The following is a 57,671-nucleotide window of genomic DNA, read 5'->3' as shown; positions in this document are numbered from 1 at the left end:
GCTGCGGCGGACAGCAGCGCCCGGCGACTGAGCGCTGCTGCTGGAACGGGGTGATTGACCATTGTGGACTCCCAGGCTTGCGGGTCGGCGGACCGCGCATAGGCGCATCGTGACGCCGGCCACGGGCAAGCCGTAGCGGCGCCGGTGGCCGAGTTTTGCCGCTGCGACTCCCGGGAGTCAAGGTGATAATACGAATTATCTATCGATGGCGGGTCGGATCGACACCGCGCGGCGCACCGTCGCCCTGCGAACGCCCGCGGTGCGCCGGGTGTTGCGAGAGTGACTCGCGCGGTTCGGGTATCGGCAGTCGCTCAACTCGACCCCTCGCGGACCGATGTGGGGGAAGTGAACAGGGATTCGAGGACATGGAACGTCGGGGCGCGTGCCATCGGGGCCGCTACCTCCGTGGGGGTGCCGGATGCGTCCCGAGACCCGGGGACGGTGCCGTCACCGTTCGCGGGAGCGCCGGGTTCGGCATGACCAAGGCACGGATTCTCTTCGTCGACGACGAGCCGCGGATTCTCGACGGACTCCGGCGATCACTGCGCGGCAAGCGCAGCGAATGGGACATGGTGTTCGCGACGAGCGGCGACCAGGCGCTCGAGCTGTTGGCGGAGTCGCCGTACGACGTCGTCGTGTCAGACATGCGGATGCCCGGCATGGACGGTGCGGAGCTGCTCACCCATGTCAGCGAACGGCATCCCGAGGTGGCCAGGATGGTCCTGTCCGGCCACACCGAGCAGGAGGCGGCGATCAGGGTGGCGGTGGCCGGTCATCGCTTCCTCACCAAGCCGTCCGATGCGGGAAGCGTCGTCGCCGTCATCGAGCAGCTGACGCACAGGACGTCGGCCGCGCACGGGATTGCGGTGCGCCGCATCGCGGGCGCGGTTCGTTCGCTGCCAACCCTTCCCGCGCACGTGGACGAGCTCACCGCGGTGTTGGGGGCGGCCGACGTCGAACTCGCGGACGCTGCGTCGGCCGCTTCGCGCGACATCGGGTTCACCGCCAAGCTGCTGCAGTTGTCGAACTCCGTGTTCTTCGGCGCCCGCGCCCGGGTGACCTCCGCCGAGAGCGCCATCAACGCTCTGGGACTGCCGACCGTCCAGGCGCTGGTCGGCGCCGGTCATCTGGTGTGCTCCTCCGAGCGGTGGGGCACCGCCGCCGAGCGGGACCTGGACGTGGTCTGGCGGCATGCCATGGCCGCCGCCCGGCTCGCCGGCCTGATGGCCACGCCGGCGAACCGACCCTATGCGCAGGCCGCGGCGTTGCTGCAGGACATCGGCTGGTTGGTCTGTCTCGCCGACCGGCGGTGCGCTGACGGCCCGACGCACCGGGAGGTGGGTGTCGAGCTGTTGCACCTGTGGGGCCTTCCGTACCCGATCGTCGCGGCCGTGGCTGAGCGCGATCTCCGGCAGCGTCCGCCGTCGTCCGGCTTGGGCGTCGCGGCGGCGGTCCGGGCCGCGCACCTGCTCATCCAGCAGACCGATGCCCGGGACCCGGGCCTCGGCACGCATGACGACGAGTTGGCTGAGTTTCTGGCACATCCTCAGCTGACAGCGACGCCCACCGATTGGCGCAGGGCCGCCGAGGAGGCGTCGGCACAGGCTGGACAGTCGTTCGTGCGGTGAACCGCGGCCGCACCAGAAGCGGGAGGAGGACGTGATGGCGCAGATCCTGGTTGTCGACGATGAGCCGGCCATCCGGCAGTTGCTGACCGATGTGCTGGAGCTGGAGGGGCACGAGGTCCGTGTGGCGGCGGATGGGCTGGCCGCAGTGAGTGCGTTTGAGGCGTTGCGGCCGGACTGCGTCGTGCTCGACATCATGATGCCGGGCCTGGACGGCTACGGGGTGCTTCGCCGCATCCGCTGTCACGATGGCGAACCGGTGCCGGTGATCATGCTGACCGCCGCCGCGGATCGGGAGTCCGCCGCGCGGGCCTGGGTGGACGGCGCCGACTACTACGTGGCCAAGCCGTTCGTTCCCGACGATGTGCTCGACCTGCTGTATCGGCTGTTGCACGAGGGGCCGGTAGCCGGCGAGGTGTGAGCAGCGGCGCGAGCGGTGGCGAAACGGGTGCTAATCGGCTGATCACTTGCGTGGCGGCTCAGCGGTACCAGACCATTCCTATGCGCTATCAGTAATTGATTGACTACGGCTTGTGTTGGTGAAACTCCCCGCAGCGGGTTCGCATCGGACGGAAGGTGAGTCCCAAGGATGGCACTGGACTCGGCGGTCGTGACGGCAACGAGCACACCGTCGCGCCGGCGACGGGCGGTACTGGGGACCGTCGCCGCCTCGGCGCTCGTAGCCGCCATGCTGCCGGCCTCGGCCGCGGCCGCGGACGGGTCCCACAACGCGTGGCGCGACGTCGTGGTGACCGGTCGGAGCGCGGACGGCGCGGCGGCGGCCGTTTCGGTCGCCGGCGGACGCGCCCTTGCGTCCCTGCCCGTGGTGGATGGCGTCGCGGCGAAGCTGCCGCCGGATGCCACGCTGAGCCGGGACTGGGCCGTGGCGCCACAGCGTGGGTTGCGAGTTGCCTCCGTCACCGCGACCGCGACCGGCACCACGGTCTCGACCGTGCGCAAAACGCTCGGCCTGGCCGAGAACGGCAACGAGGGCTCCGGCGTCACCGTCGCGGTGGTGGACACCGGCATCGCGAATGTGCCGGATCTGTCCGGGAAGGTGAAGAGCCGGGTTGACGTGACCGGTACCGGCGGCGGTGACGGCTTCGGCCACGGCACGTTCATGGCCGGCCTGATCGCCGGATCGGGTGCCGCGTCCGGCGGTGCCTACCGGGGCGTGGCGCCCGCGGCGAAGCTCATCGACGTGAAGGTCGCCGATGCGCAGGGCCGCACCGACCTCATCACCGTGCTGCGCGGCCTGCAATGGGTCAGTGAGCGCGCTCACGAGGTACAGGTGCTCAATCTGTCGCTGTCGTCGTACAGCCCGCTGCCGTACCAGATCGACCCCCTGACCCAGGGTCTGGAGGCACTCTGGCGGCGCGGGGTCACGGTGGTGGTGCCGTCGGGCAACGACGGACCGAACGCCGGCACGGTGACGTCGCCCGGCAACGACCCGGTGCTGCTCACCGCGGGTGGCCTGAACGAGTCGGGCACCGCGAAGCGCACCGACGACGTGGTCGGTTCGTGGTCGGGCCGTGGCCCCACCTGGCAGGCGGACGCCAAGCCGGATCTCGTCGCACCGGGCGGGCAGGTGGTGAGTCTGCGCTCACCGGGCAGCGTGGCGGACACGTCCAGCCCGCAGGCGCGGGTCGGCAACGGCTACTTCCGCGGCTCGGGCACCTCGATGGCGACCGCGGTCACCGCCGGGGTGGTGGCCGCCGCGATCGCGGTACAGCCCAAGCTGCGGCCGGATTCGGTGAAGAACCTCCTGACCGGCACCGCGTACGCGGCGCCGGGCCTGACCCGGGCGGCCGGCGCCGGTGCGGGCGGTCTGGATGCCGCGAAGGTGCTCGCCGCGGCGCCCGCCTGGCGGGCAACCAAGTCGGAGGTGCAGTACGACCGGGACACCGACGCGATCGTTCGGGACGCGAGCGGCTGGGCCGCGCTGGAGAAGGCGATCCTCGAACGCGACAGCGCCGCCGCGACAACGGCATGGAGCAGGCTGAGCGCGGCCTCACGCGACTGGGCGGCGCGCTCCTGGGCGCAGCTCGACCCCGCAGCCCGCGAGTGGGCGGCCCGGTCCTGGACAGCTCGTTCGTGGGCGGGCGCCGGTGCGCAGTGGGCGGCCCGGTCCTGGGCGGCGCGTTCGTGGGCGGCCCGGTCCTGGGCCTCCGGTGCGTGGACGGCCCGATCCTGGGCCGGTGCCGACTGGGCGGCCCGGTCCTGGGCCGCGCGGTCCTGGGCGGAGTCCGACTGGGCGGCCCGTTCGTGGGCGGCCCGGTCCTGGGCGGCCGGCCAATGGAGCGCGCGATCGTGGTCGTGGCTGCTCCAGCCATGACCGCGAGCGCATCGGAAGCCGGCCGCCCGGGTGACACCCGGGCGGCCGGCCGCGTTCGCACGTCGCTGGGCGACCCCGTGGTCCGCCTCGTCACCCAGCTGTGCCTGCTGGGCGGTTTCCTGGCCGTCGCCGTGGTGCTGCTGTTCCCGCACCGCGACAGCGTCCTGCGCGGCGTCGCGATCCCTGACGCGTGGCTGCTGCCGGCGCTGATCGTCCTGACGTTCCTGGCCGAGATCACGGTGGTCCGGCTGCGCCACGGCGATGCGGTCGAGGCCCTCAGCCTCTACGAGGCCGCGCTCATCATCGACGTGCTGCTGCTGCCGCCGCGTCAGGCGCTGCTCGCCGCGGTGCTCGGACTGGCCGTCGCCCTCGCCGTGCAGCGGCGGCCACTCGTGAAGATACTGTTCAACCTGGGCAACTTCACGGCGGCGGTGTCGGCGCTGATCGTGGTGGTCCATGCGGTGGGCGGCACTCCCGGCACGCTCGACGCGCGCGTGGTGGCCGGCGTGCTGCTGGGCAGCGTCGCGTTCACCACCGTCAACCTCGTCTGCATGGCGGCGATCCTGAGCATCGTGACCGGCGACTCGCGCTGGAGCATCCTCCGATCCGAGGCCCGCCTGTCCGCGTACATGGCCGCCGGGACACTGGCCACGGGCCTGACCACCGCCGAGATCGGCCTGCACGCGCCGGTGCTGCTGCCGTTGATGGCGATGCCCGCGCTCGCTGTCACCTATGCGTACCGCACCGCGGCGCAGGAGGCGGACGAGCGCGCTCGCTCCGCCTGCCTGCTCAAGCTCTCCCACGCCCTCGCCGAGCGCGACGACCTCGAACGGCGCTTCCTCCACCTCGTCCGGGACGCCTTCGACGTCGACCTCGCGATGATGGTCCTGGATCGTGCCGGCATCACGGTGACCGCCGATGCCGAAACACCCGGCGAGCTGTCCGTCGGACCGGTCCCGCCGTATCTGGTTGCCGCGCGGCACACCGACACCCCGACCTTCGTCACGCAGGATCTCCCGCCCGACATCCGCCAGTTGCTGATCGTTCCGCTGGAGGCCGGTGACCGCCGCTTCGGCGTCGTCGGACTGGCGCATCGCGGACGGCGCGCCAAGCTGTCCACCCGCGACGTCACGGTGCTCGCGCCGCTCGCCAACGCGCTCGCCGCGGCCATGCGCGGCAGCGAGCACCTGGACCGGCTGATCGAGGAGACGAGCAAGCTGCACGCGGTCGTCGAGCAGTCCACCGAGGGCATCTTCATGGTCGACGGTGACGGCCGGGTCCAGATGTGGAGCCGCGCGATCGCCGAACTCACCAGCGTGACCACCGCCGCAGCGGGTGGGCGCCGATTGGTCGACCTGCTCGACGTGCCCGATCCCGACGAGCGCAGCCGGCTGCTGCCCGTCACGGCCGGCCACCCGCGGGCGACGGTCGAGGTGGCCATACGCCGGCCCGACGGTGAGCTACGCCGGCTCCGACTGGCCCACTCGGCCATCTTCAGCGGCGCGACGCTCGTGCGTGACGTGGTGGTGGTGCGGGACATGACCCGCGAACACCGCACCGAGCGGCTCAAGTCCGACTTCATCGCAACGGTGTCGCACGAGCTGCGCACCCCGCTGACCCCGATCCTCGGCTACCTCCACCTGCTGCGCACCCGCGGCGACCGGCTCCCCGAGCAGAAGCGGCAGAACGCCCTGGCGCTCATCGCCGACCGGGCCGCGCACATGTCCCGGCTCGTCGAGGACCTGCTGCTCGCCTCACGCATGGGCGACGCCGACGACGATCTGACACCACACGTGTCGGCGGGCACGCATGACCTGGCGGGCGTCGTCCGGCAGGTCGTGAACGACCTCGACACGCCGCGGATCGCGATCGAGCTGCCCGACCATCCTGTGCCGGCGGAGTGTGACTTCGACCGGGCACTCCAGGTGGCCAGCAACCTCATCGGCAACGCCCTCAAGTACTCCCCGCAGGACGAGGACGTTCGAGTGCGCATGCGGCTCGACGGCGACCACGTGCACGTCGACGTGTCCGATCGCGGGCGCGGCATTCCGTGCGACCAGCTGGAGAAGGTCTTCGAGAAGTTCCACCGGGTCGAGGATCCGATGACCATGAGCACCAGCGGCACCGGGCTGGGACTGTTCATCTCTCGCCGGCTGGCCCGGGCCATGGGCGGCGACGTCACGGTGAGCTCGACGTTGAACGTGGGCTCCAGCTTCACCCTCACCCTGCGACGCGCCGGCCACGGGCGGTCCGCCGTCAGCGACTAAGGATCGGTCCGTTCCAGCCGATGGGGAGGGCAGGGGCGCGGTTCAGCGAGAACAGGAGGCGCCGATGGAGGGGAGGCCCCGAGTCCTCTGCCTGGACGATGAGCCGTACGTCCTCGACGGCCTGCGACGGTACCTGCGGGTCGACTACGACGTGCTGACCGCGACACAGCCGCAGGAAGCGCTCGAACTGCTCGCCGCTGCCGAGCAGGCGCCGGTCGCCGTGGTGGTGTCGGACCTGCGGATGCCGCAGATGACCGGCGTGGACGTCCTGGAACGAGCCCGGCAGATCTCACCCGACACCACCCGCGTGCTGTTGACCGGAGACGCCGACGTGCACGGCGCCGTCAACGCGATCAACCACGGCAGCGTGTTCCGGTTCATGCTCAAGCCGTGTCCCCCCGAGGACCTCAAGGCGACGGTCGCCGCCGCCGCCGAGCAGAACCGGCTGGTACGCGCCGAGCGGGAGCTCCTCGAGGCCACGCTGAAGGGCTGCGTGGAGGCGCTCATGGACACCCTGGGCATGGCACAACCGGCGTTGTTCAGCCGCGCCGGGCGGCTGCAGCGCCTCGCGCAGCGGTTGTGCCGAAGACTCGAGGTTCCGGACGCCTGGCAGATCGAGATCGCGGCCCAGATGGGCGAGATCGGTGCCATCACGCTGCCTCCCGAGACCCTCGCCCGCATGGAAGGCGGTGTCCCGGCCAATGCCGCCGACGCGGAGATGCTGGCGCGGCTGCCCCAGCTGGCGGACAACGTGCTCTCACGAATCCCGCGTCTGGAGGCGGTTCGCGAGATTGTCCGGCACCAGATGCCGACCGATCGCAGTCCCATGTCCCCGTTGCGTCCGGACGCGCCCGCCGGAGCCTGGATCCTGCAGGCAGTGCGTGAGTACGACGCACTCGTCTGGCGGGGCATGCCGCCGGATCTCGCGGTCGCCACCCTGTCCGCGCGGAAGATCTTCACGCCGGACCTGGTGCGCGCACTCGCCGAAGCCGGCGGGATGCGGGTGCCGCGCGAGGCGGTACGGGAAGTCGGCATCGACGACCTCACCATCGGTCATGAGCTCGCCGACGACGTGTACAGCGCCAAGGGGATGCTGCTCGTGTCCCGCGGACAGATCATCACCGAACGGCTGCTCGTCAGGCTGCGCAACTACGAGATGACCACCGGCCTGAAGAGCTCCATCCTCATCGTCGACCTGTAGCTGCGAAGCCGAGGTGCGCCATGTTCGGAATGCGCGACGTTCCGGCCGGGACCGGCGCGACACGCGCAGGCCTCGTGCTGAACGAGGACGATCTGTACTTCTTCGCCGACGCCATCCCGCACATCATGTGGGTGGTGACACCCGGTGGATCGACCACGTACATCAACCGCTGGGGGCTCGAGTACACCGGGCTGCCCGCGGACGCGGACTTCGACCGATGCTGGGAGCTGGTGCTCGCAGCGGACGACGCCAGCCGTGTCCGCGCGGCTTGGCGGAAAGCGAGCCGAACCGGGTCTTCGTTCGAGCTGTCGTGCCGGGTCCATCGGGCCGACGGCCAACGCCGCTGGCACTGTATCCGGGGCCAGCCGGTCTACCGGCCCGACGGCCGCATCATCTGGTGGGTCGGCACCGCCACCGACATCGACGACCAGATCATGTTGCAGGAGAGCCTGCGCCGTTCGGACCAGCAGACCGCCGAGACGCTCGCGTTGCTCGAGAGGATCCAGTCTGCGGCACCGGTCGCTCTCGGTTTTGTCGACCACGAGTTCCGGTTCGTCCGGGCCAACGACTCGCTGGCCGCCATGGTCGACCTTCCGGTGGCGCAGGTGATCGGTCGTTCGGTGGCCGAGCTCGTGCCGGCGGTGTGGGCCCAGGTCGGGCCGTACTACCGCCGGGTGCTGGACGCCGGTGAGGCCGTCCGTTGTGTGGAGGTGACGGGGTCGGCCGCCGCTGGGTCCGATCGTGCCCGCTCCTGGCTCGCCAGCTACTACCCGGTCCGGGTCGAAGGCGAGGTCATCGGCGTCGGGCTCATCGCCATCGACATCGCCGAACGGAAGCAGGCCGAAGCGTTCCGCTCCGTCGTGATGGAGAACATGGCCGACGGCCTCTACACCCTGGACGACCAAGGCCGGATGACCTCCTTGAACCGAGCCGCCTCGGAGCTGCTCGGATGGACCGAAGCGGAGCTGCTCGGCAAGAAGTTCCACGACGTCGTGCATTTTCAACACGTCGACGGCACGCCGTTCCCGGCCGCCCAATGCCCGATGTTTCAGGCCCAGAGCGAGGGCCGGCCGATCCAGGGTCACGACGAGGTCTACACCCGCAAGGACGGGTCGGTCTTCCCGATCTCGTACTCCTCGACGCCGTTGGACACCGGGCCCGGAATCGGCGGCACGGTCGTGGTCTTCCGCGACATCACGGAGCTGCGGGAGCGGCAGCGGCGTGAGATCGAGGCCCGGCACGGCCAGCGGCTGGAGTCGTTGGGGCAGTTGTCGGCGGGGATCGCACATGAGATCAACACGCCGATCCAGTTCGTCGGCGACAACATCCGGTTCCTGGCCGAGGCCTACCAGGAGATGCTGGATCTGCTGCAGGTCTACCGGGACTGCCTGGACCTGCCCAAGGGCGAGATCTCCTGGGAGGAGCGCAGTCAGCGCGCCGCGGAGGCCGAACGCGAGGCCGACGTGGACTATCTGACCGCCGAGGTGCCGGCGGCGGTGAGCCAGAGCCTCGAGGGCATCGAGCGGGTCGCGTCGCTGGTGCGGGCGATGAAGTCGTTCACCTACAAGGACTCCAAAGATCGGTCGTATGCGAACCTGAACGAGGCGTTGACCACGACCCTGACGGTGGCCCGCAACGAGGTCAAGTACGTCGCCGACGTGGTGCTGGATCTCGGCGAGCTGCCGGAGGTGCTCTGCCGCATCGGTGACCTCAACCAGGTCTTCCTGAACCTGGTGGTCAACGCGGCCGACGCGATGGCCGGCAAGGACGAGCGGGGGGTGATCCGGATCAGTACCCGCCCGGATGGTCCGATGGCAGTCATCAGCATCGCGGACAACGGCTGCGGTATCCCGGAGCACCTCCAGCAGCGGATCTTCGAACCGTTCTTCACCACCAAGGAGGTCGGCAAGGGCACCGGCCAGGGGCTGCCGCTGGCGCGAGCGGTGGTCGTCGACGGCCACGGCGGCACGATCGAGGTGCGCTCCACCCTCGGCGAGGGCACCGACTTCACCGTGCGGCTGCCGATCGACGGCAACCGGCCGGAATCGCCGTGATGCGGTCGGCCGGCAGCGAGCGAAGCCGGCCTACAGGCCGAGGCTTCGGCCGATGAGCTCCTTCATGATCTCATTTGATCCGGCCCAGATCTTGGTCACCCTGGCGTCCGTCCAGCCGCGAGCGATGCGCGACTCGCGCATGAAGCCGTATCCGCCGTGCAACTGCACGCATCCGTCGAGCACCCTGTTCTGGACCTCGGCGGTCCACCACTTCGCCTTCGCCGCCTCGGTCGGGCCGAGCTGACCGTCGACGTGGGCGAGGGTGCACTGATCGACGAACGCTTGCGTGACATCGATTGTTGTCGAGAACTCCGCGAGCAGGAACTTGTTGTACTGGAACGATCCGATCGCCTGTCCGAAGGCCGTCCGGTCCTTCGCGTACGACACCGTCTCGGCGAGGAGTTGCGCGGCGTGGGCGAGATTGGAGATGGCCGAGTTGAGTCGCTCCTGGGTAAGGCGCTCCATCATGTACTCGAACCCGCGCCCGACCTCGCCCAGCAGGTCGGCATCGGAGACGGCGACGTCGTCGAAGAACAGCTCGGCCGTGTCGGCCTCGGGCTGCCCGACCTTGTCCAGCTTCCGGCCGCGGTGCACGCCGGGGACGTCCGTCCCGATCGCGAACAGCGAAATGCCCTTCGAGCCACTGCCCGGCCCGGTGCGGACGGCGGCGACGACGAGGTCGGCGCTCGCCCCGTTGGTGATGAAGGTCTTCGACCCGTTGATCACCCACGTCGAGCCTCTTCTGGCCGCCGTCGTGCGCAGCGCCGCGAGATCGGAGCCGCCGGACGGCTCGGTCATCGCTATCGCCGTCACCAGCTCGCCGGCGCAGAAGCGGGGCAGCCATCGCCGCTTCTGCTCTTCGGTTGCGAGGTCCACGAGATACGGCGTGACGCAGTCCACGTGAATGCCGAGGCACGAGGCGAGCGCGACACTGACGTGTGACAGTTCCTCGACCAGGACGGCATTGAACCGGTAGTCGCCGGCGTCCACCCCGCCGTACTCGGTGGGCACCCCCAGACCGAGGAACCCTTGCTTGCCGGCCTCCAGCCAGACCCCCCGGTCGATCGAGCCCTGCTCGATGAACCGATCGTGGTGGGGCCGAACGTGGCGGTCGAGGAACGAGCGCACCGACTCACGGAAGAGTTCGTGGTCCGGGCCGTAGATCGAACGTCTCATCACGGTTCCATTCCATGCATCGACCAGGTGGAGAAGGGCAGGACGCGACGGCCCGCCGGGTCCGCTCGTCCCGCGATCCTCGCCGACGGCCATCCGACGGACAACGGCTCCGTTCCGATGAACAGGACGCCGGCCGGCACGTACGTACGCCGGATCCGTTGATGCACGGATACCCCCACCCCGGCGCCCTTGGCTAGCGTTGGAGATCGGCCAGTGACGTCGTCCGCGGAGGGCACGAATGAACACGACCGCACCGGTCCAGTTGACCTTGGACGGTCCCGTCGCCGTCCTCACGTTGCACCGTCCCGACCGGCTGAACGCGTGGACGACGCAGATGGAGGACCTGTACTTCGATCACCTCGCCGACCTGGCGGCCGATGCCGACGTCCGCGCCGTCATCGTCACCGGCGCCGGCCGCGGGTTCTGCGCCGGCGCCGACATGGACGAGCTGACGACGCTCACCCAGGCGGACGCCACGGACACGGCGGCCAGACGCCCACAGACCTTCCCGCTGACCGTTCCGAAGCCGATCATCGCCGCGGTGAACGGCCCCTGCGCGGGCATCGGACTGGTGCAGGCCCTGATGTGTGACGTCCGGATCGCGGCCGAGGACGCGAAGTTCACCACGGCGTTCTCCAGGCTCGGCCTGATCGCCGAGCACGGGCTGTCCTGGCTGCTGGCCAAGCATGTCGGGCTCGGGAATGCGCTTGATCTCCTGATCTCGTCCCGGGTCGTCACGGCGAAGGAAGCGCGTGAGATCGGCCTGGTGAGCAGTGTATGCCCCGCGGAACGACTCCTCCCCGTCGCGATGGACTACGCGCGGAGTCTCGCGACCGGCATTTCGCCGGGCTCGATGGCGACGATGAAGGCTCAGCTGTACGAACACTACGGCCTCACGCTCGCCGACGCGCTGCTGCGCTCCAACGAGCTCATGCTGCGCAGCTTCGCCGGCACCGACTTCGTCGAGGGGATCGCGGCCTTCCGGCAGCGACGGGCCCCCGCCTTTCCCGGAATCAGCAGGGATCCCGGTGATGCTGCGACCTGACGGTCACCGGCGACGAGACGGCTAGGAGCCGACGATGTGTCCCGTTCATCGAAACGACGGAGAGATCAGCTCGATCGGCCGGGCAGCGGCACTGCTCAAGGAGCTCCGGACCAGCGGCTCGGCGCTCGGCGTCGCATCCCTTGCGAGGCGTTGTGACCTGCCGAAGTCGACGGTGCACCGGCTGCTCAACGAAATGACCCGGGTCGGGCTGGTCGAGCGCTCGACCTTGGGCTACACGCCGGGCCTGCTGCTGTTCGAGCTCGGTCAGCTCGTGCCTCGCACCCGGAGTCTGCGTGACGCGGCCCGGCCGCACATGCTGAACCTGCACGACGCCACCGGACACAATGTCGCGCTGGCGGTGCTCGAGGGTGCCGAGGTCGTCTACGTCGACCTCTTCCGGAGTAACCACGCCCGGCGCTTCCCGCAGCGCCTCGGCGGACGGTGGCCCGCGCACGCGAGCTGCTCCGGCAAGGCGATCCTCGCGTTCTCCGACACCGATGTCGCCTCGACGGTCGGTGGCGGGCCGCTGCGGCGGCTGACCGAACGCACGATCAGCGATCCCTCCGTCCTCACCGCAGAGCTCACCCGGATACGGTGCGCCGGCGTGGCCTACGACCGGCAGGAGTCCATCCACGGCGTGGTCGGCGTGGCCGCGCCGATCCTGGACGGCGCCGGTGGCGCGCTCGGTGCGATCGCGATGTCGGGCTTCGTCGGTCGGATCAATCTTTCGCGAGTCGACGCGGCGGTGCGCACGGGTGCCCTGGCGATCTCGCGGGAGATGCTGCGCGGGTAGGCCGACTCACCCGCGGCCCACGAACGGCATCGCGGTCGCTGTGATGGTGAGAAAGAGGACGTTCGCGTCGAGTGGAAGCCCGGCCATGAAGAGCACGGCGTCGCAGACGTGTGCCGCGTCGAAGGTTGGTTCGGTCGCCATCGTGCCGTCGCCCTGGCGGGCACCGCCGGCGAAACCGGCGGTCATCTGGGTGGCGGCGTTGCCGATGTCGATCTGCCCGCACGCGATCCGCGACGAACGCCCATCAAGGGATATCGACTTCGTCAGGCCGGTGATGGCGTGCTTCGTCGCCGTGTAGGCCACGCTGCCCGGACGAGGAGCGTGCGCGGACACGGATCCGTTGTTGATGATCCGTCCCCCCTGCGGTCGCTGGCCCTTCATCACCGCATACGCGTGGTGGGCGCACAGGAACGCGCCGGTGAGGTTCGTGTCGACGACGCGGCGCCAGTCGTCCACCGAGATCTCGTCGACGGCTCCCGGCGGCCCGAACGTGCCGGCGTTGTTGAAGAGCAGGTCCACGCGCCCCCACCGTTCGGTCACCGTGCCGAACAGGGCCGCGACCGATGCCGCGTCGGTCACATCGGTGGGCACCACCAGGGCCTCGCCCGACGAGGCCCCGGCCGCCGTCTCACGCAACGGTTCGACGCGCCGGCCGGCGAGCGCGACCCGCCAGCCGGCGTCGAGCAGGGCCGCGCCGACCACTCGCCCGATGCCCGAACCCGCGCCGGTCACCACGGCGACGTCACCAGCCGACACGGCTGCCTCCATCCACTGCGTCCGCGGACACCGGTCTACTCCCAGTGGTTGTCGCCACGCACGGTGAGGCCGCGCCGCCCGACGAGGAAGTCGAAATCCGCGCCGGTGTCGGCCTGGCGCACGTGGTCGACGTAGAGCCTGCCATAGCCGCTCTCCGGCAGGCCCCGGGGTGGGCGCCACCGCTGCGCGCGTGCCCGCAGTTCCTCCTCCGGCACGTCGAGGTGCAGCAGCCGGCGCTCCACGTCGAGCTCGATCATGTCACCGTCCCGCACCAGTGCCAGTGGTCCGCCCACCGCGGCCTCGGGCGCGACGTGCAGCACGACGGTGCCGTAGGCCGTACCGCTCATGCGCGCGTCCGAGATGCGCACCAGATCCCGCACGCCGCGACGCAGCAGCTCGCGCGGCAGCGGCAGGTTGCCGATCTCCGGCATCCCCGGATATCCCCGGGGACCGGCACCGGCCAGCACGATGACCGTGTCCTCGTCGATGCCCAGGGCCGGGTCGTCGATGCGCGCGCGGAGGTCGTCGGCGCCGTTGAACGTGACCGCGCGGCCGCGATGGCGCAGCAGCTGCGGGCTCGCGGCGGACGGTTTGATCACCGCACCGTCCGGCGCCAGATTGCCGCGCAGCACGGCGATGGACGCATTGCGGGCGACGGGATCCTGCCGGGTCCTGATCACTTCGCGGTCCCACACCTCGGCGAGGGCGGCGACCTCGCCGATCGTGCGCCCCGACACGGTCATGGCGTCGGTGGCCAGCAGGTCGCCCAGCTCCCGGATGACGGCCTGCAGACCTCCGGCCGCGAAGAAGTCCTCCATGAGAAACCGGCCCGACGGCATCAGGTCGACGAGCAGAGGAACGTCCCTGGCGACCGTGTCGAAGTCGTCCAGGGTCAGTTCGACGCCGATCCGGCCGGCCAGGGCGAGCAGGTGGATCACCGCGTTGGTCGAGCCGCCGATCGCCGCGTTGACCCGGATGGCGTTGTCGAAGGCGCTCCGGGAGAGAACGGCGGAGAGGGTCACATTGTCCCGCACGAGCTCGACCGCTCGTGCGCCGGCGTCGCGGGCGAGCACCCGGCGACGGGAGTCGACGGCCGGGATGTCGGCGTTGCCCGGCAGTCCCAGACCCAGGGCCTCGACCACGCTCGCCATGGTGGAGGCGGTGCCCATGGTGTTGCAGTGCCCGGGCGAACGGGACATGCACGCCTCGACGGAGCGGAACTCCGCCTCGGTCATCCGGCCCGCCCGCACCTCGGCGCTCATCGCGAAGACCGTGGTGCCCGATCCCACCGGCCGGCCCTGGTACCGGCCGGTCAGCATCGGGCCGCCGGACACGACGATGGCCGGGATGTCGCAGCTCGCCGCGCCCATCAGCAACGCCGGAGTGGTCTTGTCGCACCCGCACAGCAGCACGACGCCGTCGAGGGGATTGGCCCGGATCGTTTCCTCCACGTCCATGCTGGCGAGATTGCGAAAGAGCATGGAGGTCGGGCGCATCAGCGACTCGCCGAGCGACATGACCGGGAACTCCAGTGGCAGGCCGCCGGCCTCGAGCACCCCGCGCCGCACGTGTTCGGCCAGGTCACGGAAGTGACCGTTGCACGGCGTGAGTTCCGAGTACGTGTTGCAGATGCCGATGACGGGCCTGCCGTCGAAGACGCGATCCGGCAGGCCCTGGTTCTTCATCCAGGAGCGATGCAGAAAGCCCTGGACACCGGCGCCGGCGAACCAGTCCCGGGACCGTAGCGGCGCCGCGCCGTCAGCGCTGCGAGCGGACATGCAATCTCCTCAACGTGAGATCAAGCCAAGTATCTGCCGAGCCTCCGCCGGCGTGGCCGGCTCCATGCCGAGTTCCTCGATGATTCGTACGATCCGCTCCACTTGAGCGACGTTGCGCTCCGGCGCGCCGGCACGGTCGTACGGCGTGTCCTCCAGGCCGACTCGGACGTGACCGCCGAGCAGCAGCGCGTGGGTGAGCCCGGGCATCTGGTCCGGCCCGCAGACGGTCGCCGTGAACACGGATCCGGCCGGCAACAGGTCCACTGTCTGCTGGAGCACCCGCGGCGTGTACGGCATCGCGTTCTGGAACGTCGCGTGCATGCCGAGCACGAGGTTGACGACGTAGGGTGCGCTGTCGAATCCCGCCGCCGTGAGCTGCGCCAGCTCCCTGACGATGTGCGAGGGGTTGAAGACCTCCCACTCGGGCTTGATCCCCTTCTCCCGCATCAACGCCGCGAGCTGGAGCACCCGCGACGGCCGGGTGTCCATGAGCACCTCGCCGTGCGGTGTGCTGGCATATGTCGTCACCGCGTCGAACGTGCATATCTCGGCCCCGCCGTCCAGACCGCGCAACCGCTCGGTCCAGTCGAGGACGTCGGCGCCGTCCTCGCCATGGCGCACCATGTCGCCACCGACGCCGCCGCCGGTCGAGTTGTTGATCACCACGTCGCATCGGGCCCGGACAAGGTCGTTGATGCGTCGGTAGATGTCCGGGTCACAGGTCGCGGCGTGGTCCGGCCGCCGCGCATGCAGTGCGGCGACGCTGGCTCCGGCATCGACGCAGCGGTGCACCTCGTCGGCGATCTGGTCGGGCTGGGTCGGCACGTACGGTTGCAGGTCCGGCGTGACGAAGCCGCCCGTCGGCGCGATCGTGACGATGACCTTCCTCGTGCTCATGCCGCGCTCGCCGGAGAGAGCGCCGACTCGAAGAACACGGCAACCGTGAGCGCGCCCGGATCGATGACACCCACCGCGTGGTCGCCGACGTAACTCGCGCGGCCACGCCTTGCGGTGAGTTGCGCCGTCGACTCCGCTCCGGCACGAGCGGCTGACGCAGCGCGGGCGAGCGCCCGCAGGACGTCCTCGTCGTCCGCGGCGGCTGCCGCCAGCGCCGCAGCCGCCGGCGCCATCGCATCGACCATCGTCTTGTGGCCCGGTTCCGCGTGGCCCAGCCGCTGCACCGCGGCGAGGGCGTTCCCCGCGGCGAGCGCGAGCCGCGCGGCGGTGAGCCCGTCCGGAGCGGCCCTGGCGAACTCGCGGAACCACATGCCGAACAGGGGCCCGCTCGTCCCGCCGGTGCGCAGGAAGCCGTCGGAGACCGCGGCGAAGACCTCCGCGACGGTATCCGGATGGGCATTTTCGAGCGTGCGCTGCGCTCGCCGCAGCGCCGAACGTACATTGGTGCCGTAGTCGCCGTCGCCGGCCCGGCGGTCCAGGTCGGTCAGTTCCTGGTGCCGTTCCTCGATGCGTTCGATGAACCTGGCGACCCAGGAGCGGGCGTCGTCGAGTCGCAATGCCTGCATTGAACCGTCCCCTACCAGGTCAGGGCGGGCGTCCGGACGGGGGCGTCCCACAGTTCGACGAACCGGTCGGTGGCGCGGACCAGGGTGATGGACAAGCCCCGCATGTCCAGGGACGTCACGTAGTTCCCGACGAGCGTGCGCGCGATCGTGACGCCCCGGGCACCGAGGTAACCGTCGAGCTCGTGGTGCGCCAGCGACAGTTCGAGTCCCGTCATCGCGCCGAGTCCGTTCACGATCGCGATCACCGCATCGCCCCGGCCGAGACCGAGCCCTTCCTGGACCGGCGCGGTCAGCGCGGCGATCAGTTCGCCGGCCTGCGCCCGGGGGCGTACCTCCACGCCGCGCTCGCCGTGAATGCCGACGCCGAACTCGATCTCGTCATCGCCCAGGTCGAACGCCGGCCGGTCGTCGCCCGGGTGGGTGCAGGCCCGGAACGCCAACGCCATCGTGCCCGACGAGTGGACCACGTCGCGTCCCAGCGCGGCGACCTCGGCCAGACCGGCGCCCGCCTCGGCCGCTGCGCCACAGATCTTCTCGACCGCGATCACGGCGGCGGTGCCCCTGCGGCCCGGCCGGTGGCTGTCCGGCTGCGACGGTCCGGCGCCGTCGACGCGCTGCAGGTCCGTCGCCACGTCGTCGTCGACCAACACCGTCTCGGTCGCGATGCCGTCCTCGGCCGCGAGTTCGGCCGCGATGGAGAAGTTGAGCACGTCGCCGGTGTAGTTCTTCACGATCAGGAGCGCGCCGCGGTCGCGGTGTGCGGCTCGGATCGCGGTACTGATGTCGAACGCCGTGGGACTGGCGAAGACCGCTCCGGGAACGGCCGCGTCGAGCATGCCCATGCCGACGAACCCGGTGTGCAACGGTTCGTGCCCCGATCCGCCACCGGACACCAGCGCCACCTTCGCCGGGGTGGCGCCGGCGCGGATGACGTAGGCGGGCTCCTCGCTGATGGCCACGAGGTCCGGGTGGGCGCGCTGAAGGCTGGTCAGCCCGGAGGCGACCAGCGTCGCGCCGTCGTCGGCGAGCGACCGGATGCTCATCTCGGCTCTCCGGTGACCGGCACCCGACGCGGGTCCAGCAGGCCGCGCGCCTCCGCCGGCGTGGCCACCTCCCGGCCGAGCCGGCGTGCGAGCTCGGCCACCCGCGCGACCAGTTCGGCGTTGTCGGGCAGGCCAAGGTCCGGATGGTGATAGTCGCCGACCCCGACGCAGAGATGACCACCGCGGGTGATCACCTCTTCGGCGACGGCGAAGATGTCGCCCCGGTAGGCGGACACGAACCACTGGTACTCGTATCCGGCCGGGAGGAACTCCAGATGCGCCCGCAGGCCCTCGATCGTGGCCGGGTGTGCGGCCAGGAACTCAGGGCCGCCGAGCACCATGTGCACCACGGCGGGCTCGTCGACCTCGCCGGCGGCGAAGTGCGCGGCGATCGCGCGGGTCCAGCTGACGTTGAACGTCACCATCCACGGTGGCATGCCGAGCGCACGCGCCTGGGCGAGCAGCGTTCGCTGGGTCCCGGTGTCGTTGAGGAAGACCCGGTCGCCGGTCTGGAATCGGCGCGCCTGCGGGTCCCACAGGTCCATCATGGCGGCGCCCATCTCGACCACCAGGAAGTCCGCGCGGGTGGTCGGGTCGTGGGCGTTGTCGGCCACGTTGGCCAGCCGCTGTTCGAGCGTGAAACCGGGGGCGTTCGCCAGCGGCGGCGCGAGCAGGATGTCGCACCGCTCGTGAATGGCGCGCATGATGGCGCCGTAGGTCCCGGCCGAGAAGTCGGCCCCGCCATCGGGCGTGCGGGCGTGGAAATGCGCCAGCGAGGCACCCGCCGCGTGGGCGGCGGCGACGTCGGCGGCGATCTCCTCGGGCGTGTAGGGGACGTGCGGGTTGGGTTCCCGGATCGCGCCCTCGTTCGGGTGGACCCCGATGATGAGCTTGTTCATGTCGGCCTCCGCTCGCCGCCGCGGGGACGTCGGCCGTCCCAGGCGCGGCGAATCTGTCAGTGGCCGAATGCTCGTCCGTGCTCGGTCACGACACAACGGGGGAGTTCCGATGAACGGGACGGCACGGCCGGGCAGTTCCCGCGCCGGAGGCCGAGCTCTCAGGCTCCCGGTGGCGCGGCCACATCCGCAGCGGGCGAGATGACCGCGGCGATGCGGTTGGCCGTCGCGGTGACGTGGGAGACGAGTTCGTCCCGCTTCACCGTGAAGCGGGACTTGGGTGCGGTGACGGAGACCGCCGCGACCGCATGGCCGTCCTCGCCCAGCACGGGCGCGGCCGCGCACCACGCCTCCTCGAGGAACTCGCCCTGGTCGAGGGCGAAGCCCTGCCGCCGGATCCGGGTCAGTTCCTGGCGGAGCAGCGCCGGCCGGCACAGGGTGAATCTCGTGTGCGCGACCGGCACGAACTCGGCAAGGTAGGTGTTGACGAGGTCGGGGCGACTGTACGCCAGGATCGCCTTGCCGCCCGCGGTGCAGTGGGCCGGCAGCCGGCTGCCGGCGCGTGCCTCGATCTGGAAGGTGTGCGTCGAGGCGATCGTGTCGAGGTACACCAGGTGCCCGTCCACGAACACCCCGAGGTTCGCCGCTTCGCCGACCTGTGCGGCGAGCGCGGCCAGGTGAGGTCGCGCGAGCTCCACCATGCTCGTGCGCGATCGGACCCGATCGGCCAGACTCACGATCTTCTTCGTCAGCCGGTACTTGCGGGTGTTCGGATCCTGTTCGGCAAATCCGGCCGCCACGAGCGTCGTCAGGAGACGGTCGATCGACGTCTTGGAGATCTGTAGCGTGCGGGACAACTCCGACACGCCGCACAGCGACTTGGGTGCCATCGCCTCCAGCAGTCGCAGCGCGTTGCTCACCGAACCCAGCTGACGCTCTTCGTTCCTCATAGCGGAACAGACTAGCCCGCCGTCGTTGACCAACTTTGGCGGTGTTGCTACCGTCCGCGTCACCTCAACGAATCCTTGTTACGCAATGCGGAACAACGCAATTCCAGGAGGGCCCGTTGTCAACCAATCTTGCAGTGCCGTCGATGCTGGACCGCTACGTCTGTGACGACGGCACGGTCTACCTGACGGGGATCCAGGCGCTGGTGCGCATGCTGCTCGACCAACGAAGGCTGGACCGCGCCCGCGGCCTGCGCACAGCGGGCTTCGTCTCGGGCTATGAAGGGTCACCACTGGCCGGATACGACCTTGAGCTCGCCCGCCGGTCGGCCCTGCTCGATGAGCACGACGTGATCCATCGGCCCGGCCTCAACGAGGAACTCGCCGCGACCGCCGTGCAGGGGACCCAGCTCGCCGCGACCCGGCCGGACGTTCGCGTCGAGGGCATCTTCGGGGTCTGGTACGGGAAGGCGCCCGGACTCGATCGCGCCACCGATGCGCTCCGCCACGCCAACCTGATGGGCACCCACCCCGCGGGGGGCGCCCTCGCCCTGGTCGGCGACGACCCGATCGCCAAGTCGTCGACCGTGCCGAGTGCATCCGAGCCCGCGCTCGCCGACCTGTGCATGCCGACGGTGTATCCCGCGGACGTGCAGGAGATCGTCGATCTGGGCCTGCACGCCATCGCCATGTCTCGCGCGAGCGGCCTGTGGACGGCCATGAAGCTCCCGACCAACGTCGTCGACGGCGGCGGCATGGTGCGCGTGGGCCCGGGCCGGGTCCAGCCGGTCCTGCCGGAGGTCCGGCATGATGGTCGGCCGTATCGGCATGCGGTGACGGCCCGCCTGCTGCCGCCGGTGCCCGTGGTCGCCGAGTCGACCGCGTTCAACGTCCGCCTGGAGATAGCGCGCGAGTACGCCGCGCTGAACGCCCTCAATCCGATGCGCTCCGGTGGCCGGCGAGACCGGTTCGGCATTCTCACGGCGGGCAAGGCATACCTTGACGTGTGCCAGGCGCTGCGGTTGCTCGGCCTCGACGAGGAGGCCCAGACCCGATACGGGATCCGCGTGCTCAAACTCGGCATGATCTTCCCGCTCGAGCCGCGGATCATCGAAGCGTTCGCGGAGGGACTCGACGAGATCCTCGTCGTGGAGGAGAAACGGCCGTTCCTGGAGACCGCGGTCAAGGCGGAGCTGTACGGCCGGACCGCAGCGCCGAGGATCCTCGGCAAGCGCGACGATGCGGGGTCACCGCTGCTCGCGAACGATGGGGAACTGGACGTCGACGCCATCGCGACCGCGCTGGCGACCCGCTTGGCCCGGGCCGGCGACGTTCCCGAGGCTCGGGCATGGCTGTCCAGCCGGGCCCCGCGCCGGCAGGTGAACGTCCCCCGCCCGCTGCCCCTGCTCTCACGCACCCCGTACTTCTGCTCCGGCTGTCCACACAATCGATCCACCCAGGTTCCCGAGGGCTCGCTCGTCGGTGGGGGCATCGGTTGCCACAGCATGGTGCTGTTCATGGAGCCCGAGCAGGTCGGCGACGTGGTCGGGGTGACCCAGATGGGCGGTGAGGGGACCCAGTGGCTCGGCATGGAGCCCTTCCTGGCGACCCGGCACCTGGTGCAGAACATCGGGGACGGCACGTTCCACCACTCGGGCAGCCTCGCCGTGCGGGCAGCCGTGGCCGCCGACGCGAACATCACCTTCAAGCTGCTGTACAACTCGGCGGTGGCGATGACCGGCGGTCAGGCCGCGGTGGGCGTGCGCACCGTGCCCCAGCTGACCGAACTGCTCGCGGCGGAGGGCGTCGCCCGGATCATCGTGACGACGGAGGAGCCGGCGCGCTACCGCGGCGTCCGGCTCGCCCGTGGTGCCCAGGTGTGGCATCGAGACCGGCTGGAGGAGGCTCAGCGGGTACTGGCCGATGTTCCGGGCGTCACGGTACTCATCCACGACCAGCAGTGCGCGGCGGAGAAACGTCGCGAACGCAAGCGACGACGTCCGGCCGTGCCCGAGGTTCGGGTGCTCATCAACGAACGGGTCTGTGAGGGCTGCGGCGACTGCGGGACCAAGTCGAACTGCCTGTCGGTGCAGCCGGTGGCGACCGAGTACGGCCGCAAGACGCGGATTCATCAGGCATCGTGCAACACGGACTACTCCTGCCTCGACGGCGACTGTCCGTCGTTCGTGACCGTCCGGCCCGGCAAGCCGAAGCCGGCCGGAACACCTGGCCGGCCGGTGCCGCCGCCCGAGCCGGATCAGCTGCCGGACCCCGTGCCGTGCGTGGACGCCGACGACTTCACCGTGCGGATCACGGGGATCGGAGGCACCGGTGTGGTGACCGTGGCCCAGATCCTGGCCGCCGCGGCGCATCACCACGGCCTGTTTGTGCGCTCCCTCGACCAGACCGGCCTCTCGCAGAAGGGCGGCGCCGTTGTTTCCGACATCAAGCTGTCGCGGGCACCGAGCGAGCGGGCCAACAAGCTCGCCGCGGGGGAGTGCGACGTGTACGTCGGATGCGACATTCTGGTCGCGGCCCAGGACAAGCACCTCGACGTCGCCGACCGGCACCGCACCGTGGCGGTCGTGTCCACCGCGCAGGTCCCGACCGGAAGGATGGTCGTCGACACCGGGGCCGCCTTTCCCGGGATCGCCGACCTGACGTCGGTCGTCGCCGCCACGACCCGTGCGTCGCCGGGCGCGTTCTTCGACGCGCGCGCGGTAGCCGTCGACGCCTTCGGCGACGACCAGTACGCCAACGTGATCCTGCTCGGCGCGGCGTACCAGCTGGGAGCGCTGCCACTGCCGCTCGCGGCGTTCCGCCACGCGATCACCCTCAACGGGGCATCGGTCGAGGTGAACCTGCGGGCGTTCGAGCTGGGCCGCCGGTCGGTCCTGGGGAACCCGGTCCCTCCGGGGGGCGCGGCACCACGGGCGACGCTGCCCGACGTCGCGGCGCTGGTCGCGAGGTTCGCGCCCGGCCTGCGCACGAGCGCGCCCGCAGCCGTCGTCGAGTTGGCAACGAACCGGGCCGGCGATCTTGTCGGTTACCAGAGTGCCGCGTACGCCCAGCGGTACCTCGCCGCCGTCGAGGCGGTCTGGCGGGCGGAGAGTTCGCGGGTCCCGGGCCGTTCCGAGCTCACCGAGGGCACCGCGACGTACCTGTACAAGCTCATGGCCTACAAGGACGAGTACGAGGTTGCCCGGCTCTGCCTGGATCCCGAGTTCCGTGCTCAAGTCGCGGAGCAGTTCGGCAGCGGCGCGCGGTTCGCCTGGCGGCTGCATCCACCCGTGTTGCGGGCGCTGGGACTCGGCCGCAAGGTCTCGTTCGGCCGGTGGGCCACGCCCCTGCTCGCGGCGTTGCGGGCCGGCCGTCGGGTGCGCGGCACCCGGTGGGATCTCTTCGGGCTCACCGAAGTACGGCGAACCGAGCGCCGGCTCGTCGCCGAGTACATGTCGGTCATCGAGGAGACGCTGGATTCCTTGCACCCGGACAATCACGACATCGCCGTGCAGATCGCCGGGTTGCCCGACCAGATCCGGGGCTACGAGCACGTCAAGCTCGTCAGCGTGGGGCACTACGCCCAGCGCCTGAGCGCGCTGCGAGCACAGTTCAGCACGGCCGGCCCGCCGCCGGCCTCCGACCACACGATTGGATGATCATGCCGATGACACGTGCGGTGATTTCCGCACCCGACATATCCGGTGGGCTGGCGATCGGTGAGGTCCCGGCACCGTCGCCCGCCGCGGACGAGGCCCTGGTCGCCGTGCGCGCCTTCTCGCTCAACGCCGGGGAGGTCAGGCGGGCGCTCAAGCCGGCCGAACGCTGGCACCCGGGCTGGGACCTGGCCGGTGTGGTCGAGGTCGCGGCCGCCGACGGCTCCGGACCGGCCGCCGGTACCCGTGTGGTCGGGTTTGCCGGGGTCGCGGGCGGCGGCTGGGCCGAGCACGTCGCCGTTCGCACCGCCAACCTGGCGCCCGTGCCCGAGGGCGTCTCGCTCGCCCAAGCGAGCTGCCTGCCCGTCGCCGGGCTCACGGCGCTGCTCTGCCTGGAGAAGCGGGACTCCCTGCTCGGCCGCCACGTTCTGGTGACCGGCGCGTCCGGCGGGGTCGGCCAGTTCGCCTGTCAGCTCGCCGCGGCCGCGGGCGCCTCCGTCGTGGCGTCGGTTCGCCGCATCGAGCAGGCGTCGGCGCTGCACGGTTCGGGCGTGGACGAGGTGGTGCTCGCCGCCGAGCCGTTGTCGAGGCGCTTCGACGTCATCCTGGAGTGCGTGGGCGGCGACTCACTGGCCCGGTCGCTGGCCAGCCTGGCGCCGGACGGCGTCTGCGTGCTCTACGGCAACGCGTCCGAGAGCCCCACGACCTTCACGGCACGCGACTTCTACCAGGGCGGCGGCGTGACGCTCTACGGCTTCTTTCTCGGCACCGACCTGCCGGACCGATCAGCCGGCCCAGGGCTCGCCCGGCTGCTCGAACTCGTCCGGGGCGGTCGCCTCAGGGTGCCGATCGAAGCCGAGGCGCCCTGGCAGGAACTGCCGGAGCTGGCGCGCCGCTATCACGACCGCGAGATCACGGGCAAGGTCGTGCTGACCATCGGCGACGGCACCTCCGCAACCGCGCCCAAGGCCGGGTGACCAGCCCGTCCGGGCCGCGACACGCTGTTTCGGCAATGTTACGTACGAGGGTCTACTACGTGAACCAGTTCACGTATCCGTTGGTTTCCGGATGGTGCCACGGTCGGCCGGGCCGATAGCTTGATGAGGCCCTGAGCAGGTCATGGAGCTGTTCGGCAAGGAAGGAGGTGTGAAGAGATGCGGGAGAGCGGAATCGACACCAGCCCGGCAGCGCTCGCCGGCGAGTCCCTGCCGGCGAACGTGGCGTCGTCGGCGCGACCGCGGTCCACCGCACCGCGGTCGTCCCTGTCGTTGGGTTGCCTGGGTGTGGCGTTGGCGCTGCTGCTCTGGGAGGTCGTCGCCCGGGTGGGGCTCGTCCCCGCGACCGAGGTGCCGCCGGCCACCACCGTGCTGCGTGAACTGGTGCGACAGCTCACGCAGCCGGCGTTCTGGGACGCGATTGCCGCGACGCTGGCGCAGTGGGCGATCGGGATGGGCCTGACGACGGCGATCGCGGTGCCGATCGGACTCCTGATGGGTTCGCTCGAGCCCGTGTGGCGCGCGTTTCGCCCGACCGTCGAGTTCCTGCGGCCGGTCCCGGGCATGGCCCTCGTGCCACTCGCGATCCTGCTCTGGGGACTGCGCCCCACCAGCGTGGTCTTCCTGATCGTCTTCGGCAGCGTGTGGTCACTGATCGTGACGACCATGTACGGCGCTCGCAATGTCGACGAGGGAGCCCGTGACACAGCGCGATCCTTCCGGTTGACCCGGATCGAGCGGACGCTGTGGGTCGTGCTGCCGAGCGCGCTGCCGTACGTCGCGACCGGACTTCGCGTCGCCTCCGCAACGGCTTTGATCATCGCGGTCGGCGCGGAGCTCGTGATCGGGGTGAATGGGATCGGTTACGACATCGCCCGGGCACAGACAGCCGGGGCGGTGGCTCCGATGTACGCGCTCATTCTGACCTCCGGCCTGATCGGCGTGGCCATTCACCTCGCGTTCAGCCGGCTCGAACGGCGGTTCCTGCGATGGCACCAGTCCCAGCGGCGAGAGGTGACGCCATGACGAAGCGGAAGCTCGGCTACGTCGCACTGGAGGTCGGCGTCACCACGGCGCTGCTCGCCGCGGCCTGGATCTACCTGGACGGCGATCGGGGCTTCGCATGGACCTCGGTACCGCAGATGCTGGAGGCCTTCCGCAACGCCTGGCTGTTCGACCGGGTCGGCAGCGACGTCGTGCCGAGCCTCGTCCGCCTAGCCCTCGGCTTCGGCGCGGCCACGCTGCTGGGCGTCGCGCTCGGGGTCGCGGTCGGCGCTTCGCGGACGGTGCGACTGCTGACCCAGCCGGTCATCAGCTTCCTGCGGTCGCTGCCCGCCGTCTCGCTGCTGCCGCTGTCGCTGGTGCTGTTCGGCATCGGTACCGCGCAGAAGGTCTTCATCATCGCCTTCGTCTGCTGCTGGCCGATCGTGCTGCACGTCGCCGACGGGATCGTCGAACTGGACGCGACGATGCTCTCGACGGCACGGGCCTACCGGATTCACGGCCTCGACCGACTGCGCCTGGTGCTGCTGCCGGCGATCACCCCGCGGATCTTCGCCGGGATGCGCATCAGCCTCTCGCTGGCGGTGCTCCTGCTGGTGACGAGCGAGATGGTCGCGGCCAGCAACGGCATCGGCTACTTCGTCTGGCGGTCGCAACTCAGCTTCTCCATACCGGACATGTGGGCCGGGATCATGCTCCTCGGCCTGTTCGGCTACGGGCTCAACGCCCTCCTGCAGGTCGTCGAGCGGCGCGTGTGCCGGTGGCACATCAACATGACCGGACGCACTGAATAAGCGCAGGATCCATCCATAGAGGGGACATCGCGTGAGCCCGAAGATGCTTGAGGTCGACGTTTCCAAGACCTTCGACGGCGCCCGGGGGCCGGTCAAGGCGATCGAGCGGATCCACTTCAGCGTGGACGAGGACGAGTTCGTCTCGGTGGTGGGGCCCTCCGGCTGCGGCAAGACCACGCTGCTCCGGTGCATCGCCGGTCTCGCCACGTCGACGAGCGGGGTCACCCGGCTCCGCGGAGCGCCGGTCGTCGCCCCGCCGCCCGAGCTCGCGGTGGTGTTTCAGGACTATGCCCGGTCGTTGTTCCCGTGGCTGACGGTGCGCAAGAACGTGATGCTGCCGCTGCGGCACCGGCGCGACGTGGCCGACAAGGGGCGTGCCGCGAGTGAGGCCATCGACGCCGTGGGACTGTCCCGGTTCGCCGACCACTACCCCTGGCAGTTGTCGGGCGGGATGCAGCAGCGGGTGGCCATCGCACGCGCACTGGCATACCAGCCGAAGGTGCTGCTGATGGACGAGCCGTTCGCCTCGGTCGACGCGCAGACGAGGGCCGAGCTCGAGGACCTGGTCCTCCAGGTGCGCGGTCGATTCCGCATGACCACGGTCCTGGTCACGCACGACATCGACGAATCGGTGTACATGTCGGACACCGTCGTCGTGTTGAGCCGGCCTCCGTCGACGGTGCAGCAGGTGCTGTCCGTCGGCTTGCCGAGCCCCCGCAACCAGGTCACCACCAAGGAGCTGCCCGAGTTCGCCCGGCTGCGTACCGAGATCTACATGGCGATCACCGGAGGCCGCGCCGCGCCGTCCAGCACCGCGACGGTCACGGTGCGCTAGCGCCGGACGCTGAGCCGAAGGGAACGACAATGGGCAACCGGCTCCAGGACAAGGTCGTCCTGATCACCGGCGCGGGGAGCGTAGGCCCTGGATGGGGAAACGGCAAGGCCGCGGCGGTGCTGTTCGCACGGGAGGGCGCGCGGGTCTTCGCGGTGGACCGGGACGAGCGTGCCGTGGCGGAGACGCAGCGCATCATCGCCGGGGAGGGTGGGGTCTGCGTCCCGTTCACGGCGGACGTGTCGTCGACCTCCGACGTGGAGGCCATGACGGTTGCGTGCCTCCGCCGGTTCGGCGGCATCGACGTGCTGCACAACAACGTCGGCGTCGGCTTCGTGAGCGGCCTGCTCGATACCGCCGAGCCCGACTGGGAGCGGGCCCTGCGGGTCAACGTCACCAGCATGTTCCTGACCTGCCGGACGATCGTTCCGCACATGATCGAGGCGTACCGCCGGGACGGCCGGATACGTTCGATCATCAACGTGGGCGCCGTGGCGGGCCGGCGCTGGACCGGCGTGCCGATGCTGGCCTATGCCACGTCGAAGGGTGCGATCGAACCCTTCACCAGATCTGTCGCGCTCGAGTTCGCCCGCGCCGGGATTCGCTGCAACTGCGTGCTTCCCGGCCTCATGAACACTCCCTTCATTGTGGCCCCGATGCAGGAGGCGTACGGCGGTGGCGACGTGGATCGGATGATCGCCGTCCGCGACGAGCAGTCCCCGACCGGACAGATGGGCACCGGGTGGGACGTCGCCCACGCGGCACTGTTCCTGGCCGGCGACGAGTCGAACTTCGTCAACGGCCACGCGTTGGTGGTCGACGGCGGCCAGTCGGCCCAGACCTGGTCGCCCGCTCGCCCCCTCGACGCGGGCCGCGCCGCAACCGTTCATCCGCAGTAGAACCAACGGTGTCGAGCAAGACCGGATCGTGCTTCGGTGCGGAGCGGATCCGGCGCGGCAGGCTGCGCTCGTCGTTCCGGCAGCCGCGCCATCTGTGTTCATTCAAGGGAAGGAAATCGTTGATGAGAACGAACATGTCCCGGCGCGCGGCCGTCGCCGGTCTGCTTGCCGCCGGCGTCGCGCTGTTCTCGACCGGGTGCGGCGAGGATTCCGGACCCAGGGCGTCGGACGGTCAGCTGACGAAGGTGGCCGTCGGGGTCCAGCCCACGGCGCCGTTCTCCGTGGTGCCGCTCGGTGTCGAGCAGGGGATCTTCAAGAAGTACGGGCTGGACGTGGAGATCAAGATCATCAGTACCGCGTCCACCATGCCGCCCGCGGTGCTCGCCGACCAGCTGCAGTTCTCGAACTGGTCGTTTCCGAGCTTCGCCGCCCTGGCGGACAAGAAGCTGCCCCTGAAGATTATCGGTGCCGGCGACACGGCCGGTCGGGGCGAGGCCGACGACTACATCCAGCTCATCTCGCTCGCGGACGGCGGGGTGACCTCGGTGAGCCAGCTCGCCGGCAAGAAGGTCGCGGTGAACTCGCTGGCCTCGCTCACCGAGGTGCAGATCAAGGCCGCGCTCAAGGCGGCCGGAGTCGATCCCGCTTCGGTGGAGCTGGTCCCGATCCCGTTCCCGGACCAGTTCGCGGCGCTGGCCGCGAAGCGAGTCGACGCGATCGGCGCCGGAGAGCCGTTCCTCACCGCGGCCAAGCAGAAGGCAAAGGTGAACTTCCTCTCCGCCCTCGACGCCGCCGTCATGCCGGACCTGCCGCTGTCGCTGTGGATGACCTCGGAACGGTTCCTGCAACAGAATCCGAAGGCGGTGCGCGCGTTCCAACTCGCCCTGAAGGAATCGCTGGAGTACGCGAAGAGCAACCCGGACAAGGTGCGGGCGTTCATGCCTGGATTCGCGAAGGTCGACGAAGCGGTGGCCAAGGCGATGATCCTGCCGAACTGGACCAGCGAGGTCGACATGGTGAAGGTGCAGCAGATCGTGACCATCATGCACGAGTACGGCGTGGTGCCGTCCGCGCCGGACCTGAGCCCGTACATGACGCAGTTCCCGCTGCCCGAGTAGGCCGTCGATGCCGCTGAGAAGGAACGCGAGGAAGGAAGGCGCGGCGTGCGTAGCGATCAGGTGGTGATCGTCGTCGGGGCCGCGGCGATGGGCAGCATCGGCCATGCCGTCGCGGTCCGCGCGGCTCGGGACGGTGCGGACGTGGTGGTCGCCGACATCGAGCGGCCGCCGGCCATGATCCCGGATGTGGAGACGGAGGCCGGATGGACGGGCCTCGCCGGCGTGGTCCGGGAGATCGAGCTCCTGGGTCGCCGGGCACTGGCGGTCACCTGCGATGTGACGAGGACGGACCAGGTGCGGGCGCTGGTCGCGGCGGCGGAGGAGCAGGGCGAGATCGCGGGCATGGTGAACACCACCCGGGCACCGATCGAGCCGGCCCGCTCGTCGTTGGACATGGACGACGACGTCTGGGCGACGACGTTCGACATCAACGTGCGTGGTGCCCTGTCGTGTGCCAAGGCGGTGGCCCGGTCGATGATGGCCCGGGGCAGGCCCGGCTCGATCGTCCACATCTCCTCGCTGGCAGGCATCCATCCGTTGCGCGGCCGGACCGCGTACTGCGCCTCGAAGGCCGCGCTGAACATGCTCACGCAGGTCATGGCGCTCGACCTGGCCCCGGCCGGAATTCGGGTCAACGCGGTCTGCCCGGCCATCATCGCGACGCATCGGATCGACCCTGACGAGGCGGCGAAGGCCGAGCGGGCGGGCGTGAGCCTCGCCGAGCAACGCAGGATGCTGCTGGCGGAGCAGAGTGCCGCGATTCCCCTGGGCCGGGTCGGATCGGCCGAGGACGTGGCGGACGTCGTCGGCTTCCTGCTCTCGCCGGCGAGTTCGTACGTCACCGGGCAGCTCGTCACGGTATCGGGCGGGCTCGGCTACCCAGTGCCGATACCCGTCTACCCGGGCGAACATTGAGCGTCACGGGCCGGAGCGGACGGTCAGGCTCCGGCCCGCAGCCCGTGCTCGACGACCCAGACGGCGATCTGGGCTCGGGAGCGCCCTCCGATCTTGGCCAGGATGTGCTGCACGTGGGTCTCCGCGGTGCGGGCCGAGATGAGCAGGACCTTCGCGATCTCCGGATTGGTCAGCCCCTCGGCGACGAGCTCGGCGATCTGCTGCTCCCGCGGCGTCAGCGTGACGTCGCTGACGGCCCGGGTCCGCGCCGGTGAGGTCTCGTCCATGACCTCGGCGATGACGTCGGCGTCGGAGAGCGCCACACCGGCCGCGAAACTCGCCGCGAACCGGCCCGGGGGAAGGGCGGCTCGCACCCGCTCCTCGCACTCGGTCTGGAAGCCGACGAGGTGGGCCCGCGCGGTGAAGAGGGCGCCGACCTCCCGGCAGATCCGGTCGGTGGCGCCGAGCAGCCGAGCCGCGCGGACGGCGTGGCCCGACGCGCCGGCGATCCACGCGAGCACCTGCGTGCCCACGGCCATGCCCACCCGATCCTGGTGCGCCCAGCTGCCCTGCACGACCTCCCGCTCCAGCTCCACCGCGGCGGCGACGTCACCGAGCCGCCACCGGGCGATGCCGAGGATCCACTTGGCCTGCCTGGCGATCCACGATGCCTCCGGCCCGCTGAGCGAGATGCACTGCGTCGCCAGGTCGCGCGCCCGTTCGGTGTCCCCGGCGGCCAGGGCCGCCTGCGCGAGCCGGTGCAGGGTGATGAGCCGGGCCACGTGGTCGGCCCGGCGCCGGTGCCCGGCCAGAGCGCCCTCCAGCAACCGCACGGCATCGGCGTTGTCACCGCGGAAGAGCGAGGCGAGCCCGTGGATCTCCCGGGCCTGGTCCAGCACCGCTTCGTCATCGAGCAGGCGCGCCAACTCCTCGCACTCGGCGAGCAGTGGTTCCGCGGACTCCTGGTCACCCTGCAACGTGGCCAGCCACGCGTTGGCCCACAGCGCTTTGGCTCGGGTCGGCGTCGGCTGGTCGGCCACGGCGAGCAGCCGGTCGAACCAGCGGCGGCCCTCGGTCAGCAGTCCCACCGTCCGCCAGTGCAGCCACAGTGCGCCGGCCATCGCCAGCCCGGCCTCCGCCTCACCCGGGACGGCGAGACAGAACTCCAGCGCGGCGCGAAAGTTCGGCTGCTCGCGCCGAGCATGGTCGTTCCACTGCGCCTCTCGCGAACTGAGCCACTCCGTCTCGCCGCGCTCCGCGAGCAACAGGTAATAGTCGCGGTGCCGCCGTCGCGCGTCCGCCCCGTCCGGCCAGCCGGTCGGCTGCAGCAGGCCGTACTCTCTGATCGTCTCAAGGAGGCGATAGCGGATCGAACCGGCACCGTGCTCCTCGCGCGTGATGATCGACTTGTCCACGAGGGCAGTCACGAGATCGAGGATCGTCCCGCGGGGAAGGGCCGGGTCCGCGCACACATGCTCGGCCGCATCGAGGTCGAAGCTTCCGACGAAGACGCCGAGCCGGGCCCAGAGCAGCCGTTCTTCCGGCGAACAGAGCTCGAAGCTCCAGTCGACGAGCGCGCGAAGCGTGTGCTGGCGAGGGTGAGCGGCGCGGTTGCCGCCCGTCAGGAGCCGGTAGCGCTCGTCCAGGCGGGCCAGGATCTGGTCGACGGACAACGCCCGCATACGAACGGCGGCCAGCTCGATCGCCAGCGGCAGGCCGTCGAGTTGCGCACAGAGTGCCGCCGCCTGGCGGGCGTTGGCTGTGGTGAGCCGGAAGCCGGCGACCGAGGCCGCCGCACGCTCGACGAACAAGCGAATCGCGTCGTACTCCGCGCAGTCTTCCGCGCTCACCTCGCCGTCAGGACCGGGGAAGCTCAGCGGAGTCACCACGAAGCTCTGCTCGCCGGCCACGCCGAGCGATTGCCGGCTCGTCGCGAGCACGTGCAGCCCGGCGGAGGCGCGCAGCAGGGCATCCACCAGGCGCAGGCAGGATTCCAGCACGTGCTCGCAGTTGTCGAGGACGAGCAGCATGTGCCGGCTGTCGACGTGGGAGATCAGCCTGGCCAGCGGAGTCTGAGCCGACTCGTCGCCGATGCCGAGCGTCATGGCGAGGGTCGGCGCGACCAGGTCGGACTCGCGCACGGTGGACAGATCGACGAGGAACACCCCATCGGGGAACCGCGGCTGCAGCCGTTTCGACACGCGGAGCGCGAGCCGCGTCTTCCCGACACCACCGACGCCGGTCAGCGTGACCAACCTGCTCGAGCCGAGGAGGGCGCAGATCGCATCCTCCTCCGGGCCCCGGCCGATGAAGGTGGTCGTCTCCACGGGTAAGGCGCTCGCGACCCCGACTCCTTCCACCGCCGTCACTGCTGCTCCCAAGGCCCGCAAGCATTCCGCAAACCCGCGACAGACCCAAGCTAGGTCCGTGATCCCCACCGAGTCAATGGGCCTCCCCGGTGGACGAGGACCAGCACTACTTACGGGCACGCGAGGTACGTAGGCCGGCGCCGGTGGTGGCGAATCCGTCAGTGCCCGGATGGCACCAAGACGCCCGTTGGCTAGCTTGATGCGCACCGGCACGACCACCGAAGCGGCCGACCGGAGCGCGGCCTGTGCGCTCAGGGCCGCGCCGGCCGCCATCCCCGCGGTGCGGCGGCCGGCGGGCTGGGACTGAATGCGGAGGCAACAATGACAGATCGGTCAAGTGCGACCGATTCCGCCGTCACGGACAGCGCCAAGATCGTGGCGTTCACGCAGGACGGCTGCCGGGTGATCGTCATGGATACCATCTCCCTCGCCTCGGCCGAGGATGCCGGCCAGGTCATCATCACCGGATCGCACGGCGGGATGAGCGCCGGTGAGTACGCCCGCCAGGCCCGGGTGGCCTGTGTGATCTGCAACGACGCCGGCTTCGGCAAGAACAACGCGGGCGTGGCCGGGCTGTGCGACCTCGATCGGGACGGCATTGCCGGAGTCGCGGTCGGGCACCTGACCGCCCGGCTGGGCGACGGGAACGACGTCTGGTCCAACGGCGTCGTCAGCTTCGTCAACGAGACGGCGAAGGCGGCCGGTTTCGCGGTGGGTTGGGCCATCCAGGATCAAGTCAGGCGGTACCTCGGCGGGCGCTCCGAGTCCGGTCTGCCGGGAGAGGGGCGGTGAGTCCGGTGCTGCGAAACGTCGTGCACGAGCACGGTGAAGTGCAGGTCGTCCTGATGGACAGCATGTCGTACGTCAGCGGCGACGATCGTGGCCACTTCGTCGTCGCCGGCTCCAACGGAGGCCCGGCCGCCGGCCGGGCCGGGCTCAGGCACGGGTGCCTCGGCGTCGCCCTGAACGACGCGGGGATCGGCAAGGAGGCGTCCGGAATCACCGGGATCGCCCTGCTCGACGAGTACGGGATCATCGGCGTGGCCGTCAGTCACGAGTCGGCCGAGATCAGCAACGCCGCGGACATGTGGGACAACGGCGTTGTCTCACACGTGAACCGGACCGCCGCTGCCGCCGGCTTTGCCGAGGGCGACCGCCTCCAGGACGCGATTCTCGGCTATCTGCGCAGTGCGCCGGGGACGGGCGCACGAAGGTGACCGATGTGCGCCCTCATCCGGCGGTACGGTCAGCGCAGGCTGCAGACGGCGACGGTGACGGGCGGCGCGCCGTTGACGACCATGCCCCAGCTCGTGCTGCCGCCGGCCGGGACGGCGCCGTTGTAGGGCTGGTTGGTCGCGGTCACCTGCTGGCCGCTCTGCGACACCACCGCGTTCCAGGCGCTGGCGATGGTCTGCGCGCCGGGGAAGGTCAGCCGCACCGTCCAGCCGCTCGACGGTGCGGTGCCGGTGTTGCGCACGGTGACCTCGGCCTGGTAGCCGCCGCTCCACGTGTTGGTGACCGCGACGGTGGCCGTGCACGCCGAGCCGCCGGACGTGGGCGAGGAGGAGACCGACGGGGACGCCGACACCGAGGCTGAGGGCGAGACTGAGGGCGAGGCTGAGGGCGAGGCGGACGCCGACGGTGAGGTCGTGCCGGTCGTGTAGGTGACCGCCGTGTACGGCGCGCCGCACTGCGACGAGCACGCCGACGGCAGCGAGAACGCGTACTCCCGGCCGCCGAACAGCAGCGCGTCGGTGATGTCACGCACCCGGATCCGGAAGCTCGTGCCGCCCTGCGTGGTGCCGCCGATGACGAACGACTGGCCCATGTCGCCGTTCATCGGGGCGGCCTTCCAGGCGCCGTCGGCGAAGTACTCCACGCCGTGGACGCCGTTGGGCAGCCGCGACACCGCGATGGCCGGCCACCAGCGCTGGGCGCCGGCGAGGAAGCCGATGCGGATGTCGCCGGTGTACGCCGGGGCGGGGATGAACTGCCACGAGATGTGCCGGTTGTTCCAGTGCGACGGATACAGGTCCGGCAACGCCGCGCCGTTCTTCACGAACTTGTTCAGCGAGTCCTTGGACAGGTCCAGATGGTACGGGTCGTCACGGCACCAGCCGTTGGGGTCGCCGCAGGAGTCGGCGACGATCATGTCGAGGGTGCCGTCGTTGTACGCGTCCGCGGTCCACGCCCCGTTGCGGCAGAACGGCTGGCCGAGCGCGCCGTCGTTGACACCGGTGCAGTAGTCGCCGATCTTCACCCGCACCCACCGGCCGCAGTTGCGGCCGTTGTTCCACAGTCCCATTTTCGCCGCCTGCGCCGCGGGCAGGGGCCGCTGGTACATCGTGCCGTCGCCGGGCGTGTCGAAGACGTTCAGCGCGACGAAGTGCTGCGTCTCCAGCTCCGCCTGCGGCAGCCCGCAGCCGCCGTACGGCGAGCCGAGACCGTCGAAGTACGTGGCGTTGCCGGTCACCGGCGCGGCCGGCTCCGGCACCGTCGCGCGAGCCATCGGCTGCAGGGCCAGGACGACGAGGGCGGCGCCGGCCGCGGCGATCGCCGGGACGGCGAGCCGCGCCCACCGGGTGCCGCGGTGCGGGCGTGCGGTCATGCCCCGCACGATCGGCCCGCCCCGTCCGCGCGTCAACCACCGCCGGCCCGCCGCCGCGGCCCACGTGCGCCCGGCCGCGAAACTTCCACGCCCGCCGCCGCGGCCGGCGAGCAACCGCGCACGGCCGGGGAGAACGGTTCGCGTCGGGCCGTCGAGCCCCCGGGCCGGTGGCTGCGCGGGATCGGTCTGGCGCTCGACCTCATTACCAGGGACGTCGCGGGCGCCCGGGGGAGTGGGGTGGGCGCCCGCGACGGATCGGGAACGGCTACGCCGTGGTCGGTGACGCGGCCGGCAGGGGTGCCGGGGCCGGGGCGTGCGTGTCGTCGACGATGGTGGACTCGTCGAACGGGTCCTCGCCGGACAGGACCGCTCGGGCGCGGGCGCGGTCGAACTCGCCCGTCCAGGTGCCGATGACGATCGTGGCCACGGCGTTGCCGGCGAAGTTGGTCAGGGCGCGCGCCTCGGACATGAAGCGGTCGATGCCGACGATCAGGCCGACGCCGTCGACCAGGTCCGGGCGGTGGCTCTGCAGGCCGCCGGCCAGGGTGGCCAGGCCGGCGCCGGTGATGCCGGCGGCGCCCTTCGACGCGATGATCATGAAGCCGAGCAGGGAGATCTGCTCGCCCAGGGACAGCGGGTTGTCCATGGCCTGCGCCACGAACAGCGATGCCATCGTCAGGTAGATCGCCGTGCCGTCGAGGTTGAACGAGTACCCGGTCGGGACCGTGATGCCGACGACCGGGCGGCTCACGCCGACGTGCTCCATCTTGGCGATCAGGCGGGGCAGGGCCGACTCCGACGACGAGGTGGAGAGGATCAGCAGGAACTCGCGCCCGAGGTACCGCAGCAGCCTGAACAGGCTGATCCCGGAAACCAGCCTGATCAGCAGGCCGAGCACCACGAAGACGAAGATCGCGCAGGTCACGTAGAAGCCGAGCATGATCTGGGCCAGGCTCTTCAGCGCGTCGACGCCGGTCGCGCCGACCACGGCCGACATGGCGCCGAACGCGCCGATCGGGGCGAGCCACATGATCATTGCGAGGACCTTGAAGACCAGCCGCTGGATGATGCCGACGGCGGCCAGCACCGGCTCCCCGCGCGTGCCCATCGCCTGGACGGCGAAGCCGACGAGCAGCGCCACGAGCAGGGTCTGCAGCACCTCACCGGAGGTGAGCGAGGTCAGCAGCGAGGTCGGGATGATGCCCAGGACGAAGTCGGCGGTGCTCTCGGCCGGCGCGCCGCTGGCGGCCTTCTGGCCGGCCTTGGCGATCGCGTCGTTGAGGTGCAGGCCGGTGCCCGGGTGGACGATGTTGCCGACGGCCAGGCCGATGGCGAGGGCGACGGTCGACATGACCAGGAAGTAGCCCAGGGCGAGGCCGCCGACCCGGCCGACCTTGGCGGCCTGCCGGACCGAGCCGACGCCGAGCACGATGGTGCAGAAGATCAGCGGGCTGATCATCATCTTGATGAGGTTCACGAACCCGGTGCCGACCGGCTTGAGCTCCTGGGCCGTGGCGGGGGCGGCGAACCCGAACGCGATGCCGGCGACGACGGCGGCGATCACCGCGAGGTACAGGTAGTGTGTGCGGTCCCGGCGGCGGGCGGGACTCGCTGGGGGCGAGGTGTCCATGCCGCTGAATGTGGCCTGGGTCTCACCGCCGTGGCACCGTTACGTTCATTCTGTTCACGACCCCGCCTGGACGGACACCGCTATGACCCGCCGCTGGAGCATCGCCGGGCAGTTGTTCGCGCTGCAGGTCCTCGTCGTGTCCCTGCTCGTCGCGGGCGGCACGGCCGGCGCGGTCCTGCTGGCCCGCGACGACGCCGAGGACGCGGCGACCGACATCGTGCTCGCCGTCGCCGAGACGGTGTCCCATTCGCCGTACGTCGTCGACGCCGTGAGCGCGCCCGACCCGGCGGCGCGGCTGCAGCCGTACGCGGAGGCGACCCGGGTCGCCACGCACACCGACTTCGTCGTGATCATGGCCCCCGACCGGACCCGGTTCACGCACCCGACGACGAGCCTGATCGGCAAGCCGTTCAGCGGCACGATCGAGCCGGCGCTGCGGGGCGGCCAGGTGGTGGAGACGTTCACCGGCAGCCTCGGCGAGTCGGTGCGCGCCGTCGTCCCGGTCCGGGCGGCGGACGGGCGGATCACCGGGCTGGTGTCGGTGGGCATCACGACCGAGGCCGTCAACCAGCGGCTGCTGCGCCAGGCGCCTGCGGTCGCCCTGGCAACCGGCGCCGCGCTGCTGCTGGCCGCGGCCGGCGCCTGGCTGCTGAGCCGGCGGCTGCGCCGGCAGACGCACGGGCTCGGGCCGGCCGAGATGACGCGGATGTACGAGTACTACGACGGCGTCCTGCACGCGGTGCGCGAGGGGCTGCTCGTCGTCGACCTCAAGGGCCGCGTCGCCCTCGCCAACGACGAGGCGAAACGCCTGCTGGGCCTCGGGGACGCCGACCTGCCGCCGGCCGTCGCCGAGCTGGTCGCGTCGGGCCGGAACGCCGAGGACGAGCCGGTGCTGGCCGGCGGCCGGGTGCTCGTGGCCAACCAGCGCGCCACCCACTTCGCCGGCCGGCGGCTCGGCACCGTGCTGACCCTGCGTGACCACACCGAGCTGCGCGCGCTCACCGGCGAGCTCGACTCGGTCCGGGGCCTCACCGAGGCGCTGCGGGCACAGGCCCATGAGGCGGCGAACCGCCTGCACACGGTACTGACGCTGGTGGAGCTCGGGCGCACCGACGAGGCCGTGCGGCTGGCCACCGCCGAGCTGGCGATCGCCCAGCGGCTCACCGACCGGGTCGTCGGCGCGGTCACCGAGCCGGCCCTCGCGGCGCTGCTGCTCGGCAAGTCGGCGCAGGCGGCCGAGCGGGGCGTCGAGCTGGTCGTCGACGAGGAGTCGCGGCTGGACGAGGCGGCGCTGCCGAGCCGCGACCTGATCACCGTGGTCGGCAACCTGGTCGACAACGCCCTGGAGGCGGTGGCCGGCACCGACCCGCCGCGCCGGGTCACGGTGCTGGTCCGCCAGGACGACGGCGAGGTGCTGGTCCGCGTCGGCGACACCGGCCCCGGACTGCCGGCCGAGCACGTCACCGACGCGTTCCGCCGCGGCTGGTCCACCAAGCGGGAGGGCCGCGGCCTGGGCCTCGCGCTCGTCGGCCAGGTGGTGCGGCGGTACGGCGGGCAGTACGACGTCGCCCCGGCCGACGGCGGCGGCGCGGTGATCACCGTGCGCCTCCGGAGCGCCTCATGACCGCCGTCCGGGTCCTCGTCGTCGACGACGAGCCGCTCATCGCCGACGCGCACCGGGCCTACACGGAGCGGCTCGACGGTTTCACCGTCGTCGGCGTCGCGCACACGGCCCGCGAGGCGCTCGCGGTGCTGCGCGCCGAGCCGGTCGACCTGGTGCTGCTCGACCTCAACCTGCCTGACAAGCACGGCCTGGAGGTGTGCCGGGCGCTGCGGGCCGCCGGCAGCGGCACCGACGTGCTCGCCGTGACGTCGGCGCGGGACATCGCGATGGTGCGCGCGGCGGTGGCGCTGGGCGTCACGCACTACCTGCTCAAGCCGTTCACGTTCGCGGCGTTCCACGACAAGCTCGCGCGGTACGCGCAGTACCGCAGCCAGGTCGTCGGCGCCGGCGAGGTGGCCGCCCAGCACGAGGTCGACCGCGTCTTCGCGACCCTTCGCGGTACCCCCGACGCCGCATCGCTGCCGAAGGGACTGGACGCGGCCACGCTTGACCACATCCTGGCCGCGCTGCGCGGGACGGCCGGGCTGTCCGCGGCCGAGGCGGCGGCCCGCACCGGCACCTCTCGCGTGACGGCCCGCCGCTACCTGGAGCACCTCGCCGACACCGGCCTGGTGGTCCGCGAACCGCGCTACGGCGGGCCGGGCCGGCCGGAGGTCGAGTATCGCCCGAGGCATCCGTGACGAGCGCGATCATGCCGAACCGGCTCAGGCGCCGTGCGCGTGGTGGGACGCCGCCTGATAGCCCGCGTAGGCGAGGTGCACGGCCATGCCTTTGGCGGCGTGTTTGAGGTTGTGGCAGTGATTCATCCAGACGCCCGGGTTGTCGGCGCGCAGGCCGACCTCCCACACCTCGCCGGGCTGGACGTCGAACGTGTCCATCCACAGTGGACTCCCGGTGAAGGGCCGGCCGTTGTGCCGCAGTGCCAGCACATGGTGGCCGTGCAGGTGCATCGGGTGCGTGTCCCGGCTGCGGTTGACGACCGTGAGGTGCACGAGGTCCCCTTCGCGGACCGTCTGCGTGGTGACGTAGGGGTAGGCTCGGCCGTTGACGGTGAAGGCGTACTTCGGCAGACCGTCCGCCAGGGCCACGCCCCGGTCGAGCACCATCGTGAACCGCCGGTCGAACCGGCTGTGCGCGTCGAACGGCGTCGGGGCCGGCGTTCCGTAGCGGGTCTGGTCGAGCGTCGGCCAGGCCGCGGTGTCGACCGGCGGCGCGGGCGTGTCCGCCGCGGGCGCGAGCCGCACCGTCGCCCGGCCGTCGTCGACGTGCAGGGTCACCGGCGCCGCACCGGCCGTGACCGCGACGTCGACGCGGGCGCCCGCGGGCAGGCGGACCGCCACCCGCTCCAGGACACCCGGCCCGTTGAGGTCGGTGCCGTCGACGGCCACCAGCCGGAACGGCCCGGTGAGCGTGAGCCGGTGCGGCCCGTCGTCGGTGTTGATCACCCGCAGCCGTACCGGCGTGCCCGGCGCGACGGCGTGCGTGGTGGGCTGGTCGCGGTCGCCGACGGCGAGGGCCGTGCCGAACGTGTGCAGCGGCAGCGTGAGGTCGACCCCGTCGGCGGCGGCGCGGGGCCGGACGACCAGCGTGCCGTACAGCCCCAGCCGGACCGCGCGGTCGGACGCCTCGTGGGTGTGGTACCAGTACGTGCCCGCCCGGTCGGCACGGAACCGGTACTCGAAGGACTCGCCCGGCCGTACCGCATCCTGGGTCATGCCGGCGACCCCGTCCTCGCCGACCGGCACGTCGTAGCCGTGCCAGTGCAGCGTGACCCCGGCGGCGATGTCGGCGTTGCGCAGCGTCACCACGACGAGGTCGCCCTGCGTCACCTCGAGGGCGGGCCCAGGTACCCGCCCGTCGAAGGTCCACGCCTGGATGCGCTGTCCCGAGGCGAGGGCGACGGTCGCGGTGCGGGCGGTGAGCGTGAACCGGCGCACCGGAATGCCGGACGCCGCGGCGGCCTCGGGATCCGGTCCGCGCACCGAGCTCACTTGCACGCCGTGCCCGCCGTCGTCCGCGGACGCGGGCGGCGGGACGGCAACGGCGGCGCCGAGCACGATGGGCGCCAGCGCCAGCAGCCACACGAACGGCGCCCGGCGCGGGCGGTGCCCCGCCGCCTGCCAGGTGACGACGCCGGCGAGTGCGACCGTGCCGGCGGTGACCAGCCCGGTGCCCCAGCCGGCCGGATAGCCGGCGAACAGCGCGAGGACCGGCCCGGCGGCCGCGGCGTACCCGGCGACGGCGAGCGCCGGCGCCGTCCACCGGCGCGCCGTGAGCGCCACCAGGCCGGCCGCGACCGCGGTGACCGCCGCCAGCGGCAGCGTCACCGTCAGCTTGTCCTGGACGAACCACCAGCCGGCCCGGCCGAGCGCCACGACGAGGCCGATCCGGGCGAGGAGCGCGAGGACCGCGACGACGGCGAGCACGGCGGCCGGGCGGCGGCGCCGGGCCGCGGCGCAGCCGGCCGCGGCGAGCCAGGCCGCCGCCGACAGGACGCCGGCGAGCACCTCCAGGTCGATGAGCCGGGCGGTCACGCCGTCACCTCGCTCAGCGCCGGTTCGGATCCGGCCGGTGCTTCCTGCGCCCGGTCGGATCGGGCCAAGGTCTTCCCGGTCCGGGGCGGCGCGGTGCGCACGAACCGGCGGGCCCGCACCACGCCCAGCACGGCCACGGACACGATCGCGAGTCCGTTGAGCGCATGGAAGCCGAGGATCCACTGCGCGCCGGGCGTGCTCTGCTCCATGGTCATCTCGGTGACCAGGTGCACCAGCACGAAGATCAGGATCTGCACGACCACCAGCCCGAACGGGGCGGCCGCGAGCCCGACCAGCCGGCCGGGCACCCGGGCCGCCGCGGCGACGGCCGTGGTGAGCAGCGACGCGAGCGGGATCAGGATGACCCCGTTCACGGAGTGCATCTCGAAGGACGCGTGGTCGCGGGGGATGGAGAACGCGCCGAACGCGGCGAAATAGAACTGGGCCAGCACCGCGAGCAGCACCAGCCCGCTCATGCCCAGGTATACCTTGCGCACCGTCTTGCTCCAGTCTGAGAGAGGGCCTTAGCGGTGCCGCCACTGTGCGAGCCGGCGCTTGGCGCGCGCTTGGCGTGCACCGAGGGCGGCCGGGCCCAGTCGGCTCCCAGCGCGCGCCAAGCGGCGGCCCGCAGGCTGCGGAGCATGACTCGCAGCACCAGCTCACCGACCGTCGATCAGGTTCGCCTTCCCGGTCAGGCGGCGGCGCCCGCCGGTCCGCTCGACTTGACCGGCATGTTGGTCATGCACTGGGCGTTCCGCCGGGACCTGGACCGTTTCACGGCCGCGGTGATCCGCACGCCGGTCGAGGACCGGGTGTCGTGGCGCGCGCTGGCGCGCCGATGGGAGCTGTTCCGCCACATCCTGCACGACCACCACGCCGGCGAGGACGCGGGGATCTGGCCGGCGCTGCGGGCCAAGGCCGACGCGGCGGGGGCGACCGTGCTAGACGCCATGGCGGCCGAGCACAACGACATCGACCCGCTGCTCGCCTCCGTCGCCGAAGGGCTGGACCGGATGGCGGCCACCGCCGACCCGGACGCCCGGGCGGCGCTGGAGGTCCGCGTGGTCGCGGCGCGGGAACAGCTCGGCCGGCACCTGGCCCACGAGGAGCGCGACGCGCTGACGCTGGCGCAGCGGCACCTGACGCCCGCCGAGTGGGAGCGGATCACGAAGGTCTTCTTCGAGCGGGCCAAGAGCCCGCGCGAGATCGCCGCACTCGTCGCGTGGATGCTGCACGACCTGCCGGAGTCGGCCGCCACCCGCCTGCTCGCCGGCGCGGCCCCGGTGCGCGTCCTGTGGCGGCTGGTGCTGCGGCGGCCGTTCGCGCGCCGGGAACGCCGAGTCTTCCGCCAGGCGGATTGATCAGAACCCGCCGTCGGCGCGCAGTGCCGCCAGCCACTCGGTCACCACTGGCAGGTCCCACGCCGCGGCGAGGGCCGCCGCGTCGTCGGCGTGGCGGGCGGCCATGGCATGCTCGCCGGCCGCCGCGGCGGCGAGGGCGAGGAACGCGTCGACGGGACCGAGCGCGCCGCCGGACCCCGCCGTGGCGGGCCGGCCCGCGTAGGGGGCCAGCCGCTCGTACACCTCGGCGGCGAACTGCGGCCGTCGTGCCACGTAGGCGGCGTGCGCGCCGATGGCGAGGTCGGACGTCGCCGCCCACGACCCGCCGTCGGGCTCCCACCCGCTGCGGTCCAGCACCGCGGCGGCCTCGTCGCGGTGCCCGGCCCGGACGAGGACGAGCAGGTAGAAGGCGATGCTGAGCGCCGGCGCCGCCTCGTACATCGTGCGGGCCATCGGCAGGAACTCGCCCGCCCTGCCCTGCCAGATGCGCACGAACAGCGAGGACAGGGCGAAGTACTCGCGGGAGGGCAGCGCGGTGCGCGCGGACAGGGCGTCCGCCTCGGCGATCAGCTGCTCGGTCTCGGCGAAGCGGCCCTGCATGGCCCGCCACGGCAGCTCGAGATGGTGGAGGACCACCAGCGGGTACAACAGGCGCAGCCGCTCGGCGCCGGCCCTCGCCTCGGCGACGTCACGCCACATCTCGTCGACGCGGCCCGTCTCCATCCCGACGATCGCCCGGAACGTGAGCAGGTGCGTGCGGGCGGCATCACCACCGGAGCGCTCTTCGGTCAGCGCGAGCGCCTCGTCGACGTGGTGCCACCGCTGCTCGGCGTTGGCCGCCTGCCAGGTGGCGACGAACGCGGTCGCCGCCGCCCAGGCGAGCAGCTCCGGGTCGCCGATCCGCCGGGCCATCGCGAGCCCCTCCTCGGCCAGGGCGTCGCGTTCGCGCGGCGCGTCGGCGTAGTGCAGCTCGCCCGCGAGGGTCAGCAGGGCCCGGCACCGCAGGTCGCTGTCGCCGGCCGGCAGCTCCCGCAGCACCCGGCGCAGCGCGGCGACCGCCGGCTGGTCGACCACGCCGCGGTCCCGCACGGTCCACACCGAGCCGTCGGCGGAACCGACCGCGGCGTGGGCGAGCCGGTCGACGTCGTTGAGCTGCTCGGCCGCACGGCAGGCGTGGGCCAGCGCGTCGAGCTGCGTGTCGCGGTCACCGATCCAGCGGCTGGCCTCGGCGTGGGCCATCAGCAGGTCGTACCGGTCCGCCGGGCCGCACGACCGGTCCTGCGCCTGGGCGGTCCGCGCCGCCGCGAGCAGCGCGGCGCCCTCCTCGTAGCCGTGGATCGAGCGCGCCTGCCGGGCCGCCCGGGCGGCGGTCCGCCACGCGACCCCGGCGTGGGCGGGTCCGGCCGCGAGCCAGTGCCGGGCCGCCTCGGAGAGCCGCTCGTCGCCGTCGTCCCGCAGCGCGGCCGCGACGGCGGCGTGGCGGCGCGCCCGGCGGGTGGCGGTCTGCTCGCGGTACACGACGTCGCGGACCAGGGCGTGCGCGAACCGGAACCGGCCCGGTGCCGCCTCCTCCAGCACGACGCCGTCCGCGAGGGCCGGGTCGAGGTCGTCGAGGACCGTGTCCGCATCGTGAGCGGTCGCGGCCGCGAGCAGGTCCACGTCGTACTGCCGGCCGATCACGGCCGCGGTCCGCAGCAGCTCCTGGGTCGCCTCGGGCAGCCGGGCGACCCGCCGGGCCACGACGTCGGTGACCGCCGCCGGGATGTCCTCGGCGCCGGGCAGGCGCAGCAGCTCGACCAGGAAGAACGGGTTGCCGTCGGTGCGCTCGTGCAACGACGCCGCCCGCGGCGCGGCCGGCGCCTCGCCGGTCACCGCCCGCGCGAGCTCGACGACGCCGGCGGCGGACAGGCCCGTCAGGTCGAGCCGCAGCGCGTGTCGCCGGCCGAGCCCGGCCACCACCTCGGCCAGCACGCCCGCCGGCTCCGGATGGGGCCGGCGGGTCACGACGATGAGCACCCGCGCGTCGGCGAGGTGGCCGGCGAGGTGGTGCAGCAGGCGCAGCGACGACGCGTCGGCCCAGTGCAGGTCGTCGAGCACGACGAGGAGCGGCTGGCGCCCGGCCGCGGCGGCGAGCAGCCGCGCGACGGCGTCGGAGATCCGGAACCGCTCCGCGTCGACCGACGCTCCGTCGGCGCCGTCCTGCGCCGCCGGTGCGCGCCCGCCGCGCCCGGCCACGGCGGGCAGCAGACCCGCCAGCCGGTCCGCGTCGGCACCGGCCAGCTCACGCAGCACGTCGTCGCCGAGCACGGCGGACAGGGAGCGCAGCGCGCCCGCCCACGGCCAGAACGGCGGCGCGCCCTCGTCATCGGAGCAGCGCCCCATGAGCACGGCGAACCCGTTGTCGGCCGAGTGCCGGGCAAGCTCGGCGACGAGCCGTGACTTGCCGATGCCGGGCTCGCCGACGAGCGAGGCCAGCCGGGTGTGACCCTCGCGTGCCGGGGCGAGCAGCTCGATCAGCGCGGCCAGTTCCGCGTCCCTGCCGACGAGCGGCCAGGCGCGCGGATCCGCGGACGCGACGGCCGGCCCGGCCCCGCTCGGCGCGACCGCGGCCGGCGCGGACGGGATCGACACGGGCGCGGCCGCCGGCCCGGCGCTTCGGGCCACCGCCAGGTCCTGCCGGAGGACAGCCAGCTCCACGGCCCGCAGCTCCGGCCCCGGGTCCACCCCCAGCTCCTCGCCGAGCGCACGACGGATCTCCTGCAGCGCCTCCAGCGCGTCGGCCTGCCGGCCCGAGCGGGCAAGGGCGAGCGCGCGCAGCGCCCACAGCCGCTCCCGCAGCGGGTGCCGCTGCGCGAGGGCCGTCAGCTCGGCGGCGACGGTCGCCTGCTCGGCGAACTCCAGCCGGAGCAGTGCGAGGTCCTCGACCGCGACCAGCCGCAGCTCCTCCAGCCGGGCCCGCTCGGCGGCCGCCGCGCCGGCCTCATCGAGCTCGTGGAACGGCGTCCCGCGCCACAGGCCGAGCGCCTCCCTCAGGCGCATCGCCATGGCGGCCAGGTCCGCCGGGCCGGCTTCCAGCGGTACCGCCGGAAGCACCGAACCGTCGGAGACCACCAGCCGGCGGTGCACGTCGTCGACGGCCGCCGCAAACCGGGTCGCGTCGACGTCGTCGTCGGGCAGCCGCAGCGCATACCCGGGCGGCACGGTCACCAGCACCGATGCCCGCTCACGCGCCGCTCGCCGCGGCTCGACGACCCGGCGCAGGCCGGAGACGTAACCGTGCAGCGAGCTCAGCGGCGACGGCGGAGGGTCGTCACCCCAGACGAGATCGATCAGCGCGTCGACGGCGACGGCCCGCGGCCGGTGCAGCACCAGCGCGGCGAGGATCGCACGCTGCTTCGGCGTGCCGGCGTCGACCGGAACGCCGTCGTCGAGGACCTCGACCGGCCCCAGTACCGCCACGTGCACGCGTCGAGAATACGGTCGCGAGCCCGCGCAACGATCCTGCAGTCGGGTTCAAGCCGACTCCAAGCGGTCCGGTGTCCCCTCGACGGGTCAGGCCCCGACAACCCGTCCCCGACATCCCGGAGCCAGCCATGACCACTGTCACCCAGCCGCCCCCGGTCGCGGTCCCGCCGAGCCGATCCGTGCTCTACGGGGTCGTCGCGCTCGCCGTGATCTCCCTGCTCGGCGGCGTCATCTCGGTGGCGAGCGGGCTCAGCCCGAGCCTGCTCGACGCCATGGGCCCCACCGGGCGGCTGTCCATCCCGATCCCGATGATCGCCGGCCAGCTCGTGTTGGCCCTGTGCGCCGGCGCACGCCGCCGCGCCTTGGCGCTGATCGGCTCCGGTCTCGTCGCCGCCGCGCTGTTCACCGGCGTGATTTCGGGCTTCTTCGACGGCGGGTACGCCGACGAGCGGCTCTCCGCCGGGCAGCGTGCCTACCAGGTCCTCCTGGTCGGCACGCTCGTGCTGGTCGGCATGCTCGCTGCCGTGCGGTTCGTGCGCGCCCTGCGCAGCCCGGCGTCCACCGAGGTTGGCCGGCAGGCCCGGCCAGCGTTGGTGGACACCGCACCAGCTCGTTGCCAGGCCCTCGGGAAACTGACCGCTCAATAGTTGTCCGGCGGATAATACGAATTTTCTCCGTAATTCGGACTTTACAGGTCCAAAGTGATCGGGCTAGAGTCTCCGGCAGTTGGGGCCGCTCCCGCGAGGTTTTCGCTGCGGGGCCGGCGCCGACCGCCGCCGCGGAGGTCGGGTGCACTGCGCTGTTGACGCATTGCACGAAGCCGTCGTCCTGCTAGCGCCTCTGCCGCAGCCTCGCGCCCGTGCCCGGTCGACCGGGCCGGCGACGGCCCCTGGGCCGACCTCAGATTCGTGACGCACTCGTCGTGCGGCGATGGCGTGCACTCGTTGCTCCACATCCGATCGTGCCAGCAGTCCAAACACCTGAAGGAGATCCGATGCGCACCCGCAGGCCCGCAGCGTTGACCGCGCTGATGCTGGGCTGCTTGGCGCTCGTCGCCACGGCGGTCGGCGCGTGCGGTTCCGCCAAGCCGGGCCAGACGCAGCTCGTGGTCGAGATCTTCGGCGACCTGGGCTACCGCGACCTGTACACCAAGTACGAGCAGAGCCATCCCGGGGTCAAGATCGTCGAGCACATCGTCTCGTACGACGACCACCACAAGAACCTGCAGGCGCACCTGCTGGGGGGATCGGGAACCGGCGACATCGAGGCCATCGACGGCGGCTACATCGCGCAGTTCAAGGTCATGTCCGACAAGTTCGTCGACTTCCGGGACTACGGCGCCGACCCGGGCCAGTGGCTGCCGTGGAAGTCGCAGCAGGCGACCGGCCCCGACGGCAGCCTGATGGGGCTGGGAGCGGACGTCGGCGGCCTGGCGATGTGCTACCGCCGGGACCTGTTCGCACAGGCCGGCCTGCCGACCGGCCGTGAGCAGGTGGCCGCGCTGTGGCCGGACTGGCAGTCGTACATCGCGACGGGCAAGCGGTTCCAGGCCAACGCGCCCGACGGCGTGGCCTGGTTCGACTCCGGTTCCAACATCTTCAACGCCATCATCAACCAGGCGCCGGTCGGCTACACCGCTCCCGGCAACACGGTGGTGGTGGCGGACAACCCGGCCGTCAAGGACGCGTTCGACCTCGCGGTCGAGGCCGTGCAGGCCGGCCAGTCGGCGAAGCTGGCGACGTTCAGCCAGCAGTGGAACGCCGGGTTCCAGCGGGGGTCGTTCGCCACGGTGGCCTGCCCGGCGTGGATGACCGACACCATCAAGCAGAACGCGCCGCAGACCAGCGGCAAGTGGGACATCGCCACCATCCCCGGCGGCAGCGGCAACTGGGGTGGCTCGTTCCTGACCGTGCCGAAGCAGAGCAAGCACCGGAAGGAGGCCGCGGAGCTCGCCAGGTTCCTGACCGCCCCCGAGCAGGCGAGCTGGATCTTCCGCACCCAGGGCCACCTGCCCAGCCAGGCCGCGCTCTACGACGACCCGGCCGTGCTCGGCAACACCAACGCGTTCTTCAACAACGCCCCGACGGGCCGGATCTTCACCGAGTCGGCGAGAACCCTGCGGCCGCAGTACCAGGGCCCCAAGGACGGCGACATCGGACCGCTGATCGGCCTCGGGATCAACCGGGTCGACAAGGGCAAGCAGCGACCCGACCAGGCGTGGCGCCAGGTGCTCAAAGACGTCGCGAATGCCACCGAGCCGTAGAAAGGAACGACGAGCCAGATGGCAGTAATCGCACCTCCGTCGCCGGTGTTGCCCGAGCAGCGGGACCCCGCACCGGTCAAGGTCGAGCGGTGGTCCCAGCTGCGCCGCAAGTTCGACGTGCGGGGCACGCCGTACCTCTACATCGCACCGTTCTTCGTGGTGTTCGCGGCGTTCGGGCTGTTCCCGCTGCTCTACACCGGCTGGATGGCCATCACCCAGTGGAACCGCGACATCCCCGGCAGCGAACACACCTTCGTCGGGCTGGGCAACTTCGTGCGGCTCCTCCACGACGACTACTTCTGGAACGCGCTGCGCAACACCGCCGCGATCGGCGTGCTGGGCACCGTGCCGCAGCTGCTGCTCGCGATGTGGATCGCCCACCTGCTGCACCGCCGGATGCGCGGCCGCACCCTGCTGCGGATGGGCGTCCTGCTGCCCAACATCACCTCGGTGGCCGCCGTCGGAGTGATCTTCGCCCAGCTGTTCGGGCGGGACCTCGGCCTGATCAACTGGGTGCTCAGCCTGGTCGGCCTGGGCAAGGTCGACTGGCAGGCGGGCACCTGGCAGTCGTGGGTGGCGCTGGCCGTCATCCTGACCTGGCGCTGGACCGGCTACAACGCCCTGATCTACCTCGCCGCGCTGCAGGCCGTGTCGGACGACCTCTACGAGGCGGCGGACCTCGACGGCGCCGGCCAGTTCCGCAAGTTCCGGACCATCACCGTCCCGGCACTGCGCCCGACCATCATCTTCAGCGTGATCATGTCGACCATCGGCACGATCCAGCTGTTCACCGAACCGCTGCTGTTCAACCCGGGTATGAGCCCGACCGGCGGCGACTCCCGCCAGTTCCAGACCCTCGCCATGTACGTGTACGAGCAGTTCTGGACCCACGGCAAGTACTCCTACGCCGCCACGGTCTCCTGGGCCATGTTCATGATCATCGTGCTGGCGGTCGGCGCGAACTACCTGCTGTCCCGACGCATTCGGAGCTCCACATGACGACCCTGATACCGGTCTCCCGGGCCATGACCGGCGCTCGCCGCGGCCGTGGGCGGTCCGCGGCGCCGGGCGCGCGCCGCGCCGGAACGAGGACCTACGTGCTGCTGGGGCTCATCGCCGCGGTGTCGGCGTTCCCGCTGTACTGGTCGCTCGTCGCGGCGTCCAACGACAACTCCGCGGCGGGGAGCTGGCCGCCCCGGCTGCTGCCCGGCAGCCACCTGTGGGAGAACCTGCAGCGGGCGTACACCCAGGCGAACTTCGGCCTCGCCCTGGCCAACTCGATGATCGTCGCGACCGTGGTCACGGTCTCCGTCGTGCTCACCAGCACGCTGGCCGGCTTCGCGTTCGCGAAGCTCAAGTTCCGCGGCCGCAACGCCCTGCTCGGGTTCCTGCTCGTGACGATGATGGTGCCGGCCCAGCTGGGCATCATCCCGCTGTACATCATGATGTCGCAGTGGCTGGGCTGGACCGGGCACCTGCAGGCGGTCATCGTCCCGGCGGCCACCTCCGCGTTCGGCGTCTTCCTGATGCGCCAGTACCTCTCCGAGGCGCTGCCCGACGCGCTGCTGGAGGCCGGCCGGATGGACGGATGCTCGACACACCGGCTGTACTGGCACGTCGTGCTGCCAGCGGCCCGGCCCGTCGCCGCGGTGCTCGCGCTGTTCACCTTCATGAACGCCTGGAACGACTTCTTCTGGCCGCTGCTGGCCCTCGGCCAGGGCAACCCGACCACCCAGGTCGCACTGTCCACACTGGCCGGTGGCTACTACATGGACTACTCGCTCGTGCTCGCGGGAACCCTGATCAGCACGGCGCCCGTGCTGCTGGTGTTCCTCTTCCTCGGCAAGCAGATCATCGGCGGGATCATGCAGGGGGCCGTGAAGGCGTGAACTGGACCGTCTGGCTCATCCCGCACTTCCACTACGACCCGGTGTGGTGGAACACCCAGTCCGCGTACACCCAGACCTGGGATCAACCGCAGGATCAACCGCAGGATCAACCGCAGGATCAACCGCAGGCCCCAGACGCGGGCGAGGCGCGCTACGCCTGGCCCGGGCACAGCGCCTTCAGCCTCGTCAAGGCCCACCTGGCGAAGATCCGCGAGGATCCGCGGTACAGCGTGGTCCTCGCCGAGGTCGACTACCTCAAGCCGTACTGGGACACCTATCCCGAGGACCGCGAGCTCATCCGGCGACTGATCGCGGACGGCCGCCTGGAGCTGGTCGGCGGCACCTACAACGAGCCCAACACCAACCTCACCGGCATCGAGACGACGATCCGCAACGCCGTGCACGGCGCCGGGTTCCAGCGGCACGTCGTCGGAGGCGTCCCGTCCACCGCGTGGCAACTGGACGTGTTCGGCCACGACCCGCAGTTCGCGCAGGTGATGGCCGGCGCCGGGCTGACCTCGATCGCCTTCGCCCGCGGCCCCTACCACCAGTGGGGGCCCATGCTGACGAGCTGGAACATCCGCGAGCATCGCAAGCCGTTCGCGCCGACCCAGTTCCCCACCGAGTTCGAGTGGGTGTCGCCCGGCGGGGACGGCCTGCTCACCCACTACATGGCCGGCCACTACTCGGCCGGCTTCAGCCTCGACGCCGCCCAGGATCCGCAGACCGCGGCGGCGGAGCTGCACGAGCTGTTCACCCAGCTGCGCCCGGCCGCCGCGACCCGCAACGTCATGATCCCGATGGGCAGCGACTTCAGCCCGCCCATGCGCTGGGTCACCGAGCTGCGCGCGGCCTGGGACGAGCGGTACCCGCACGTGCGGCTGCGCTACGGCCTGCCGCGCGACTTCTTCACCGCCGTGCGGGACGAGCTCGCCGCGAGGGGCACGCACCCCACGCCGCAGACCCGCGACATGAACCCGATCTACACCGGCAAGGACGTCACCGCGATCGACACCAAGCAGGCCCACCGCCTGGTGGAGAACCTGCTGCTGGACGCCGAGAAGTGGGCCACCTTCGCCGCGCTGCACGGCGCGGCCTACCCCGCCGCGGCCGTCGACAAGGCGTGGCGGCTGCTGCTGTTCGGCGCGCACCACGACGCGGTCACCGGCACCCAGTCCGACCAGGTCTATCTCGACCTGGTCGCCGGCTGGCGCGAGGCGCACGACCTGGCCGCCGACGTGGACCGGTCGGCCCGCCGGCACCTGGCCCGGCACGTCGACACCCGCGGGGAGGGCGCCGCGGTCGTCGTGTTCAACCCGCTGGCGCACCCCCGGACGGACACCGTCGCCCTGGAGATCGACCTCGACCCGGCCGTGGGTGTCACGCTCACCGACGACCGAGGGGTCCCGGTCCCGTACCTCACCGAGGCCCTCGCGCACGCCGCCGACGGCCGGCCGGGCCGGGCGCTGCTGCGGTGGGTCGCGCGCGACGTGCCGTCGATGGGCTACCGCACCTACCGCCTGCTGCCGGGCACCGCGGAGCCGTCGGCGTCCGCGTGGCAACCCGTCGGGCGACTCGTCGAGGGGCCGAGCATCGCCAACGACCGCTACCGGGTTCGTGCGGATCCCGCGCGGGGCGGCGCCCTGACCGAGATCACCGACCTGGCCGCCGGCCGCGACCTCCTCCCGCCGGGCCGGGTGGGCAACGAGCTGGTCTGCGTCGCCGAGCACCGCGACCATCCCGAGTTCGGCGAGGGCCCGTGGCACCTGCTCCCGCACGCCGTCGCCTGGCGCAGCGCGGACACCGCGGCGGCCGTCACCGTCGAGCGCTGCCCGATCGGCGAGCGCATCACGGCCACCGCGACGATCGACGGATGCCGCTACACGCAGCAGACCACCCTGTGGTACGGCATCGACCGGATCGACTTCGCCACGGGCATCGACGGGTTCGCCGCCACCGACCGGCTCCTGCGGGTGCGCATACCCTGCGACGTCCCCGGCGGCATGCCCGTCAGCGAGACCGCGGCCGCCGTCATCGGCCGCGGCTACGCCCTGCTCGACGCCGACGCGGCGGAGCACCCCCGGACCCTGGACAACACGGCGCACCAATGGTTCGGCCTCGCGGCGGCGCTGACCGTCCACCTGCACGATCCACAGGAGCGCTCCGAGCGCTCGCGAGCCGTGTCCATCGCCGAGATCGTCGTCCCCGACGGCGACGAGGGCCTGCCCTCGACCCGGCGGCTCGCCGTCGGGCTGGCCCGGGCGGGTGTCACCGCCACCGTGACGAGCGCGACGGGAAACCGTTACGGCGCGTTGGACACCGACTCCAACCTCCCCGACTGCCGCGTCGCGGTCGGCGCCCCGCAGCGCAACGGGTTCGTCGCCGAGCTCCTCGACCGGGCGCCGGCGCCGTTCGCCGCCGAACTGGCCGCTCAGCTCGCCGCGACCGGCACGGCCCGCCTCTGGATCCCGGCCGAGCGGCCGCTCGGCGAGGTCTGGCGGCCGGGCGCCGACGTGCGCGCGATCCGGGACCTGCCCGTCCTGCTGATCGCCGGCAACGACGCGGACGACGAGCGGCGGGCCCTCACCGAGTTCCTCGGCGACGTCCGCGACGCGAACGTGCACGTCACGCAGCCGTCCGCGCTGCACCACGGCGAGGGGACCGTCGAGGACTACGCCGTCGCGCTGCTCAACCGCGGTACCCCCGGCTTCGCGGTCGAGCCCGACGGCACGCTGAACATGTCGCTGGCCCGCGCGTGCACCGGCTGGCCCACCGGAACCGCGATCAACTTCCCGGAACTCAACGCGCCGGGCGGGCGCAGCTTCCAGCACCACACCAGCAGGCGCTTCGAGTACCACCTGGTGAGCGGCCCCGGCGGATGGCGCGCCGCCGGGTTCGTCGCCGCCGGGCAGTCCGTCAACCATCCGCTCGCCGCGACCGCCGCGCCGGCCGGCGACGGGGCGCTGCCGGCCACCGGATCCCTGTTGAGCGTCGAGCCCGCCGCGGACTTCGTCGTCACCGCGGTCAAGCCGCGGGGGGAGCCGCTCGCCACCGGCTCCGCGGCGTCCGCCGACGCGTGCGACAGCCTGATCGTCCGCGGCTACGAGCCGCACGGCCGGTCCGGCAGCATCGCGATCCGCCTCGCCGGCGGTATCGCCTCGGCCACGGCCGCCGACCTGCTCGACCGCCCCGGCGCGCCCCTCGAGCACGACGGCCGGGAGCTGCGGCTCGACGTCGAGGGGTACCGGATCACGTCCCTGGCCCTGTCACCGGCGCGCGCCGAGCGGGGCGGGGCAGCGCTCGCGGCGAGCGCCGAACCCGTGCAGCCCGTGTTCACCCGCTACTGGCTGCACAACTGCGGCCCCGCGCCCATGGGCAACCTGCCGGTCGCGCTCACCCTCCGGCCGGACGACGGCGCCGCGGCCGGTGTGCGGCTGTGCGCTCAGATCGTCTGCGACGACACGGACGCCGGCTACGACGGGGAGCTGCTCGTCAGGGCGCCGGAGGGCTGGGTCGCCACCCCCCGGTCGAGGTTCGTGACCGTCGCCGCGGGTGGCCACCTCGGCGTGCCCGTCACCGTCACGGCTCCCGACGACGCCGAACCCGGCTGGTACGCGGTCGCGGCGAGCATCGCCCACCGGGGCCAGGAGCTGCAGGACGCCCTCGTCGTGCCGGTGGGCCGGCCCGCGCCCGGGCCGTTGCTGCACGCGCGCGCCGAGGCCCGGGAGCTCACGCTGACCCCCGGGGCGCGTGGCCACGTCCGCGTGCGGGTGAGCCACGACCTGCGCACCCCGCTGTGGGGGCACGCCCAGCTCATCACCCCGCACTACATCTGGCCGCTGACGAGCGAGCCGACCCGGGGCTTCACCATCGCGCCCGGGTCCACGCAGAGTGTCGAGTTCCCCGTGGCCGTCCCGGTCGGGACGCCACCCGGGGAGTTCTGGGCCCAGCCCAAGATCTGCGCCTTCGGCCGGATCGCGTACTGCGAACCCGTCCGCATCGTCGTCCGCCCCGGCGGCGCCTGACCCCGGACCCGCGTGCGCCGTGCCCGATGGACCACCGCCAGTAGGCCGGGGCATGCCACTCCGCGTGACGGCACCGCGCACCGCCCAGGACCCTGCCTTCGCATGACCTACGCTGCGGTTCGCCGGCTCGCCGGTATCGACGTGCCGCATTAAACATCTGACCGACCAGTATGTGATGTGGGTCACACTGTCCTGGTTCCCGCGGGCCGGGCGTGGGCCGGGGATTAGACATTGTTCATCAAGGCGATCGCAGGGCGCGTATCCGTTGGATATCGAATGCGGTTCCCCTCCATTCACTGGAAGCGGCGCGGCTGATCAATTCGATCGGCGGTCGCCTTGTGCGCGAATGTCGTCGTTCGGCCCCGCCCAGTGGTGCATCGCCGGCACAGGCGTCCAGCCTGTGCGGGAGGGGCATCCCATCGAACGGCGCATCAAGGGACACGTCGAGCAGTGCCGAATCGTACATTTCGGCGACGAATAGGTGTGTCCGGGAACAAGTTGTCGGTTCTTCGCGGATCGCCGCTTGCCGGGTCGGCTGCGGCGCCGGATGCCGTTTGCGTTTCGTCGGAGATCACCGCCGCTCTCGGCGGCCCCGCGCGGCCGGCCTGTTACATCTTCAATCGTCAATGTATTGATTCGCTGAGGACGCCATGAAGGCTCGAGCTGTTCTTCTCGCCGTGAGCATCGCGATGATGGGCGTGCTGTTCACCGCCGCGCCGACGAAGGCCGCGCCACCCGCCGGCTTCCAGACCTCGCTGGTCGTCGGGTCGGGCCTGGACGGCCCGTCCGGCTTCGAGATCGCTCCGGACGGGCGGATCTTCATCCTGGAGCGGGCCGGCAAGATCAAGATCTTCAAGGACGGCCACCTGCTCCCGCAGCCCTTCGCCGACCTGCCCTCGGAGGCGTCGGGGGACCGGGGTCTCATCGGCATCGCGTTCGACCCGGGATTCGGCGTGGCCAACCACTGGGTGTACTTCTACTACACCGGCCATGACCTGATCAATCACCTGGTGCGTTTCGACGCTTCCGGAGATGTCGGCACCGACGGCCCGTACACCATTTTTCAGACCCAGTCGCCGTCGCAGTTGCTGCACGTGGGTGGCAGCATCCGGTTCGGCCCGGACGGAAAGCTGTACTTCGCGGTCGGCGACAACGGCTATCCACCCAACGCGCAGGATCTGTCCAACCCGCACGGCAAGATTCTGCGCATCAATCCCGACGGGACGATTCCGCCGGACAACCCGTTCTACGGCCAGCCGGGCAAGCTCGGCGCGATCTGGGCGTACGGCTTCCGCAACCCGTGGCGGTTCCAGTTCGACAGCGCGACCGGCCGGCTGTACGGCGGTGATGTCGGCGACTACACCTGGGAGGAGCTCAACCTCATCGTCAAGGGCGGCAACTACGGCTGGCCGGTACATGAGGGTAAGTGCACGGCGAACTGCGCCGGCTACATCGACCCGCTGACCGCCTACAACCACGACGGCACCACCGGCGCGGTGACCGCCGGGCCGGTCTACCACGGTAGCCAGTTCCCGGCGGAGTACCAGGGCAGCCTGTTCTTCGGCGACTACTCCCGCGGGTTCATCAAGCAGGCGGTGCTGGACGGCGCCGGGCAGATCAGCCAGGTGAAGGACTTCGACACCGACGCGGGCAGCGTCGTGGATCTCAAGGTCGCGCCGGACGGGTCGCTGTACTACATCACGTACTTCCCAGGGCAGTTGTACCGAATCTCGTACAGTCTCGCCGGCAACGCCCCGGTGGTGCACGCCTCCGCGGACTCGACCGGTGGTGCGGCGCCGCTCACCGTCCACTTCAGCAGTGCCGGCTCCAGCGACCCCGACGGCGACGCCCTGACGTACCGCTGGGACCTCGGCGACGGCAGTACGAGCACCGACGCCAACCCGACGAAGACCTACAACACGGTCGGTGTCTATACGGCGACGTTGACGGTGTCCGATGGGCAGCACACGACGACATCGAGACCGATCGTGATCCAGGTGGGTTCGCCGCCGACAGTGCGGATCGCGACGCCGGTTGACGGGTCGAAGTACAACGCCGGCGACACGATCACGTACAACGCGTTCGGTACCGACGCGGCCGGGTTCGACGTCAGCGACGGCGACATCAAGACCGACGTGTTCCTGCACCACAACACGCACGTCCACCCGTTCGTCGGGCCGCTGACCGGCCGGGTCGGCACGTTCACGATCCCGACGACCGGCGAGGCGTCGGCGAACACCTGGTTCGAGATCAAGGTGACCGTCACCGACCGCAACGGCCTGTCGACCACGAAGTCGGTGTTCATCTACCCGAACACGTCGGTCATGACGTTCGCGACGAACCCGCCCGGCCTGGGCCTGACGCTTGACGGGGTGCCGATCCCTACCCCGGACGCGGTGCAGGGTGTTGTCGGGTTCAAGCGGGAGATCGCAGCCCCGCCGACCGCGGTCGACGCGAACGGGACCGTGTACCACTTCACCGGCTGGTCCGACGGCGAAGCGATCCGCCACTTCGTCACCACGCCGGCGGCGGACAAGACGTTCACCGCGAACTACGCGCCGTCGCAGCCGTTCACCGCCGAGTTCTTCAACAACCAGAACCTGCAGGGCGCGCCCGTGCTGACCCGCCAGGACCCGCAGGTCGACTTCGTCTGGTCGGTGAACTCGCCCGGGCCGGGAGTGAACGCGGACCACTTCTCGGCGCGCTGGTCGAAGCAGGAGTACTTCGCGGCCGGCCGGTACCGGTTCACGATCGCTTCCGACGACGGTGCGCGGCTCTTCCTCGACGACCAGCTGGTCATCGACCAGTGGCATGACCAGGGCCCGACCGCGTACGACTACGTCGCGGACTTCGCGGCCGGTGAGCACAAGGTCCGGATGGAGTTCTACGACAACGCCGTGGACGCGCTGGCGAAGCTGTCCTGGGAGACGACGCCGGACCAGCCGCGTGACGTGTTCCTGGCCGAGTACTGGAACACGCCGGGCGCCGGCTCCGCGCCCACGATCCCGGCGACGGCGCCGCAGCTGAGCCGGGACGAGGCGGCCGTCGACCACGACTGGGGCCTGGGCTCGCCCGGCCCATCGATCGACGTTGACCACTTCGTGGCGCGGTACACCCGTTCGGTGACGCTGACCGCGGGCTACTACGACTTCACCACGACCAGCGACGACGGCGTCCGGCTGTGGGTCGACGGGCAGAAGGTGATCGACCACTGGACCGACCAGGGTCCCACGGACTACACCACCCGCCTGGCGCTGGGGGGCGGCGCGCACACGGTCGTCATGGAGTACTACGAGAACGCGGCCGGCGCCCTGGCCCGCCTCACCTGGTCGCGGGCCGGTGCTCTGCCGGCGGCGCCGCCGTACGAGGCCCGCTACTGGAACACGCCGGGGGCCGGCAGCGCGCCGGCGATCCCCACCCGGACCCCCGACCTGGTCCAGCAGGAAGCCGCCATCGACCACGACGGGTCTCCGGGCGGCGGGATCGGCGATGATCACTACGTAGCGGTGTACACCCGCACCGACGTGCTGCCGGCCGGGCTCTACCGCTTCAGCGGTACCAGCGACGACGGTGTGCGGGTGTTCGTGGACGGCCAGCCCGTGGTCGACAAGTGGCGGGATCAGAACGAGGCGTTCAGCGCGGACAAGCTGCTGTTCGGCGGTCCGCACACGATCCGGGTCGAGTACTACGAGAACGCGGCCGGCAACCAGCTGCACTTCGGCTACCAGCGGGTCGGTGACGTCACCTCGCCGCCCGGCTGGGACGGCGTGTACTACCCGAATCCGGACCTGGCCGGCACGCCGGCCCTGGTGCGGCAGGACTCGGCGGTCGACTTCGACTGGGGTACCGGTTCGCCCGGCCCCGGCCTGCCCGCCGACGGGTTCTCCGCCCGCTGGACCCGCACCGACAATCTGGCCGCCGGCATCTACACGTTCAAGCTCACCGCCGACGACGGTGTCCGCCTCTACGTGGACGGTGTGCTGGTCCTCGACCAGTGGCGCGACCAGGCTCCGACGACGTTCGTCGTGCAGCGCAACCTCGCCGAGGGCGCCCACGTCATCGTCGCCGAGTACTACGAGAAGGCGGGCGGCGCCATCGCCCGCGTCAGCTACGACAAGACCGCCGACCCGCCACCACCCACCCTGTGGACGGCCTCGTACTACGCCGGCACCAGCCTCGCGGGGCAGCCGCTGCTGACGCGCGAGGAGGCGGCCATCGACTACGACTGGGGCGATGGCGCCCCGGCCGCGGGCGTGCCGGCCGACGGGTTCTCCGCCCGCTGGACCAGGACCGAT

Annotated in this window: 42 protein-coding genes (1 of these 42 only partly in view); 27 read left to right on the top strand and 15 right to left on the bottom strand. The window is 71.4% G+C overall.

The features are described from left to right. A protein-coding gene (locus tag IEZ31_RS20625; RefSeq protein ID WP_190251546.1) for a hypothetical protein crosses the window boundary here: on the bottom strand, positions 1–62 show its 5' portion. It extends 1,132 nt beyond the left edge of the window; only the first 62 of its 1,194 coding nucleotides appear in the window; it begins with the start codon at positions 60–62; the stop codon falls past the left edge of the window. A gap of 414 nt (positions 63–476) precedes the next feature. Between IEZ31_RS20625 and IEZ31_RS20620 the strand changes: the two genes are divergently transcribed. The 6 genes from IEZ31_RS20620 (at position 477) to IEZ31_RS20595 (ending at position 9,482) form a co-directional block, all read left to right on the top strand. Continuing rightward, positions 477–1,628 (top strand): HDOD domain-containing protein, encoded by a 1,152-nt coding sequence (locus tag IEZ31_RS20620; RefSeq protein ID WP_190251545.1) that lies wholly within the window; start codon positions 477–479, stop codon positions 1,626–1,628. Positions 1,629–1,662: 34 nt separating this feature from the next. Beyond that, entirely contained in the window at positions 1,663–2,046 is a 384-nt protein-coding gene (locus IEZ31_RS20615; protein WP_190251544.1) for a response regulator transcription factor, read from the top strand. Between the two features lie 168 nt (positions 2,047–2,214). Then, positions 2,215–3,960: a S8 family serine peptidase gene (locus IEZ31_RS20610; protein WP_190251543.1), complete on the top strand. Its 1,746-nt coding sequence runs from the start codon at positions 2,215–2,217 to the stop codon at positions 3,958–3,960. Then, complete coding sequence (locus tag IEZ31_RS20605) at positions 3,957–6,227, top strand: sensor histidine kinase (protein WP_190251542.1); 2,271 nt, start codon at positions 3,957–3,959, stop codon at positions 6,225–6,227. The genes IEZ31_RS20610 and IEZ31_RS20605 overlap by 4 nt, the downstream gene beginning before the upstream one ends. A gap of 64 nt (positions 6,228–6,291) precedes the next feature. Further along, the gene (locus IEZ31_RS20600; protein WP_190251541.1) at positions 6,292–7,428 is read left to right on the top strand and encodes a response regulator; all 1,137 of its coding nucleotides are present in this window, start codon (positions 6,292–6,294) and stop codon (positions 7,426–7,428) included. A 74-nt stretch (positions 7,429–7,502) separates the two neighbouring features. Beyond that, positions 7,503–9,482: a PAS domain-containing sensor histidine kinase gene (locus IEZ31_RS20595; RefSeq protein WP_190251540.1), complete on the top strand. Its 1,980-nt coding sequence runs from the start codon at positions 7,503–7,505 to the stop codon at positions 9,480–9,482. A 30-nt stretch (positions 9,483–9,512) separates the two neighbouring features. On the opposite strand, the gene IEZ31_RS20590 is transcribed toward IEZ31_RS20595, so the two are convergent. Continuing rightward, positions 9,513–10,658 carry an acyl-CoA dehydrogenase family protein gene (locus tag IEZ31_RS20590; protein WP_190251539.1) on the bottom strand — a complete coding sequence of 382 codons (1,146 nt, stop codon included), beginning with the start codon at positions 10,656–10,658 and terminating at the stop codon, positions 9,513–9,515. 238 nt (positions 10,659–10,896) lie between these two features. Here IEZ31_RS20590 and IEZ31_RS20585 point away from each other — a divergent pair, with 238 nt between their 5' ends. Both IEZ31_RS20585 and IEZ31_RS20580 read left to right on the top strand, forming a co-directional pair. Next, on the top strand, positions 10,897–11,703 hold the full coding sequence (locus IEZ31_RS20585) for an enoyl-CoA hydratase-related protein (RefSeq protein WP_190251538.1): 807 nt from the start codon (positions 10,897–10,899) through the stop codon (positions 11,701–11,703). Positions 11,704–11,737: 34 nt separating this feature from the next. Next, the gene (locus IEZ31_RS20580) at positions 11,738–12,496 is read left to right on the top strand and encodes an IclR family transcriptional regulator (RefSeq protein WP_190251537.1); all 759 of its coding nucleotides are present in this window, start codon (positions 11,738–11,740) and stop codon (positions 12,494–12,496) included. A gap of 6 nt (positions 12,497–12,502) precedes the next feature. Here IEZ31_RS20580 and IEZ31_RS20575 read toward each other — a convergent pair whose 3' ends face one another. The 7 genes from IEZ31_RS20575 to IEZ31_RS20545 form a co-directional block, all read right to left on the bottom strand. Further along, on the bottom strand, positions 12,503–13,252 hold the full coding sequence (locus IEZ31_RS20575; protein ID WP_190251536.1) for an SDR family oxidoreductase: 750 nt from the start codon (positions 13,250–13,252) through the stop codon (positions 12,503–12,505). A gap of 35 nt (positions 13,253–13,287) precedes the next feature. Beyond that, positions 13,288–15,030 (bottom strand): IlvD/Edd family dehydratase, encoded by a 1,743-nt coding sequence (locus IEZ31_RS20570; protein WP_190251535.1) that lies wholly within the window; start codon positions 15,028–15,030, stop codon positions 13,288–13,290. A 9-nt stretch (positions 15,031–15,039) separates the two neighbouring features. After that, positions 15,040–15,927 carry a beta-keto acid cleavage family enzyme gene (locus tag IEZ31_RS20565; protein WP_190251534.1) on the bottom strand — a complete coding sequence of 296 codons (888 nt, stop codon included), beginning with the start codon at positions 15,925–15,927 and terminating at the stop codon, positions 15,040–15,042. Next, complete coding sequence (dhaL, locus tag IEZ31_RS20560; RefSeq protein ID WP_190251533.1) at positions 15,924–16,553, bottom strand: dihydroxyacetone kinase subunit DhaL; 630 nt, start codon at positions 16,551–16,553, stop codon at positions 15,924–15,926. Before dhaL ends, IEZ31_RS20565 begins: the two co-directional genes overlap by 4 nt. Before the next feature lie 11 nt (positions 16,554–16,564). Further along, positions 16,565–17,596, bottom strand: a complete 1,032-nt coding sequence (locus tag IEZ31_RS20555) for a dihydroxyacetone kinase subunit DhaK (RefSeq protein ID WP_190251532.1) — start codon at positions 17,594–17,596, stop codon at positions 16,565–16,567. Continuing rightward, the gene (locus tag IEZ31_RS20550; protein ID WP_190251531.1) at positions 17,593–18,495 is read right to left on the bottom strand and encodes a 3-keto-5-aminohexanoate cleavage protein; all 903 of its coding nucleotides are present in this window, start codon (positions 18,493–18,495) and stop codon (positions 17,593–17,595) included. Before IEZ31_RS20550 ends, IEZ31_RS20555 begins: the two co-directional genes overlap by 4 nt. Before the next feature lie 158 nt (positions 18,496–18,653). Next, positions 18,654–19,442: an IclR family transcriptional regulator gene (locus IEZ31_RS20545; protein ID WP_190251530.1), complete on the bottom strand. Its 789-nt coding sequence runs from the start codon at positions 19,440–19,442 to the stop codon at positions 18,654–18,656. A 41-nt stretch (positions 19,443–19,483) separates the two neighbouring features. Here IEZ31_RS20545 and IEZ31_RS20540 point away from each other — a divergent pair, with 41 nt between their 5' ends. From IEZ31_RS20540 to IEZ31_RS20505, 8 genes are all read left to right on the top strand, one after another. Further along, positions 19,484–23,098 (top strand): indolepyruvate ferredoxin oxidoreductase family protein, encoded by a 3,615-nt coding sequence (locus tag IEZ31_RS20540; RefSeq protein WP_229835626.1) that lies wholly within the window; start codon positions 19,484–19,486, stop codon positions 23,096–23,098. A gap of 8 nt (positions 23,099–23,106) precedes the next feature. Further along, the gene (locus tag IEZ31_RS20535) at positions 23,107–24,072 is read left to right on the top strand and encodes a zinc-binding dehydrogenase (RefSeq protein WP_229835618.1); all 966 of its coding nucleotides are present in this window, start codon (positions 23,107–23,109) and stop codon (positions 24,070–24,072) included. Positions 24,073–24,384: 312 nt separating this feature from the next. Beyond that, positions 24,385–25,116, top strand: coding sequence for an ABC transporter permease (locus IEZ31_RS20530; protein ID WP_190251528.1), 732 nt, complete (start codon positions 24,385–24,387; stop codon positions 25,114–25,116). After that, positions 25,113–25,886: an ABC transporter permease gene (locus tag IEZ31_RS20525; RefSeq protein ID WP_190251527.1), complete on the top strand. Its 774-nt coding sequence runs from the start codon at positions 25,113–25,115 to the stop codon at positions 25,884–25,886. Before IEZ31_RS20530 ends, IEZ31_RS20525 begins: the two co-directional genes overlap by 4 nt. Before the next feature lie 31 nt (positions 25,887–25,917). Further along, a complete protein-coding gene (locus IEZ31_RS20520; RefSeq protein WP_229835616.1) occupies positions 25,918–26,721 on the top strand; it encodes an ABC transporter ATP-binding protein in 804 nt (267 codons plus the stop codon). Between the two features lie 29 nt (positions 26,722–26,750). Beyond that, positions 26,751–27,617 (top strand): SDR family NAD(P)-dependent oxidoreductase, encoded by an 867-nt coding sequence (locus IEZ31_RS20515; protein WP_190251526.1) that lies wholly within the window; start codon positions 26,751–26,753, stop codon positions 27,615–27,617. A gap of 122 nt (positions 27,618–27,739) precedes the next feature. Beyond that, positions 27,740–28,735 (top strand): ABC transporter substrate-binding protein, encoded by a 996-nt coding sequence (locus tag IEZ31_RS20510; protein ID WP_190251525.1) that lies wholly within the window; start codon positions 27,740–27,742, stop codon positions 28,733–28,735. A gap of 45 nt (positions 28,736–28,780) precedes the next feature. Further along, positions 28,781–29,650: an SDR family NAD(P)-dependent oxidoreductase gene (locus IEZ31_RS20505; protein ID WP_190251524.1), complete on the top strand. Its 870-nt coding sequence runs from the start codon at positions 28,781–28,783 to the stop codon at positions 29,648–29,650. Between the two features lie 23 nt (positions 29,651–29,673). Here IEZ31_RS20505 and IEZ31_RS20500 read toward each other — a convergent pair whose 3' ends face one another. Then, positions 29,674–32,271: an ATP-binding protein gene (locus IEZ31_RS20500; RefSeq protein WP_190251523.1), complete on the bottom strand. Its 2,598-nt coding sequence runs from the start codon at positions 32,269–32,271 to the stop codon at positions 29,674–29,676. 48 nt (positions 32,272–32,319) lie between these two features. Between IEZ31_RS20500 and IEZ31_RS20495 the strand changes: the two genes are divergently transcribed. Continuing rightward, entirely contained in the window at positions 32,320–32,790 is a 471-nt protein-coding gene (locus IEZ31_RS20495; RefSeq protein WP_190251522.1) for a hypothetical protein, read from the top strand. 5 nt (positions 32,791–32,795) lie between these two features. Then, on the top strand, positions 32,796–33,215 hold the full coding sequence (locus tag IEZ31_RS20490; RefSeq protein WP_190251521.1) for a hypothetical protein: 420 nt from the start codon (positions 32,796–32,798) through the stop codon (positions 33,213–33,215). A 29-nt stretch (positions 33,216–33,244) separates the two neighbouring features. Here the strand turns inward: IEZ31_RS20490 and IEZ31_RS20485 are convergent, their stop codons facing one another. Continuing rightward, entirely contained in the window at positions 33,245–34,606 is a 1,362-nt protein-coding gene (locus tag IEZ31_RS20485; RefSeq protein WP_190251520.1) for a cellulose binding domain-containing protein, read from the bottom strand. Between the two features lie 265 nt (positions 34,607–34,871). Next, complete coding sequence (locus IEZ31_RS20480; RefSeq protein WP_190251519.1) at positions 34,872–36,236, bottom strand: cation:dicarboxylate symporter family transporter; 1,365 nt, start codon at positions 36,234–36,236, stop codon at positions 34,872–34,874. An 82-nt stretch (positions 36,237–36,318) separates the two neighbouring features. Between IEZ31_RS20480 and IEZ31_RS20475 the strand changes: the two genes are divergently transcribed. Further along, the gene (locus IEZ31_RS20475) at positions 36,319–37,860 is read left to right on the top strand and encodes a sensor histidine kinase (RefSeq protein ID WP_190251518.1); all 1,542 of its coding nucleotides are present in this window, start codon (positions 36,319–36,321) and stop codon (positions 37,858–37,860) included. Continuing rightward, a complete protein-coding gene (locus tag IEZ31_RS20470; protein WP_190251517.1) occupies positions 37,857–38,540 on the top strand; it encodes a response regulator in 684 nt (227 codons plus the stop codon). The genes IEZ31_RS20475 and IEZ31_RS20470 overlap by 4 nt, the downstream gene beginning before the upstream one ends. 24 nt (positions 38,541–38,564) lie before the next feature. Here IEZ31_RS20470 and IEZ31_RS20465 read toward each other — a convergent pair whose 3' ends face one another. Then, positions 38,565–40,394, bottom strand: coding sequence for a multicopper oxidase family protein (locus IEZ31_RS20465; RefSeq protein ID WP_190251516.1), 1,830 nt, complete (start codon positions 40,392–40,394; stop codon positions 38,565–38,567). Then, entirely contained in the window at positions 40,391–40,891 is a 501-nt protein-coding gene (locus IEZ31_RS20460) for a DUF6220 domain-containing protein (RefSeq protein ID WP_190251515.1), read from the bottom strand. Before IEZ31_RS20460 ends, IEZ31_RS20465 begins: the two co-directional genes overlap by 4 nt. Before the next feature lie 144 nt (positions 40,892–41,035). Here IEZ31_RS20460 and IEZ31_RS20455 point away from each other — a divergent pair, with 144 nt between their 5' ends. Next, positions 41,036–41,755 (top strand): hemerythrin domain-containing protein, encoded by a 720-nt coding sequence (locus IEZ31_RS20455; RefSeq protein WP_190251514.1) that lies wholly within the window; start codon positions 41,036–41,038, stop codon positions 41,753–41,755. On the opposite strand, the gene IEZ31_RS20450 is transcribed toward IEZ31_RS20455, so the two are convergent. Beyond that, positions 41,756–45,199, bottom strand: coding sequence for an ATP-binding protein (locus tag IEZ31_RS20450; RefSeq protein WP_190251513.1), 3,444 nt, complete (start codon positions 45,197–45,199; stop codon positions 41,756–41,758). 128 nt (positions 45,200–45,327) lie between these two features. On the opposite strand from IEZ31_RS20450, the gene IEZ31_RS20445 reads away from it, so the two are divergent. From IEZ31_RS20445 to IEZ31_RS20420, 6 genes are all read left to right on the top strand, one after another. After that, a complete protein-coding gene (locus IEZ31_RS20445; protein WP_190251512.1) occupies positions 45,328–45,846 on the top strand; it encodes a hypothetical protein in 519 nt (172 codons plus the stop codon). A gap of 347 nt (positions 45,847–46,193) precedes the next feature. Next, positions 46,194–47,462: an ABC transporter substrate-binding protein gene (locus IEZ31_RS20440; protein ID WP_229835614.1), complete on the top strand. Its 1,269-nt coding sequence runs from the start codon at positions 46,194–46,196 to the stop codon at positions 47,460–47,462. Positions 47,463–47,480: 18 nt separating this feature from the next. Continuing rightward, complete coding sequence (locus tag IEZ31_RS20435) at positions 47,481–48,461, top strand: carbohydrate ABC transporter permease (protein ID WP_190251511.1); 981 nt, start codon at positions 47,481–47,483, stop codon at positions 48,459–48,461. 26 nt (positions 48,462–48,487) lie between these two features. After that, complete coding sequence (locus IEZ31_RS20430; RefSeq protein ID WP_373294650.1) at positions 48,488–49,351, top strand: carbohydrate ABC transporter permease; 864 nt, start codon at positions 48,488–48,490, stop codon at positions 49,349–49,351. Next, the gene (locus IEZ31_RS20425) at positions 49,348–53,376 is read left to right on the top strand and encodes a glycoside hydrolase family 38 N-terminal domain-containing protein (protein ID WP_190251509.1); all 4,029 of its coding nucleotides are present in this window, start codon (positions 49,348–49,350) and stop codon (positions 53,374–53,376) included. Before IEZ31_RS20430 ends, IEZ31_RS20425 begins: the two co-directional genes overlap by 4 nt. A gap of 677 nt (positions 53,377–54,053) precedes the next feature. Then, the coding region (locus IEZ31_RS20420) for a PA14 domain-containing protein (RefSeq protein WP_190251508.1) at positions 54,054–57,671 on the top strand (3,618 nt) is incomplete at its 3' end.

Source organism: Dactylosporangium sucinum (assembly GCF_014647515.1).
GTDB lineage: Bacteria > Actinomycetota > Actinomycetes > Mycobacteriales > Micromonosporaceae > Dactylosporangium > Dactylosporangium sucinum.
This window is presented reverse-complemented; position numbering and strand designations above follow the sequence as displayed.

What these genes read in the sequence shown, in the direction of transcription:
- IEZ31_RS20475 (WP_190251518.1), top strand. Translation starts at nt 36,319, where the DNA reads ATGACCCGCCGCTGGAGCATCGCCGGGCAGTTGTTCGCGCTGCAGGTC.
- IEZ31_RS20430 (WP_373294650.1), top strand. Translation starts at nt 48,488, where the DNA reads ATGACCGGCGCTCGCCGCGGCCGTGGGCGGTCCGCGGCGCCGGGCGCG.
- IEZ31_RS20610 (WP_190251543.1), top strand. Translation starts at nt 2,215, where the DNA reads ATGGCACTGGACTCGGCGGTCGTGACGGCAACGAGCACACCGTCGCGC.
- IEZ31_RS20615 (WP_190251544.1), top strand. Translation starts at nt 1,663, where the DNA reads ATGGCGCAGATCCTGGTTGTCGACGATGAGCCGGCCATCCGGCAGTTG.
- IEZ31_RS20585 (WP_190251538.1), top strand. Translation starts at nt 10,897, where the DNA reads ATGAACACGACCGCACCGGTCCAGTTGACCTTGGACGGTCCCGTCGCC.
- IEZ31_RS20485 (WP_190251520.1), bottom strand. Translation starts at nt 34,606, where the DNA reads ATGACCGCACGCCCGCACCGCGGCACCCGGTGGGCGCGGCTCGCCGTC.
- IEZ31_RS20580 (WP_190251537.1), top strand. Translation starts at nt 11,738, where the DNA reads ATGTGTCCCGTTCATCGAAACGACGGAGAGATCAGCTCGATCGGCCGG.
- IEZ31_RS20480 (WP_190251519.1), bottom strand. Translation starts at nt 36,236, where the DNA reads ATGGACACCTCGCCCCCAGCGAGTCCCGCCCGCCGCCGGGACCGCACA.
- IEZ31_RS20600 (WP_190251541.1), top strand. Translation starts at nt 6,292, where the DNA reads ATGGAGGGGAGGCCCCGAGTCCTCTGCCTGGACGATGAGCCGTACGTC.
- IEZ31_RS20555 (WP_190251532.1), bottom strand. Translation starts at nt 17,596, where the DNA reads ATGAGCATCCGGTCGCTCGCCGACGACGGCGCGACGCTGGTCGCCTCC.
- IEZ31_RS20620 (WP_190251545.1), top strand. Translation starts at nt 477, where the DNA reads ATGACCAAGGCACGGATTCTCTTCGTCGACGACGAGCCGCGGATTCTC.
- IEZ31_RS20495 (WP_190251522.1), top strand. Translation starts at nt 32,320, where the DNA reads ATGACAGATCGGTCAAGTGCGACCGATTCCGCCGTCACGGACAGCGCC.
- IEZ31_RS20470 (WP_190251517.1), top strand. Translation starts at nt 37,857, where the DNA reads ATGACCGCCGTCCGGGTCCTCGTCGTCGACGACGAGCCGCTCATCGCC.
- dhaL (WP_190251533.1), bottom strand. Translation starts at nt 16,553, where the DNA reads ATGCAGGCATTGCGACTCGACGACGCCCGCTCCTGGGTCGCCAGGTTC.
- IEZ31_RS20590 (WP_190251539.1), bottom strand. Translation starts at nt 10,658, where the DNA reads ATGAGACGTTCGATCTACGGCCCGGACCACGAACTCTTCCGTGAGTCG.
- IEZ31_RS20455 (WP_190251514.1), top strand. Translation starts at nt 41,036, where the DNA reads ATGACTCGCAGCACCAGCTCACCGACCGTCGATCAGGTTCGCCTTCCC.
- IEZ31_RS20535 (WP_229835618.1), top strand. Translation starts at nt 23,107, where the DNA reads ATGACACGTGCGGTGATTTCCGCACCCGACATATCCGGTGGGCTGGCG.
- IEZ31_RS20500 (WP_190251523.1), bottom strand. Translation starts at nt 32,271, where the DNA reads ATGGCGGCCGGCGCGGCCCTGAGCGCACAGGCCGCGCTCCGGTCGGCC.
- IEZ31_RS20550 (WP_190251531.1), bottom strand. Translation starts at nt 18,495, where the DNA reads ATGAACAAGCTCATCATCGGGGTCCACCCGAACGAGGGCGCGATCCGG.
- IEZ31_RS20440 (WP_229835614.1), top strand. Translation starts at nt 46,194, where the DNA reads ATGCGCACCCGCAGGCCCGCAGCGTTGACCGCGCTGATGCTGGGCTGC.
- IEZ31_RS20445 (WP_190251512.1), top strand. Translation starts at nt 45,328, where the DNA reads ATGACCACTGTCACCCAGCCGCCCCCGGTCGCGGTCCCGCCGAGCCGA.
- IEZ31_RS20510 (WP_190251525.1), top strand. Translation starts at nt 27,740, where the DNA reads ATGAGAACGAACATGTCCCGGCGCGCGGCCGTCGCCGGTCTGCTTGCC.
- IEZ31_RS20570 (WP_190251535.1), bottom strand. Translation starts at nt 15,030, where the DNA reads ATGTCCGCTCGCAGCGCTGACGGCGCGGCGCCGCTACGGTCCCGGGAC.
- IEZ31_RS20525 (WP_190251527.1), top strand. Translation starts at nt 25,113, where the DNA reads ATGACGAAGCGGAAGCTCGGCTACGTCGCACTGGAGGTCGGCGTCACC.
- IEZ31_RS20605 (WP_190251542.1), top strand. Translation starts at nt 3,957, where the DNA reads ATGACCGCGAGCGCATCGGAAGCCGGCCGCCCGGGTGACACCCGGGCG.
- IEZ31_RS20435 (WP_190251511.1), top strand. Translation starts at nt 47,481, where the DNA reads ATGGCAGTAATCGCACCTCCGTCGCCGGTGTTGCCCGAGCAGCGGGAC.
- IEZ31_RS20515 (WP_190251526.1), top strand. Translation starts at nt 26,751, where the DNA reads ATGGGCAACCGGCTCCAGGACAAGGTCGTCCTGATCACCGGCGCGGGG.
- IEZ31_RS20565 (WP_190251534.1), bottom strand. Translation starts at nt 15,927, where the DNA reads ATGAGCACGAGGAAGGTCATCGTCACGATCGCGCCGACGGGCGGCTTC.
- IEZ31_RS20545 (WP_190251530.1), bottom strand. Translation starts at nt 19,442, where the DNA reads ATGAGGAACGAAGAGCGTCAGCTGGGTTCGGTGAGCAACGCGCTGCGA.